Raw genomic sequence first — 40,657 nt, 5'->3', positions numbered from 1 at the left:
CGCCCGGTCCCGTTCCGAACCCGGAAGCTAAGCCCCATCGCGCCGAGAGTACTGCGGGGCCAGCCCGTGGGAGGCCAGGGCGCCGCTGACCGGTGGACGGCACCGAGCCGTGCGCTTGGACTGGGAAGGGGGAGGCCTCGCGGCCTCCCCCTTTTTTGCGCTATATACAAGCTGTGCCTTGTGAACGGACTCTTCCTTTGACTCTCTTACTGTTTGGCTGTTTTTTGAACCGTCGCTTTGTATTTGCGCGATAATTACTCGCATTGACGTTAGGGAGGGCTTGATGTTTACCGTTTTCGTTTTGGGCAATATTGCTTCGGGTAAATCGACTGCCTGCCGCTTTCTGGAATCTCGCGGAGCCCTGCTTATCGATTTAGACGTTCTTGCCAAATCGCTGTACGTACCGGGGTCGGATATCGTCAATGCTCTTGCTGAAGAGTTTGGCTGGGATATTTTGGACGAGGATGGCGGTGTTCGACGTAACGTTCTCGCTTCTCGAGCTTTTGTTTCTCCCGATACGGTTGCAAGGCTCAATAGTATTGTTCACCCCGCTCTCATTGAGCAGCTTTCGCTGAGGATTCTCGATCCTGCTTGCTGTACGGTTTCGTCCCCCCGCTATCCCTTTGCGGCGGTCGAAGTATCTGCTCCGACTGGCTTCGAGGACGCCTTTGGCCTTGCGGATGAAATTATGGTTGTTAGCGCTCCTTTAGCGGTCCGTCGCGAACGTGCTATTCACCGTGGTATGGAGCCATCCGATTTTGATGCTCGCTGTGCTTGCCAACCCGATGAGTCTTCGCTTTGCAGTCTCGCCACGACCGTGATTGATAACGCAGCGAGCGACAGCTCGCTCTTTGAACAACTGGACGCGTGGCTTGCTCGCCATGGCCTTATGGATGCTATGGATAAGGAGACGACAGATGCCTAAGACGCGTTTCTTTACGTGGTATCGCCTTGTGCCGCTGGTTGTCGTTTTCGTCTTTGGCCTTATCTCGCTCGTTTACTCGTGTGCTCCCGCCGCTTTCTTTAAACCGTTCTATCCGATTGACTATGAGGCGTATGTAAAGCAGTCCAGTATTTCGCATAATCTCGATCCGTATCTGGTGTGTGCCGTCATCAAGTCGGAATCAAACTGGGATCCCGAGGCGGAATCAAATCAGGGCGCCCAAGGTCTCATGCAACTTATGCCCGAAACCGCTCAGGATATGATCGCTAAGGGCCTTGTCGACGGGGACGAGTATTCTGCCGATGACCTGAATGACCCCGCTTCGAATATCGAATTTGGGTGCGCGTACCTCTCATACCTGTTGACGTATTTCAATGGGTCGACGGATAGCGCTATTGCTGCTTACAATGCCGGAATGGGCAATGTCGATGGGTGGGCGCAGCAAAACACATCGCTCCATAACGCGATTGCCTTTCCCGAGACGCAAGCCTATTTGATTCGTGTCAATAATGCCTGGATTCGCTATAAGACCCTCTATCCCGACCGGTTCGTATAGGACTATGCCTGCCGCCTGCGTATACTGCAGATGTATGAGTTAGGAGTATCCATGGCGGATTTTGAAGTTGAGCGTGTTGGCGGAGAGCTCAAACGTTTTGGCGTTGAGGGCTCCGAGGTACCGTTTGAGGTCGTGTCTCCCTATGAGCCTGCAGGTTCACAGCCTAAGGCCATTGAGTCGCTTGTGCAGGGTGTGAGGGACGGAGACCGCTATCAGGTTTTGCTTGGCGTGACCGGCTCGGGCAAGACCTTTACCATGGCCAAGACCATCGAAGCTCTCGGTAAGCCAACGCTGGTCATGGCCCCCAACAAAACCCTCGCCGCCCAGCTTGCGAGCGAGCTCAAAGAATTCTTTCCCAACAACGCCGTGGTCTACTTTGTCTCGTACTACGACTACTATCAGCCCGAGGCATATGTGCCGCAAAGCGATACGTATATCGAGAAGGATGCTTCGATTAACGAAGAAGTCGAGATGCTTCGACATCAGGCGACCGCCTCGTTGCTTTCTCGACGCGATGTGATTGTCGTTGCTTCGGTGTCCTGCATCTATGGCATCGGCTCTCCTGAGGACTATGCGGGGCTGGCGCCGAATGTCGACAAGAAAGTACCGCTCGAGCGCGATGACTTTATCCATGCGCTCATCGACATTCAGTACGACCGGAACGACTATGACTTGGCGCGTGGCACCTTCCGCGTGCGCGGTGATGTTGTCGATGTGTATCCGCCCTATGCCGAGCATCCGTTGCGATTTGAGTTCTTTGGCGATGAGGTCGAGCTTATCGCCGAAATCGATGAGGTTACCGGTGAGATGCTTCGTGAGTATGAGGCTATTCCCGTGTGGCCGGCATCGCACTATGTGACCGAGAAGCCCAAGGTCAAGGCGGCCTTGAAGTCAATCAGTGAAGAATGCGAAAAACGCGTCGCGGAGCTCAAGGCGACCGACAAGTTGCTCGAGGCGCAACGTCTGCAGCAACGGACCGATTATGACCTCGAGATGCTTGAGACCATGGGCTTTTGCAACGGCATCGAGAACTACTCTCGCCATTTGGACGGGCGTAAGCCGGGTGAACCGCCGTTTACCTTGATTGACTATTTTCCCAAGGACATGCTCTGCATCATAGACGAGAGCCACGTGACGGTGCCACAGATTCGCGGCATGCACGAAGGCGACCGATCGCGCAAAGTTACGCTTGTTGAGCATGGTTTTCGCCTGCCCTCGGCGCTCGACAATCGTCCGCTTCGCTTCGATGAGTTTGAGGCGAGGATTCCGCAGTTCATCTACGTCTCGGCCACGCCGGGCGACTACGAGCTGCGGGTGAGCCAAAACGACGTGGAGCAGATTATTCGTCCGACCGGCCTGCTCGACCCCAAGATTGACGTGCGTCCCGTTCGCGGTCAGATTGACGATCTTGAGGACGAGATTCGCGAGCGCGTTGCCCGCAAGGAGCGCGTCCTGGTGACCACGTTGACCAAGCGCATGGCCGAGGACCTGACCGACCATCTACTTGATGCGGGCATTAAGGTCAATTACATGCACTCTGATACGGCGACAATGGACCGTGTCGAGATCCTGCGAACGCTGCGCGAGGGCAAGATCGATGTCCTCGTTGGCATCAACCTGCTTCGCGAGGGCTTGGATCTTCCCGAGGTCTCACTAGTGGCAATTCTCGATGCCGATAAGGAAGGCTTCTTGCGCAACCGCCGTTCGCTGATTCAGACGATTGGCCGTGCGGCCCGTAACGCCGATGGCGAAGTCATCATGTATGCAGACGTTGTGACCGATTCGATGAAAGCGGCCATCGAGGAGACGCGGCGCCGTCGCGAGATTCAGATGGCATATAACGAAGAACATGGCATTGTGCCCAAGACAGTGCGCAAGGCCATCAACGACATCTCAAGTTTTATTGCCGAGGCCGAAAAAACTGTGGGCTCCAAGGGACGCTCGAAGGGCGACTCTCTTGGCCATGGTGCATTCTATACGCCCGATGAGTCGGGCGAGGGCGGTGTGCCGGAAACGGCGGCGCCCGAGCAGACACTTGCGGAGCAGTTGGAAGAACTACCGCATGACGAGCTTGTGCGGATCGTCGAAACCATGGAAGAGGATATGCGTAACGCTTCTGCCGCCATGGACTTTGAGGAGGCGGCGCGCCTGCGTGATGCTGTCGTTCAGATTCGGGCGATGCTCGAGGGTGCGTCTGAGGACGAGACGATCGAGCGCTTGCGTTCGCAGGCCCGCAAGGGTTCCACGTTCGCATCGGGTAGAAAACGCCAGGGTGCACGGTTTAAGAAATAGCGAACAGGCCCCGAGTTCCCTGTGGAGCTCGGGGCCTGTGTCTTTTGCGCGCTGGAATTCGTTCGTTAGAGGTCTGCGATCAGGGCTTCGGCACAACGGATACCGTCGGTGGCCGCGCTCATGATGCCTCCGGCATATCCAGCTCCCTCACCACAAGGGTAGAGGCCCGAGGTCGACACGGCATGGCACGTTCGGTCTCGGGTGACAGTGACCGGTGAGCTCGAACGAGTCTCCACGCCGGTAAGAACGGCATCGGGGCGGTCGTATCCCCGTAGCTTTTTTCCGAGTAGGGGAAGTCCCAGGCGGAGCGACTCGACGATATGCTGCGGCAGGGCTTCGTCAATTGCCGTCCAGGTCACACCGAGCGGATAGGTGGGCTTTACCTTTCCGGGCGCCTTGCTGGCGCGTCCTGCGAGGAAATCTCCGACGAGTTGTGCCGGTGCGTTCCAGTTGGAACCGCCCAGGCGATAGGCGGCCGCCTCGCAGGCGCGCTGGAGCTCGATGCCGGCGAGCGGGTCATCGTCGGGAAGGTCCTCGGGCGTTACGTTAACGAGCAGGGCGGCATTTGCGTTACGGCCGTCGCGGGCATTGAGGCTGGCGCCGTTGACGCACAGGTGGCCCTGCTCGGAAGAGGCGGCGACAACCTGCCCGCCGGGGCACATGCAAAACGAGAACACGCTGCGGCCGTTGGGAAGATGAGCGACGAGTTTGTAGGGGGCTGCTCCGAGGGCAGGATGTCCCGCCGAGGCTCCATATTGGGCTCGGTCGATGTCGCGCTGCGGATGCTCGATGCGAACGCCCATGGCAAAGGTCTTTTGTGCGAGGGCCACGTCGTGGTCCTTAAGGAGTTCAAAAATATCGCGAGCAGAATGCCCGCAGGCGAGGATGAGGTGCTTTGTCTCAATTGACTCGTAAGCGGCGTCTTGGGATGATTGGACATCAATACCGGTGATGGTGCCAGACGCGTCGATGCGAATGTCGACGAGTTTTGTTCGATAACGGACGACACCTCCGAGCTGCTCGATGCGCTGGGATATAGCGGTAACAACCGTGGGAAGGATGTCGGAGCCAATGTGCGGCTTGGCATCCCACAGAATATCGCGGGGCGCACCCGCCTCGACGAAGGTTTCGAGGATGAGGCGATGGGCGGGATTTTTTGTTCCCGTATTGAGCTTGCCGTCCGAGAAGGTCCCCGCGCCGCCCAGACCAAACTGGATATTGCTCTCGGGGTCGAGGATACGCTCCTTTAGAAAGAGGTCGATCGCCTGCGAGCGGCGAAATGCCGGGTCGCCGCGCTCGATGAGCAAGGGCTTCAGACCTGCTTCGGCAAGGGTGAGTGCGGCGAAAAGGCCGGCGCATCCGGCACCGACGACGATGGGGCGCTCTTTGGGTGCGCCGGAAACGGGGGAGGGGAATGAAGGTTCATCGTCTTCTATCGCGCGTACGCGCGAGCGGTCACGCTCGGCAACGCTGTCGATCGCTTCTCGCTCGAGGTGGGGACTAGTCAGCTCAACACGAAAGCTCAGGATAAAATGGACGTCTCGTTTTTTGCGAGCGTCGATTGACTTGCGGTGGAGCTCGATGGACTTGATCTCGGAGTCCTTGCAACGTAGGACGCGCTTGGCGACTCGCTTGCCAACAATGAGGCAGGCATTTTCATCGCCGGCTTCATCGAGTGACGCGTTGACTTGGGTGATTTCGATCATCGAGGTCTCCTTAGAGGCAAGAAAGAGGCCGTCCGGTATCCCAGACGGCCCGAATGCGTTTTTGATTATAGACTGTGCGGCTACAGGCTGCTTGCAGCGCGAATGCCCGAGATCCAGGCCCACGCAAGGTTAAAGCCTCCGCAATCGGCGTCGATGTCGAGCGCTTCGCCGCAGACGTAAAGCGGGGCGTCGACAACGCTGCACGCGTGTAGACTGGGTGTTGAGATGCTCTCGACAGATACGCCACCACGCGTGACCTGCGCCGAGCGCTCCTCGGCTGTTCCCTCGACGAGCAACTTAAAGTGCTTGAGGATCGAGACCAGGTGGACGACATCGTTGGAGCCCGGATGGCACTGCTCGAACGCTGTGCAGACGACGCGGGAGAGTTGCGGGGCGAGCATGCCGTCGAGCCAACGGGGATCGCGGGGCGAAAAGCCGCCGAGCAGCTTAACGCGCCTGTTAAGCATATCGAGCAAATCGTCTTTAGAGAGGTCGGGGAAAGCGTCGAGCAGGATCGTATCGCCGCGCTGGATACGACGGGAGAGGTTGAAGACAGCGACGCCCGAGATACCGAAGGTTCGAAACAGTACTTCACCGTCTTCGTGCCAGAGCTCCCTATGGTTTCGGGTGAGCGTCAAGCGGGCGCGGACGCGCAGACCATCCAACGTCTTGAGTGCCGCCCGATCGCCAACGACCGTTGCCGATACGGGGCAGAGGATGGGGCGCAGCGAAGTGAGGGGGAGGCTAAACGTATCGGCGATACCGGTGGGGTTGCCGCCCGTGGCGATAATTACGGCGCGCGCCTCCAGGGCCTCGTTCTTGCGAGGGACATCGGCGAGTGCTTTCCGAAGCGAGCGGAGCTCCGATTTTCGGTCGTCGTGCTTTTTTGCCTTGAGCGCCCGCGCTGGACGGTTTATTTGGAGTGCCCAGCCTTCGGAAGCTTTGTGCGCCGAGGCAACGTTGGCTCCGCAGATTAAGGTGATACCCAGGCGGTCGCAAACGTTGAGAAGCGCGTCGCGTACCGATTCGGCGCGAAGGGAGCGCGGGTACAGCCGGCCTTCCTCGGAGGTTGTCATGATGCCCAGCGAGGAGAAGAAACCCATAAGCTCTTGCTCGGGCTGGGGGCCCATGACGGATTCGACGAATGCGGGGCGGTTATACCGCTGAGGATCAATCGATTCGTTGGAGAGGTTGCAGCGACCGTTTCCGGTCGCAAGCAGCTTAAGGCCGCACGCGACATCGCGCTCAACGATGCAGACGCTTTTACCCGCGCGTGCGGCCGTAATGGCGGCGGCGAGGCCTGAAGCCCCGCCGCCGATTACCAGGACGTCATAGAAGGCGCTCGTGTTCACTTAGGCCTCGTCGGTCTCGTGCGGGGCAATGGCCTCGACGGCAGAGACGGCCTGGGGCAACATGCCGTCGGGCAGCGCGGTCTCGACCTCGCCCTTATCGCAGGCCTCGGCGAGTGCCGGATTAATGGGAAGCTGGCCCAAGATGTCGAGGTTATAGCGCTCTGCGACCTCGGGGAGCTTGCTCTTGCCAAAGACCTCGATCTTCTTGCCGCAGTCGGGGCACTCAATATAGCTCATGTTCTCGACAATGCCCAGAATGGGGACGTTCATCTTCTCGGCCATGTTAACCGCCTTGGCGACGATCATCGAGACCAGATCCTGCGGGCTCGTGACGATGACGATGCCGTCGACGGGCAGCGACTGGAAGACGGTGAGCGCGACGTCGCCTGTTCCCGGAGGCATGTCGACCAGCAGGTAGTCGATGGGGCCCCACGAGGTCTCGCTCCAGAACTGCCTAATGGCGCCTGCGATGACCGGACCGCGCCAAAGGACGGGGTCGGTCTCGTTTTGGAGCAGCAGGTTGGAGCTCATGACCTTGACGCCGTGCTCGGAGATTTCGGGCAGCATAAGGTTGCCAAGGGCATGGACGTGGCGTCCGCTCATACCGAACATCTTGGGGATAGAGGGACCGGTGATGTCGGCATCGAGGACGCCGACCTTGTGGCCGTGACGGGCAAGCTCGGTGGCGATGGCACCGGTGACAAACGACTTGCCGACACCGCCCTTGCCGGAAAGCACAGCGATGACGCGTTTGACCTCGGACAGCGTGTTCTCCTCAAATTGCGACGGCGACGTTTGTCCGCCGGCGGCCTGTGCGTGCTCGCAACCCATGTATGACTCCTTTGTATATGTTGGGGCCGGGGCCCCGTGATGTGACACGAGCGTCATTGTACCCTCGTTTGCGAGCGGGAGTCATTTGTGATGTGCGATGGGTAATCGATGGCATTCGAAAGCGTGGGTCGGACACGCAACATGCGTGCGTCGGACAAAGCTAAAGGTCTGGGAATCTTGTATTACGAACATCTGTGCGCGTCGAGTGCGCTAAACTCATCGGCAGTATGATTCGATGCAATAGGAGGCAAGGAGCTTCCATGTCTGATTCTTCTATCGTTATTCGCGGCGCTCGTGAGCACAACCTCCGTGATATCGATGTTTCCATTCCGCGTGACCAACTCGTGGTCATTACCGGTCTTTCTGGCTCGGGCAAGAGCTCGCTGGCATTTGACACTATCTATGCCGAGGGCCAGCGTCGATACGTCGAGAGCCTTTCGAGCTATGCGCGCCAGTTCTTGGGCCAGATGGACAAACCCGACTTGGATTCAATCGACGGCCTTTCGCCGGCGGTGTCGATTGACCAAAAGACGACGTCTAAAAACCCTCGCTCGACGGTTGGCACCGTAACCGAGATTTATGACTATCTGCGCCTGCTGTTCGCCCGTGTGGGCACCCCGCACTGTCCCGAATGCGGCCGCGTCATTGAGCGCCAGACGACCGACCAGGTTGCCGACAAGGTCTTGGCGGCGGGGGAGGGTCGCCGCGCGTTTGTGCTGGCACCGGTGGTGCGCGGGCGAAAAGGCGAGTACACCAAACTGTTTGAGGACCTTCGCGCCGAGGGCTTTAGCCGCGTGCGTGTCGACGGTGAAGTGCGCTCGCTCGACGATCCAATCGATCTGGACAAGAAGTTCAAGCACGATATCGAGGTCGTGGTCGATCGCATCGTGATCCGTGAGAACTCTCTGGGCCGTATCGCCGAGTCCGTTGAGCAGGCGACCGCGCTGGCTCACGGCAATGTAAATGTGTACATGCTGCCCGATCGTGATGCTCCCGAGGGGACCGAGGGCGAGCTGCTGGAGTATTCGTTGGCCTTGGCGTGCCCGGAGCATGGACACTCCATTGACGATCTTCAGCCGCGTGATTTTTCGTTTAACGCTCCCTATGGCGCATGTCCTGAGTGCGACGGCCTGGGCTTTAAGAAAACCGTTGATGCCGAGGCGCTGATCGAGGACCCCTCGAAGTCCATTGCCGACGGAGTCTTTGGTAGCCTGTTTGGCAATTCGAACTACTACCCGCAGATTTTTGCTGCGGTCTGTAAACACTTTAAGGTAAGCGCCGATACGCCGTGGGAGGACTTGCCCCCTCGCGTGCGTCGTGCATTCTTGGATGGCCTGGGCGATACGAAGATCTCGGTTGACTACCAAAAGCTCGACGGACGTCGTAGCCAGTGGGATACCAAGTTTTCGGGCGTTCGCAACATCCTGTACGAACGCTATACCGAGACGACGAACGAGAACACCAAGGCGCGCTTGGAGAAGTACATTCGCGAGGAACCGTGCTCGAGCTGCCACGGCGCTCGTTTGCGCCCTGAGATGCTCGCCGTCACCGTGGGCGGCAAGTCCATTTACGAGGTTTGTTGCCTGTCGTGCCGTGAGTCGCTCGAGTTTTTTGAGGGCCTGGAGCTCACCGAGCGCCAACAGTTTATCGGCGGGCGCATCGTCAAGGAAATCCTGGAGCGCTTGCGTTTTCTGGTCGATGTTGGACTCGACTATCTGACGCTCGATCGTGCCTCGGCGACGCTTTCTGGTGGCGAGGCGCAGCGTATTCGCCTGGCAACGCAGATCGGCGCGGGTCTCATGGGCGTGCTCTATATTCTAGACGAGCCATCGATCGGCCTTCATCAGCGCGATAACGAGCGCCTGATCAAGACCCTTGAGCGCCTGCGCGATATCGGCAATACCGTCATCGTCGTCGAACACGACGAGGACACGATCCGTGCCGCTGACTACGTGATCGACATGGGGCCCGGCGCCGGCGTCAACGGCGGACACGTAGTCGCGGCGGGAACGCCTGCCGATATCATGGCGTGTCCTGAGTCGATGACGGGCGCTTATCTGACCGGCAAACGAATGATCCGGGTGCCTGATGAACGGCGCAAGCCCGGTCGCGGCTGCCTTAAAATTACGGGCGCTCGAGCTAACAACCTCAAAAACGTTACTGCCAAGATTGAGTTTGGTACGCTTACGGTTGTTACCGGCGTGTCGGGATCGGGCAAGAGCTCCCTGGTTACCGACACCATTGCGCCTGCCCTTACGAATGCTATTCACCGTTCGACGCGCCCTGTGGGTCCGTATAAGAAAATCGAGGGCATCGAGTGTATCGATAAGGTTATCGATATCGACCAGTCGCCGATTGGCCGCACACCGCGTTCCAACCCTGCTACCTATATTGGCCTGTGGGATGATCTTCGCGCGCTGTTTGCGAGTACGCCGGAGTCGAAGGCGCGCGGCTACTCGCCGGGTCGTTTCTCCTTTAATGTGAGTGGCGGGCGCTGTGAGGCGTGCAAGGGCGACGGACAGATCAAGATCGAGATGCACTTCCTTCCCGATATCTACGTTCCCTGCGAAGTTTGCGGCGGTAAACGCTACAACCGCGAGACACTCGAGGTCACCTACCGTGGCAAGACCATCTCGGACGTGCTCGACATGAGCGTCACCGAGGCGCTGGCCTTCTTTGGGAATATCCCGCAGATTAAGCGCAAGCTTCAGACTTTGTATGACGTTGGCTTGGGCTATGTGAGTTTGGGGCAGCCTGCCACGACGCTTTCGGGCGGCGAGGCGCAGCGTGTGAAACTCGCCAAGGAGCTTCATCGACGCCAGACGGGCAAGACGTTCTATATTTTGGACGAGCCGACGACCGGCCTTCATTTTGAGGACGTCCGCCAGCTGCTCGATGTGCTGCAGCGCTTGGTCGATGCGGGCAACACGGTGCTGGTGATTGAACACAACCTTGATGTCATCAAGGTTGCCGACCGCCTGATCGATATGGGTCCCGAGGGCGGCAATGGCGGCGGAACCGTCGTGGTCTCGGGTACGCCGGAGCAGGTCGCGGCATGTTCGCAGAGTTACACGGGCAAGTTCTTGGCACCGCTGCTCAAGCGCGACCGCGAGCGTCAGGCACAACTCGACGCCCAGTAAAGAGACGCCGTCGTACGAGAAGCGCCACCGATTCCTTTCGATTCGGTGGCGCTTCTGTGTGTCGAGATGACGTATGCGGCTAAATTGGACATATACTTAGGCGTTACGTTCGAATGCGAGGGAAGGGACATGCCATGGCAAAGGCTGCAAAGACGCCGAAAACCAATGCGATGCGCGAGCTGGAAAACGCCGGCATCTCCTATATTCTCCATACGTATGAAGACGATGGCGATGAGTCGGTGGGTTTAGGCGTTGCAATTTTGGAACAACTTGGCGAGGAGCCTGGCCAGGGGTTTAAGACCTTGGTTTGCGTGACGCCGTCCAACGAACACGTTGTGTGCTGTCTTCCCGTTGCCGACGAGCTTGACCTAAAGGCCGCCGCGCGCGCCGCTGGTGAAAAGTCGCTGACCATGATGCATGTCAAGGACTTGCTTGCCGCGACGGGGTATGTCCGGGGCGGCTGCAGTCCAGTCGGCATGAAAAAACGCTTTCGGACGCTGATCGATGAGACATGCGTCCTTTGGGATACCATTTTTATCTCAGGCGGTAAGCGTGGCTATCAACTTGAGCTTGCCCCCGACGACTTAGTTGCATTTTGCGGGGCGACGGTTGCCCCGATCACGAGAGAGGACTGAGCGATGCCGCAGGAAGAATCGAAGCGCGGAGCTCACTTTGCAAAGGGTTCGGCTTCTCAGACGCCCGCGCCTGAGGCTTCTTCGCTCGATGACCAGATTCGAAACGCTTGGTCCGTTGCTGCAGATCCAGGGGAGACGGCTGTGTATTTGCGTGCCGCCGGTGCCGGTACGGTGCCTCCCCGTACGATTCTCTCTTCGGCTCGTCCCGATGAGACGGCGGTGTTTTTGGCCGCGGCTCAATCCCGTGCCGGACGGATGCCTGACGCCGGGGCGTCTCGTGCGCCGCGTCCCGATGAGACGGCGGTGTTTTTGATGGCGGCTCAGGGAAAGGGCGCACTGCAGGGTGTCCCAGCCGATCGTCCCGCGAGGCCTGCAACCGACGGTGATGGCGAGCAGTTGCTTTTGGATGACGAGTGGTCACCGCTCGGCTCGACCGATCCGGTCGAGGGCGTTGCTGTTGAGGACGATGATTGGGATCCTTTGTCGTTTTCTGGTCGAACCGCTGCCGCCAGGGAAGTTGACACGGTGTTTGGTAATAATGCCGTAGCTAACGATGACGCTTCGTTTGACAACGATGTCACGCCTGTTGACGGAGCTTTTTCTGCCGATGATGCCGTTTTGGTCGACGACCCCTTCGCGATAATCGATGAGCCTGATATCGAGGTTGATTCTCGACAACACACTGAAGTCAGCCCCCAATCACAGGACGACGTAGATGATATGGGCTCGTCGGACTACTCTACGGTTGGCCGTTCTGCCGGCCTCATGACTGCACTGACCATCGTGTCGCGCGTCACCGGGTTTATCCGTACTTGGGCTATGGCTGCCGCCATCGGCATGTCGCTGCTCTCGTCTTCCTATCAGGTCGCCAACAACCTGCCCAATATGCTCTATGAGCTCGTGATGGGCGGTATGTTGGTTACCGCCTTTTTGCCGGTGTACATGGGCGTGCGTCGTGAGCAGGGTCGCGGCGCCTCAAACGAATACGTAGGTAATCTGCTCGGCATCCTGCTTTTGCTGCTGGGCGGCATTTCGGTGTTGGGCACCGTGTTTGCTCCGGGCTTTATCTGGACGCAGTCGTTCCTTTCGGGCGATGGCGGAAGCATGGATACCGCTGCATTCATGTTCCGTTTCTTTGCCATTCAGATTTTGTTCTACGGCTTGGGCTCGGTGTTCTCGGGCGTTCTTAACGCGCATCGTGACTACTTTTGGTCGACGTTCGCCCCGGTACTCAACAATGTGATTGTCATTGCGAGTTTTATGGGCTTCGCTCCCGTATCTGCCTGCTTTGGTGAGCAGGCGGGCGTCGTTTTGATTTCGCTCGGCACGACGCTTGGCGTTTTTGTCCAGATGGCGTGCCAGATTCCCGCACTCGGTAAGCATGGTGTCCGGCCTCATATTCATATCGACTTTAAGGATCCTGCACTGCGACAGACGCTCGCGCTCGGCGTCCCGACGTTGCTCGCTACGGTATGCATGTTCGTGTCGACTTCCATTACCAACGCAGCCGCGCTGGTGGTGCAGCCCGAGACCGGTCCTTCTGTAATTGCCTATGCGCGCCTTTGGTACACACTGCCTTATGCCTTGATAGCCGCCTCGCTCTCGACGGCGCTTTATACCGAGCTTTCGCACGATGCCCAGGAAAAGGATTATGACAGCGTGCGCGTTGGTATCTCGCGCGGCGTGGCCCAGATGCTCTTCTTCCTGATTCCTTTCGCGCTATATCTCATTGTGTTTGCCCGTCCGCTCAACATGATTTATTGCGCCGGCAAGTTCGACGAGTCGGGTGTGGCGCTTGTGTCCGAGTTTCTGGTTTATCTGGCGCTCTCCCTGCCGCTCTACGGCGTGGTCGTGTTGATGCAGAAGAGCTTCTCGGCGTTGCTCGACATGAAGCCCTATAGTCGCTATTGCCTATACTCTGCCATCGGTCAGGCTGGTTCGGTTCTGCTGTTTGGTGTGGTGCTGGGCTATGGCATGCCTGCGATTGCGATGTCGTATGTTGTCGACTATGTGATTCTGGTCGGCTGTTCGCTGTGGTGGCTGCGTCGTCGTCTGCAGGGTCTTCAGGTTAAATCTATTCTGCACGGCTGCTTCTATGGCCTTTTGCTCGGCGGCCTGGGTGCCGCAGCGGGTGCCGGCGTTTTGTGGGCGCTCGAGAGTTTTGTCGGAGCGCTTGGCGGATCGATTCTTATTACCTTGGGCTATGTTTGCATCGCGGGCATGGTTTCACTTGCCGTGACTTTTGGCCTTGCCGTCCTTCTAAAGATGCCTGAGGTCTCCGCGCTTCTTCGCCGCAGGTAGGCAGTCGTGGCAGGTCATGACAACATTCCAACGCTTGCCGAACAGGTTTCGCGTGTGCCCATGCAGCCTGGCTGCTACCTTTGGAAAGATGCCAAGGGCGATGTCATTTACGTTGGCAAGGCTAAAAATCTGCGCTCGCGCATGCGTCAATATGTGACGTTGCAGGACGAGCGCCAAAAGATTCCACTGATGATGCAGCTGGTTGCGAGCTTTGACTATATCGTTGTCGAGAACGAGCACGAGGCGCTGGTGCTCGAGCGCAACCTGATCGGTCAATACCATCCGTACTTTAATGTCGACCTTAAGGACGATAAGAGCTATCCCTTTATCGCTATCACCAAGAGCGATCTGTTCCCAGCTATTAAATATACTCGTGAGCGTCATAAGCCGGGAACGCGTTATTTTGGTCCCTACACCGACAGCCGCGCGGCGCGCGAGACCATTGATACGCTGCGCAAGGTAATCCCGATCTGCTCGGCTTCTTGTGCGGAATGGCGTCGATGCCGCCGTATCGTCGAGTCCCACAAGGGCGAAGAAGATATCGTCAATATGATTTGCGCTCAAAACGGGCGTCCCTGCTTTGACTTCCATGTTGGCCGCGGCCCGGGGGCATGCGTCGGTGCGATCTCTCCAGCCGACTATGCTAAAAACGTTAAACGCGTCGAGCGATTTTTGTCGGGCCATCGTAAAGATGTCGTTGATGAGCTTACATCCGAGATGACGGACGCCGCCGAAGCGCTCGATTTTGAGCGGGCGGCGCGCGTCAAGCGTCGCTTGGAAGTTATTAGGGGCCTGGACGACCGACAGCAGGTCGTTTTTCCGTCGGGTGTCGATCTCGATGTGATTGGTTTCTATCGAGAAGAGACCATTTCGGCCGCCTGCGTGTTTGTTGTGCGCGAGGGGCGAACGGTTCGAACCTGTGAGTTCATTCTCGATAAGGGCCTGGATGTCGATGAAGAGGAGCTTCAGTCGGGTTTTCTCAAGCGCTATTACGACGAGACGGCTGATATTCCAGCCGAGGTGAACCTTTCCGTCGAGCTTGAGGATGCGGAGGCGCTAGGGGAGTGGCTTTCGGACAAGCGCGAGCGTTCCTGTCATCTCCATAGGCCTCAGCGCGGCGAAAAACACCGGTTGCTCGATATGGCATCTAAAAATGCGCGTCATGCCCTCATGCGTTATATGATGCGCACGGGATACGCCGACGATCGCACCAATCGAGCGCTCCTGGAGCTTGAGAGCGCCTTGGCGCTACCTGCGCCGCCAATGCGAATCGAGTGCTTCGATATCTCTACGCTTCATGGCACCTTTACGGTCGCCTCGATGGTGGTGTTTACCAACGGCCACGCCGACAAGAGCCAGTACCGCCGCTTTAAAATCCAGGCCGAATTGGACGAGGCGAACGACTTCGTTTCGATGTCCGAGGTTTTGGGGCGTCGCTATGCTCCCGAGCGGATGACCGACGAACGTTTTGGCTCGCGCCCCGATTTGCTCGTTGTCGACGGCGGCAAGCCGCAATTGACGGCTGCAATTAAGCAACTTGAGGCCCTTGGACTCGATATACCAGTTTGTGGTTTGGCAAAGGCCGATGAGGAGGTTTTCGTGCCTTGGGACGAGACTCCTGTCGTACTTCCGACCGGGTCTGCGTCGCTCTATCTCATCAAGCAGGTGCGCGACGAATCGCACCGTTTTGCCATCACGTTCCATCGCGAATTGCGCGATAAAGCCATGACGGTTTCGGTACTCGATGACGTTCCAGGCGTGGGACCCACTAGAAAACGTGCAATTATGCGCCATTTTGGCTCGATGAAGCGGTTGCGCGCGGCGAGTGAGCAAGAGATCGCGGAAGTTCGCGGCATACCTGCCGATGTTGCCAAGGCGGTCCACGAGGCGCTCGTTGCATGGAATGCCGAGCGCGCCGAGGCCGCGGCTGGCCATTCCGATAGCTAAACACGAGCATAAACAACTGATATACATGATTGCGCGATTTTCAACCATTTATTTCGCCATGATTGCCTGCTGGTTTCGGGTTTTATTAACGCTAAAACGTTTGACTAACCCAAGCGAAAACCCTGCTATCCTGCGGGTTGACGAAGACTGATATCTCACCTCGCCGATACATACTGTCTGCTGTATCGTTTGTCAACGAATTCGGTGAACGGTAGTAAATACCGTTCAAGCGTATGTATGTATCGGTCGCCGAGCGCGGCACCTCAGTTGGGTTTGTCGGTAGGTAAGGTATATATCGTCCGCAAGTTGCGCGGGGGCAAGTTTAGGTGCTCCCGGGTAAGATTCTCTATTGATAGGAGAAGACATGGCCATCATCAATAAGGGTATGTCCAGGCGTTCGTTCCTCGGCCTCACCGGCAGCGTCGCTGCTGTCGCCGGCCTTGGTCTCACTGGCTGCGGTGGCAGCTCTAGCGACGAGGGTTCCGCTCCCGCCGATTCCGCCAACCGTGGCGGCGGCGTGATCACTGCCGGTTCCGCTTACGCTCCGTCCAGCTTCGACCCCGCCAGCACTGGCTCCGCCGTGGGCCTGGGCGCTAACTGGCACGTCGTCGAGGGCCTCTACGGCATCGATTACCACGACTACAGCACTTTCAACGAGCTCGCCACCGATGATCCCAAGTCCGTGGACGACACCACCTTCGAGGTCACCATCCGCAAGGGCGCCAAATTCTCCGATGGCACCGAGGTTACCGCTGACGACGTCGTCGCCTCCTACACCGCTTGCGCCGCTTCTGCCACCTACGCTCCGTTCTTCCAGCCTTTCGAGTCCATCGAGGCCAAGGATGCCAGCACCGTGACGGTCAAGACCAAGGTCCCCAACTTCTCCCTGCTCAAGGATCGTCTGGCCATTATTCGCGTTACTCCTGCCGCCCAGAGCGAGGAGGATCGCGCCAAGCAGCCGATCGGCTCCGGCCCCTGGATGTACGATTCTATCTCCGATACCGAGATCACCCTGGTTCCCAACCCCGAGTACAACGGTGAGTATGCTGCCGAGGATAAGAAGATCCAGTACAGCATCCTGACCGACCCCACCGCTCGCGTCACCGCTCAGCAGGAAGGCTCCACGCTCGTCATGGAGCTCGTTACCGCTGACGCCGTCGACCAGCTCGAGGGCGCTGGCTGCAAGATTGACAACGTCCAGGGCTTCGGCACCCGCTTCATCATGTTCAACGTCGCCAAGGAGCCTTGGAACGACGTCAAGGTCCGTCAGGCTGTCATGTATGCGCTCGACACCGAGAAGATGATCAGCAACACCTTCGCCGGCCTTGCTACCGCTGCCAGCTGCTACCTGCCCAAGAGCTTCACCAACTATCATGAGGCCTCCACGGTGTACAAGACCGACGCCAAGAAGGCCAAGAAGCTTATCGAGGAGTCCGGTATCACCCCGGGCGCCATTACCCTGCGCACCACCGATAACGAGCAGATCAAGGGTATGGCTGCCCAGGTCAAGAACGACCTCGACGCTCTCGGCTTCGATGTGACCATCCAGACCGATACTTCGCCGGCCACCTATGCTGCCATCGACGGCGGCGAGGCCTACGATATCCTCCTTGCCCCTGGCGATCCTTCCTGCTTCGGCGCAGACCCCGACCTGCTGCTCAACTGGTGGTACGGCGACAACGTCTGGATGCAGACCCGTTGCCCGTGGAAGGAGTCCGCTGAGTGGCAGAAGCTCCACGGCCTTATGGACGAGGCTCTTGCCGCCGAGGGCGACGAGCAGCAGAAGAAGTGGAACGAGTGCTTCGACATCATCGCCGACAACGCCGTTCTGTACCCCGTTGTCCACGTTAAGACCGTCTCCGCTTCCTGGAACGATCCGTCCACTGCGCCCAACGGCGAGGCCCTCGATGGCTTCAAGGGCATCGGCACGACGAGCATGTCCTTTAAGGGTGTCGCGACCGTCAAGGCGTAAGACTCGCTTGAGTCTATATGCAGGATGTCGGCCGTTGGGACCGTATCCTCATAGTTGAAACAAAGACCCGGGCGGCAACGATGTCGCTCGGGTCTTGTAATGAGTATCCGTACTCATATACCAGTTGGTCCTACCGACAAAAGAAAGGGGAGAGAACGTGAACAACTTTCTACGTTTGATTGGAAGGCGTCTCGTGGCGCTGCCGATCATGGCATTGGGCGTCACCGTCCTGGTGTTCTTCCTTATGTCGTTCTCCAAGACCGACCCCGCCTACACGGCGTTGGGTGACGGTGCCTCGCCCGAGGCGGTTGCCGAGTACCATGAGAAGTATGGTCTGGACGACCCCTGGCCCGTGCGCTACGTGCGCTATATGGGCAATTTGATCCATGGCGACATGGGCACCTATGGTGCTGCTCGCAACTCCGTTGCCAAGCGCATCTCCACGGCCCTACCCGTCACGATGCAGCTGACCTTCATCGGTCTTGCCATCGGTGCGGTCGTATCGTTTTTGCTCGGCGTCATCGCGGCACTGTATCGCGATAAATGGCCGGACCAAGTGATCCGCGTCTTTTCCATCGCCGGCTTGGCAACCCCGTCGTTCTGGCTTGCCGTTCTGTTGATCCTGCTGTTCTCTTCCTACCTTAAGGTACTCCCGGCATCGGGTGCCCTGCCGCACTTCACCACGAATCCGGCTGGCTATCTGGGACGCATGATCATGCCCGCCATCGCCTTGGCATTTCCGCTGACGGGTCAGATGACTCGTATCGTGCGTACCGCCATGGTCGAGGAGCTCGACAAGGACTATGTCCGTATGGCTCGCGGCGCCGGCGTTCCCGAGAAGGTCGTCGTCGGCATCAACGTTCTCCGCAACGCGCTGATCACCCCGGTCACCACCCTCGGTCTTAAGATTGGCTATCTCATGGGCGGCGCCGTCGTCATCGAGGTCATCTTCAACCTCCCCGGCATGGGTACTGCGATCCTGCAGGGCGTTCAGGGCAACGAGGCGAACCTGGTTCAGGGCGTCGTCATCGTCGTTGCTCTTGCCTTCATCATCATCAACATCGTGGTTGACATGCTCTACCTGCTCATCAACCCGCGCATCAGGACGGTGTAGATTATGGTAAAGATTCGAGAGAAGCAAACCGAGCAGCTCGAGAAGGCTGCCTCCAAGGGGCTCAAGCTCGGTGGCTGGAAGAAGATGACGCTGTCTTCTAAGATTGCCGCCATCGTGCTGGTGCTGGTCGCCCTGACTGCGATTCTTGCCCCCCTGCTTGCCCCCTATAGCCCGGTCGAGATCTTTACGGCTCGCCAGGCTCCCGGCAACGGGTTTATCTTCGGAACCGACGACAAGGGCCGTGACATCCTTTCGCGTATGCTCTACGGTGGCCGTTACTCGCTGATCATCGGCTTTGGTGCTACCGCTATGGCTCTGGTCTGTGGCTCCGTTGTCGGTGCTCTTGCTGCGGTTTCGCGCAAGGCCGTCTCCGAGACGATTATGCGCATCCTGGACATCATCATGTCTGTCCCGGGTATCGCCCTCGCAGCCGTCTTCGTTTCCATCCTGGGCAACTCCGTGCCGTCGATTATCTTTGCGATCGGCTTTATGTACACCCCGCAGATCGCCCGTATCGTGCGTGCCAACATCGTATCCGAGTACGGTGAGGACTATGTCCGCGCGGTCATCGTCTCCGGCGCCAAGGCTCCGTGGATTCTGATCAAGCACGTTCTTCGTAACTGCATTGCCCCGATCATGGTCTTCACCGTCACCCTGGTCGCCGACGCTATCATCTTCGAGGCTTCGCTGACCTTTATCGGCGCTGGCATCCAGGAGCCCACTGCTACGTGGGGCAACATCCTCGCCGACGCCCGCGGTGGCGTGCTCGCCGGTCGTTGGTGGCAGGCGCTGTTCCCGGGTCTGGCCATCATGATCACCTGCCTGGCGCTCAACATCCTCTCCGAGGGCATTACCGACGCTATGGCCGCTGCTCCTTCCGCCGCTCTGGATCCGACCGATTCCTCCAAGCGCCGCGAGGCCGACCTGCTGGTCTCCGACCCCGTTCGCGCCTACAAGGAGCAGGCCCAGTCCCTGTCCGCCCGTCTTGGCGCCCTGCGCGATGTCGAGCTCAAGCGTAACGACCGCCATGTGCCCGATGAGTCCGTTGAGCCGATTCTTTCGGTCCGCGATTTCTGCATCCAGTTTGAGCACCACGGTGATATCAACGTGGTCGACCATGTCAACTTTGACGTCCGTCCCGGCCAGACCATGGGCCTGGTAGGTGAGTCCGGCTGCGGTAAGTCCATCACCACGCTGGCCATCATGGGCCTGACCGATGAGGACGAGCATCTTTCCGGCGAGGTCCTCTGGGAGGGTCGTGACCTGCTCAAGATGAGCAAGAAGGAGTGGTTCGGCCTGCGCGGTACCGATATCGCCATGGTCTATCAGGACGCCCTGTCCTCGCTCAACCCCTCTATGCTCATCTCCGCCCAGATGAAGCAGCTCACCAAGCGCGGCGGCACCCGCAGCGCCGAGGAGCTCCTGGAGCTCGTCGGCCTCGATCCCAAGCGCACGCTCGAGAGCTATCCGCACGAGCTTTCCGGTGGACAGCGTCAGCGCGTTCTGATCGCTATGGCCCTTACCCGCGACCCCAAGCTGGTCATCTGCGACGAGCCCACGACCGCTCTGGACGTTACCGTCCAAAAGCAGGTCATTAAGCTGCTCAACGATCTTCAGGCCAAGCTCGGCTTTGCCATGATCTTCGTTTCGCATGACCTGGCGTTGGTCGCCGAGGTCGCCCATAACATCACGGTTATGTACGCCGGTCAGGTTATCGAGCAGGCGCCCACCAAGGAGCTGCTCACCAACTCGATTCACGAGTACACCCGCGGTCTTCTGGGTTCCGTTCTGTCCATCGAGAGCGGTTCGGGCCGCCTGCACCAGGTGCCCGGCGCCGTCCCCAGCCCGCGCGATTTCCCCAAGGGCGATCGCTTCGCGCCCCGCTCAAGCCATCCGCACATCGGCCTGGACACCCGTCCGGTCTTCAAGCGCGTGCCCGGCACCGAGCACTTCTATTCCGAGCTCCCCGATGAGGTGCTCAAGGCAAATGGTTTGACCCCTCATGCGGAGGTGATGTAGATGAGCGAGACTGCGGTCAACGGCGTCGAGCCGATTATCTTCCTTGACGATGTCCACGTCACCTTTAGGACCCGTACCGGTTCGATCCTGCACCCCAATCTGGTTCATGCCGTCCAAGGCGTGACCATTAAGCTCATGCCCGGTCAGACGATCGGCATCGTCGGCGAGTCCGGTTGCGGCAAGTCCACCACTGCTAATGTCATGTGCGGCCTGCAGGCCCCCACGAGTGGCAAGGTCTACTTTAAGGGCAAGGACGTCACCAAGCGTACTGCCGAGGATCGTCGTCACATGGGCCGCGTCATCTCGGTCGTGTTCCAGAACCCCGCGACGGCACTCAACCCTCGCATGGTCGTTCGTGAGCAGCTGCTCGATCCCATGCGCGTCCACAACCTGGGTACCGAGGCCGAGCAGGAGAAGCGCGTTAAGGAACTCCTGGAACTCACCGGTCTGCCCAGCTCTGCCGCCGAGGTTCTTCCCGGCCAGCTTTCGGGCGGTCAGCGCCAGCGCGTGGCAATTGCCCGTGCCCTGTCGTTGAACCCTGACGCTATCATCGCCGACGAGCCCACCTCGGCTCTGGACGTTTCGGTCCGCGCGCAGATCCTCAACCTGTTGACCGATCTTAAGAAGGAGCTCGGCTTGGCCATGGTGTTCATTAGCCATGACATCCAGACGGTCCGCTACATCTCTGACGACATCATCGTCATGAACGGCGGCAAGATCGTCGAGCAGGGCGAGGCCAAGCAGGTCTTCCAGAACCCGCAGGACCCCTACACCAAGATGCTGCTCGGTGCTGCGCCGTCGCTGCTGCACCCCAAGCTTGGCGAGTAGGTTCGCTTTCCCTCCTGTGCGCCCGGCTCCCTTGCCGGGCGCACCCTCGTTGCGATTTCGAAAGGTTGGGTTCACGAGCCATGCCAAGCGCTCAGGAGCTACAACAGCAATTTGGTGGTTATCGGGGCGCCATGCCTCGTCCATCAGATTTCGATCTCTTTTGGAACGACCGCATGGCCGAGGCTGACGCCGTCGAGATCGACTATTCGGTCGAGGCGGCATCGATTGCCGATGCTGCGACCTGCCAGTTTTTTGACCTCTGGTATACCGGCATGTGTGGCGCCCGCCTGCATGCCAAGTATCTCAAGCCGGTTTCGGACGAGTCCGTGCCGCTGGTGCTACAGTTCCACGGCTATCCGGGCGCAAGCCGCAGCTGGTTCGAGCAGGCGTCGTTTGCGGGTATGGGCATGGCACTTGTCGCCCTCGACTGCCCCGGTCAGGGTGGCCCCTCCGCGGATATTGGTGGATTTGAAGGCACAACGGTTGCCGGGCATATCGTTGCCGGTATCGACGGCGACCCGGCCAATCTCTACTACGTACGCTTGCATCAGGATATCCGCATTCTGTGCCGCATTGTTCGCGAGCTCGAGGGCATCGATCTTGCCCGTGTTTTTGTGAACGGTGCGTCGCAGGGCGGTGGCTTGGGCATTGCGACCTGCGCGCTTAACAGCGAGCTTATCAATCGTGCCGCCATCCTCTATCCTTTCCTGTCGGATTTCCGCCTGGTCTGGGATTTGGATGCCGACGACATTGCCTACGAGGGCCTGCGCTATTGGTCTCGCTGGTTTGACGAGGACTCGACTCGTATTGACGAGGCCTATGCCAAGCTGGCGTATTTCGATTCCAAGAACTTTGCCCCCATGGTCAAATGCCCCGTGCTGTTTGGCACGGGAACGGCCGATATCGTCTGTCCACCGGCGACGCAGTTTGCGGTCTACAACAACCTGACCTGTGAGAAGCGCCATGAGTTCTTTGAGGGCTTTGGCCACGAGGAGATTCAGGATTTTGACGATCTGATCATTCCGTTTTTCTGCAAGGAAGGGGAGGCTCATGTCTAAGTGCGAGAGCAATGTCAATGAGCTGATTGACCCCGAGCTTGCGGGGATCTCTGGGACGGTTTCGTCAAGGCTCTCCGATTTCCGTGATTGGCGTGGCGATGCCTTGGCGGATGTTTCCGAGTTGGAGGCAGCCGCTTCGGACCTTGAGGTTTGCGGACTGACTGTCACGGCGATTGATTTCGCCAATCCGTGCGCGCGCTACTCCGAGGTTTCCTTTGAACTTGCCGGGGAAGTCGTACACGGCCGTTTGATTGAGCCCTCAGGTTGTGCCCGGGCATCCGAGCTTGTGCCGCTATGCCTGATGTTTCACGACATCGACCGACCCGTACGTGGATGGCATCACATGACGAGGTTTGCCGCCATGGGATATGCCGTGCTTGCGCTGGACGACGATGTGATTGGGCTCAGCGAGCTGCAGCAGGGGGTTACCTCGCCCGTTTTTGTTGAACGCGTCCGCTGGGGCTGTGCAATGGCAAAGGTCGCGCGCAATCTTGATGGCATGGACCCCGACCGCATCTTTGCATGGGGCGAGGGCCTTGGCGGTGGAGTCGCGCTGGCGGTTTCTGCTCTGGACGAGCGGGGCCTTGCCTGCACGGCGGTTGCCAATCCGCTTCCCGGCGGCCTCGAAGCGCTGTCGGCTCGGGTGCGCGGATCGGTACTCATGGGTACATCGCTCATGGATGCCGTGAGCGATCCCAAGGGCCAGTTTGCCGTATTCAACGGTCTTGAGTGTGACCGGAGGCATATTATCTATGCCAAATATGCTCACGAACGCATCAATGCGTTCGAAAACGAAGTCGTCGACTTCTTTAACCAAGCGTTCTACCTGTGTTCTTTGGCCTAGACGGCCTGGACACTGCCAACAAGAGTGGGCGGCATAGGGCCACCCGCCAGACAACTAAGGAGATTCTTGTGGCAACTCAGAAATTCACCGGCGTTATTCCTCCCGTCGTTGTTCCCGATACCGAAGATCACCAGCTCGACGTTGCCTCCTTTGAGCGCAGCATCAACCGCATGATCGACGCCGGCGTCGATGGCCTGTTCTTCCTGGGCTCTTCGGGTGAGGTCGTTTTCTCCACCGACGAGCGTCGTCGACAGATCATCGCCGAGGCCGTTCGAATCGTCGACCACCGCGTTCCTGTTCTGGTCGGCATCATCGATACCGAGACCGAGCGCATGATTGAGCACGGTAAGGTTGCTCAGGAGCTGGGCGCCGATGCGCTCGTTGCCACCTGCCCGTTCTATGCCCTGCAGGGCATGACCGAGGTCGAGGAGCATTTCCGCATCCTGCACGAGGAACTCGACCTGCCCATCTTTGCCTATGACATTCCCGTGTGCGTTCACACCAAGCTCCCCTGGAAGCTCCTTGCAAAGCTCGGCGCCGAGGGCGTCCTTGCTGGCGTCAAGGATTCCTCGGGTGACGACGTCTCGTTCCGCTACCTCGTTCAGGAGAACGAGAAGAACGGCCATCCGATGAGCATCCTCACCGGCCATGAGGTCGTCGTCGACGGTGCCTACCTTGGTGGCGCCGACGGCTCTGTCCCGGGTCTCGCCAACGTTGAGCCCGAGGGCTACGTGCGTCAGTGGAAGGCCGCCCAGGCTGGTGACTGGGCTACCGTCAAAGCCGAGCAGGATCGCCTCAATGAGATTTCGCACATCTGGGACGTCACCTCGGGCGTCCAGGGCTATGCCGGTGGCGTTGGCGCCTTCAAGACCGCTATGAACCTCATGGGCATTTTCGACAGCCCGACCATGCCGCGCCCGGTGAAGGCCATGACCGGCGAGAACGTCGAGGCGATTAGGAAGGTCCTGCAGGACAACGGTCTCCTGTAAAGCTTTCCCGGGCACCCGATCTTGGGATCAAGCGATCGAGCGTGACCCATTAGGTCAACGCCCGACCGCTTTCACCCCAACCCCGGGCACTCGGGAAGCCTTTAGCAAGCTGCGGCGATAACACCGCCTTTATTTCCTGTAGTTGTTTTTATCTCCTAAGGAGAGCGACATGGAGAACAAGTACATCTGCTCCGTTGATATCGGTGGCACCAAGATTGCGACCGCCATTATGGAATATCCGGCTGATGGCGGCGTGCCCCATCCCGTATTTGAGGCTGAGGTTCCCACCGAGGCCCAAGAGGGCGGTGAGGCCGTCTTCCAGCGTATCGAGGCGTCCATCAAGGCCGCTCTCGAGGCGAATCCCGATGTCGAGGTCCTTGGCGTCGGTATCGGTGCCGCTGGCGTCGTCGATCCCAAGACGGGCGCCATCGCGTATGCCAACGAGATCATGCCCGGCTGGTCTGGCGTTCAGTTGGGGCCGCGTCTGCGCGAGGACCTCGGTCTTCCCGTTGCCGTTGTAGGCGACGTGCAGGCTCATGCTCTGGGTGAGGCCCATTGGGGCGTCGGCAAGGGCAAGTTCTCCGTCTTGTGTCTGGGCATCGGTACGGGTATCGGAGGCGCATATGTCGAGAACGGTCGCGTGATGCAGGGCTTCCATGGTGCTGCCGGCCATATGGGCCACATCGAGTGCTCGGCTGCCGCCGGCATTCCCTGCGCCTGCGGGCGTTCCGGCCATCTGGAGTCGGTGGCTTCGGGTACGTCGATTGGGCGCATGTACGACGAGCGCTTCGGTCGTGTTGACCCCAGCCGTCCCTCGGTTGGCCGCGACGTGAACGACCTGTGCCGCGCGGGTGACGCAAAGGCGACCGAGGTCATCCACGATGCCGGCTTTGCATTGGGCGCTAGCTTGGGCTCGCTCGCCAACATTCTGGATCCAGAGGTCATCGTGCTTTCGGGTGGCGTAATTCACCAGGGACCCGATTGGCGTTCGCAGACGTGGAAGGATTCGGTACACGAGGGCTATGCCAGCCAAGCGCTCGATCCGCTTCAGGACACGCCGATCCTCATCGGTTCTCTGGAGGGCGACGCACCGCTTATCGGTGCCGCCGAGCATCTTCTTGCCTCGTTAAAGTAAACGTATCTGCTGTAGGAGCCTCCCGAGACGACATGCCTCGGGAGGCTGTTCTGAGAAAGGTTATAGCCTTATGACCGTCGATCCTTTAATTCAATCCCTGAAGGGTAAGCTCATCGTGAGCGTTCAGGCGTATATGGGCGAGCCGCTTCGTACGCCCGAGACCATGGCTCAAATGTCTCGCGCTTGCGAACTCGGCGGCGCCGCCGCCATTCGTTGCCAGGGCCTTGCCGACATCGCCGCCATTAAGGGCCGCTGTGAGGTTCCTGTTATCGGCCTGTGGAAGGATGGACACGAGGGCGTTTATATCACGCCGACGCTGCGTCACGCTCGCGCCTGCGTTGCTGCGGGTGCCGATATCGTGGCGATCGACGCCACCGATCGTCCGCGCCCCGATGGCAAGTCGGTCGAGGATACCTTCCGCCCGCTGCACGAGGAGGGTGTGCTCCTGATGGCGGATTGTGCCACCATCGAGGACATTCGCCGTGCGGTTGATATGGGCTTCGACCTGGTATCCACCACGCTTTCTCATGGTGTTGCCGCTATCGATTGCACCATGGCCGACGGTCCCGATCTGCCGCTCCTGCGCCAGGCGACCGAGGAGTTTCCCGGCCTTCCCATCATCTGCGAAGGCCGCGTGCATACGCCCGAGGAGGCCCGTGCCGCGATTGACGCCGGCGCCTGGGCCGTTGTCGTGGGCACTGCCATTACGCACCCCACGAGTATTACGAGTTGGTTCAAAGCCGCGCTTGAGGCGTAAGACGGATCTCGTATCCGCTCGGGGCGGTATACTCAATAAAGGCAATTGATCGCGCGGGATCCGGGTTGCTGGGTCCCGCGCTTGTTTTTAGGAGGCAGCACATGCAAAAGGGAGATGCCATGGATGCGGCGGAGCGCTCGGAGCGCATCCCCGATATCGTCATCATCACCGGAATGTCCGGATCGGGCCGCACACAGGCCATGCATGTGTTTGAGGACATGGGCTATTTTTGTATCGACAACCTGCCTCCGCGCCTGATTGCGCAGCTTGCCGAGCTCGTCGGCATCAATACGGGCGTGGGCAGGCATCTTGCCGTCACCTGCGACCTGCGCAGCCAGGGCTTGTTCGATGAGCTGCTCGATGCGGTCGCCGCGCTCGAAGAGCGCGAGATGAGCTGCGACATCGTGTTCCTGGAGGCCTCTGACGAGGTGCTGATTCGTCGCTACAGCGAAAATCGTCGCCGCCATCCCATTGCCAAGCCGGGGGAGACCACGGCCGACGCCATCCAGCGCGAGCGTTTACAACTCCAGGGCGTGCGCGACCGAGCCGATATGATCATCGATACGAGCCGCCTTCGTACCTCTGCCCTGCGCAACAAGCTGCGTATGGCGTTCTCCGAGTTGTCCGACCAGCAGCTTATGGACGTCCACGTGTTCTCGTTTGGCTTTAAGCACGGCATGCCCGTCGAGGCGGACATTATGATCGACGTCCGCTTCCTGCCCAATCCGTTCTACGATCCCGAGATGCGCACGATGACCGGTCTCGATAAGAAAGTCTCCGACTTTGTTCTGGACCATCCCAAGACCCAGGAGTTTTGGAAGGCCTGGACGCAGCTACTCGATACGGTCATGCCCGGCTATATCGCGGAGGGCAAGCCGCAGCTTTCCATTGCCATCGGTTGCACGGGCGGCCAGCACCGCAGCGTTGCCATTGCCGAGGCCACGGCACGTTATTTGGAAGGCGCCCAGTATCACGTGACCATTTCCCATCGCGACCTGTCGCGCGCCAACACGAAAGCATAGGGCTGCATGTCGTTTACCGCCGAGGTGCGTGACGAGCTCGCGCGCTGCGAACCCGAATGTGAATACTGCGATTTGTCGACGCTTGCCGCCCTGACGCGTGTGAGCGGTACACTTTCGCTGGCCGGCTCCGGGCGGTATCGTTTGACGGTCGCGACCGAGACGGGCGCCGTTGCACGCACGATGATTACGCTGACGCACCGCATCCTCAAGCTGAAAACGGAGTTTACCGTCCGCAAGTCGGTCTTGCATAAGGTGCGAAACTATCTCATCACCTTGCCCGACCAGCCCGACCTCGATAAGGCTTTGGTCCTGCTGGGCATTCTCGACCGCAGGGGAGGGCTCGTCGCCGGTGTGCCGCGCCATATCGTCGCCCGGCCCTGCTGCAGGCTCGCCTACATTCGCGGCGCGCTCATCGCCGGCGGTTTCGTGGCCGATCCCCGCGGCGACTTTCATTTGGAGATCGCGGTGCAGGGCGAGCAGTATGCCCGGGGGATTTGCGATCTATTGGAGCAGATTGGGGTCCATGCGCGCGTTAACGCGCGACGTGGATCCTTTGCCGTCTACATTAAGAGCGCCGAGGAGATCGAGCAGCTCCTAAAGCTGGTCGGCGCCAAGCGCAGCGTTGCCGAGATCGAGGAAGCGCGCGCGGTAAAATTGGTTAAGAACGACGTAAACCGTCGCGTGAATGCCGAGCTGGCCAATCAGACCAGAAGTGCGGGTGCCGCCCAGCATCAGCTTGCGTTGATCGATGAGCTCGAACAGCGGGGTTTGCGCGACACGCTTCCGGACGCCTTGGCGGTCTTTTGCGACCTGCGCGAGCGCTATCCCGATCTGTCGCTGCGTGATTTGGGGGAGATGGCTGACCCTCCCTTGTCGAAGTCGGCCCTCTACCATCGTGTTTTACGGCTTGAAAAGCTCATTGAAGCGAGCAGGTAGTTTAAAGCGGCAGTTTATATAGTACTTGAACTGCTGTTTTATGCTTTAAAACGTTTTAAAGCAAATTTGATTTTCAATTTCGAGCATTCTCGTGAAATTCAAGTCAAAAAAAAGGTATATTAGGCGAGTGGTTAGTTTGTGGGCCTCAACGGCGGGCGCTGTAGCTTGCGGGGGCCTTACGAAAGGAGACACAATGGCAGTAAAGGTTGCTATTAACGGCTTCGGTCGCATCGGTCGTCTGGCTTTCCGTCAGATGTTCGGTCATGAGGGCTCCGAGATCGTCGCTATCAACGACCTCACCTCTCCCGATATGCTCGCTTACCTGCTGAAGTACGATTCCACGCAGGGCAACTACGCTCGTAATCACGAGGTCGTCGCTGGCGAGGATTCCATCACCGTTGACGGCAAGGAGATCAAGATCTACAAGGAGGCCGACGCCAACAACCTGCCTTGGGGCGACCTCGACGTCGACGTCGTTCTCGAGTGCACCGGCTTCTACACCAGCAAGGCTAAGGCCCAGGCCCACATCAACGCTGGCGCCAAGAAGGTCGTCATCTCCGCTCCGGCTGGCAATGATCTGCCCACCATCGTGTACAACGTCAACCACGAGACGCTGACCGCTGAGGACAACATCATCTCCGCTGCTTCCTGCACCACCAACTGCCTCGCCCCGATGGCCAAGGGTCTGAACGACTTCGCTCCCATCGTGTCCGGCATCATGACCACCATTCATGCCTGGACCGGCGACCAGATGCCGCTCGACGGCCCGCAGCGCAAGGGCAACAAGCGTCGTAGCCGTGCCTGCGCCGTTAACATCGTCCCCAACACCACCGGTGCTGCCAAGGCTATCGGCCTGGTTCTCCCCGAGCTCAACGGTAAGCTCATCGGTGCCGCCCAGCGCGTCCCGACGCCGACCGGCTCCCTCACCAACCTCTACGCTGTCGTTGACAAGAAGGTTACCGCCGACGAGGTCAACGCCGCTATGAAGGCCTACGCTGCCACCATCTCCGAGACCTTCGCTTACAACGAGGACGACATCGTCTCCACCGATATCATCGGCGAGACCCATGGCTCCATCTTCGACGCCACTCAGACCATGTGCTCTGACCTCGGCAACGGCCAGACCCTCGTTCAGGTTACCTCTTGGTACGACAACGAGAACTCCTACACCTCTCAGATGGTCCGCACCATCAAGTACTTCGAGAAGTTCGTTGCTTAATTTGGCTTTTAGCGAATAGCTCGTTGAGCGTCTAAAAAAGGGCGCGGCCTTATAGGGCTTACACCCTAAGGTCGCGCCCTTTTTATAAGAAATCGTCTGCCGTAATGGGAGGCAGACACGTACGAAAGGTAGAAGCAAACATGGCCTTTACCAAGAAGACCGTCCGCGACATCGATGTCGACGGCAAGCGCGTTCTCGTCCGCGTTGACTTCAACGTGCCTATCAAGGATGGCGTCGTTGGCGACACCACCCGTATCAAGGCTGCCCTGCCCACCATCAACTATCTCGTTGAGCACAATGCTCGCGTCATCCTCATGAGCCACCTCGGCCGTCCCGAGGGCACCGGCTTCCAGCCCGAGCTTTCCCTCGAGCCCGTCGCCAAGAAGCTCGCTGAGCTCTCTGGCCTCGATGTTGCCTTTGTCGCCGACACCTACGGCGAGAAGGCCGCCGAGGCCGTCGCCGCCGTCGAGCCGGGCAAGGTCCTCGTTCTCGAGAACGTCCGTTTCGACAAGCGTGAGAAGAAGAACGATCCCGAGATCGCCAAGAAGCTCGCTTCCTATGGCGACGTTTTCGTCCTCGATGCCTTCGGTACCGCTCACCGCGCCCAGGGTTCCGTCGTGGGCCCCGCCGCTTACCTGCCTGCCGTCGCCGGCTTCCTGCTCGAGAAGGAGGTCGACACGCTGACCGGCATCTTCGCCGAGCCCGAGCGTCCTTTCGTCGCTATCGTCGGCGGTTCCAAGGTTTCCTCCAAGATCGGCGTTCTCGATCACCTCATCGACTCCGCCGACACCCTGATTATCGGTGGCGGTATGGCCTATACCTTCTTCCTGGCTCAGGGCCTGTCCGTTGGTCAGTCTCTCAAGGAAGAGGACTGGGTCGAGCGCGCTGGCGAGATGCTCAAGAAGGCCGAGGAGAAGGGCGTCAAGATCCTGCTCCCCATCGACAACCGTGTTGCCGACCACTTTGGCGAGGACGCTGTCCCCGAGGTTGTCGCTTCCGACGCTATCCCCGACGACCGTGAGGGCATGGACATCGGCCCCAAGACCGAGGAGCTCTACGCCGAGGCCATCAAGGGCGCCAAGACCGTATTCTGGAATGGCCCCATGGGCGTCTTTGAGTTCGACAACTTCGCTCACGGCACCCAGGCTATCGCCGAGGCTGTCGCCGAGGCTGATTGCACCTCGATCATCGGTGGTGGCGATTCCGTCGCAGCCGTCAACAAGTTTAACCTGGCCGACAAGATGAGCTGGATCTCCACCGGCGGTGGCGCTTCCATGGAGCTCGTTGAGGGTAAGGCCCTGCCCGGAGTGGAGGCGCTTCTCGATGCCTAATCGCACCCTTCTTATCGCTGGTAACTGGAAGATGAACAACGACGTCGCCGAGGCTGCCAAGCTCGCCGACGAGCTGGCCCAGGCTCTGCCCGAGGTGCCGGCTGGCGTCGAGGTGCTCGTCTGCCCTCCGACCATCGACATTACTACGGTTCATGACCGCATTCAGGCTGCCCCCATCGCCCTCGGTGCACAGAACGTGTACTGGGAGGCCAAGGGTGCCTTCACCGGTGAGTCCTCTTGCGACATGCTCAAGTCCGCTGGCTGCACCTACTGCATCATCGGCCACTCCGAGCGTCGTGACTACTTCCACGAGACCGATGAGGACCAGAACAAGAAGGCTAAGGCTCTCGTTGCCGCCGGTCTTGTTCCCGTCTTCTGCTGCGGTGAGTCCCTTGAGGTTCGCGAGGCCGGCACCTATGTCGAGCATGTCGTGAACCAGGTCAAGGCTGGTCTCGAGGGTCTTGAGATCACCTGCCCCAAGCAGGTCGTCGTCGCCTACGAGCCCATCTGGGCCATCGGCACCGGCAAGACCGCTACCGCCGAGGACGCTCAGGAGGTCTGCGGCGCTATCCGTGAGACCCTCAAGGAGATGTTCGGCGAGGAGCTCGCCAACGGCATCCGCGTTCTTTATGGTGGCTCCGCCAAGCCCGCCAACATCGCTGAGCTTGTTGCCAAGCCCGACGTTGACGGCGCCCTCGTGGGCGGCGCTTCGCTCAAGGCTGCCGACTTCGCCTCTATGGTCGTCAAGGCAGGCGAGTAGGGCATATGGCACAGCGTCATCTTCCTGCACTCCTAATCATCATGGATGGCTGCGGCTTGGCTCCGGCCGACGGCGAGAACGCCGTCGCTGCCGCCAAGACGCCCTTCCTCGATAGCCTGTACGAGAAGTATCCTCACACCACGCTCGGTGCTTCGGGCGAGGACGTGGGCCTTCCCGACGGCCAGATGGGCAACTCCGAGGTGGGTCACCTCAACATCGGTGCCGGCCGCATCGTGTTTCAGGAGCTTTCGCGCATCAATAACGCCATCAAGGACGGCTCCATCGCCAAGAACGAGGTTTTCGTCAAGGCTATGGGTGACGTCAAGGCCGAGGGCAAGACCCTGCACCTCATGGGCCTCATGAGCCCCGGCGGTGTTCATTCTCACATGAACCATGTCGAGGCCCTGGTCAAGATGGCTGCCCAGTATGGCATTAAGACCGTTCGCGTTCACGCCTTTATGGATGGCCGCGACGTCGATCCGCAGTCCGGTGCCGGCTACATGAGCGAGTTCTGCGCCTTCCTGGCCAAGATCTCCGAGGAGACTGGTTGCGACGCTCGCGTTGCTACCGTCTCGGGCCGTTATTGGGCCATGGACCGCGACAACCGTTGGGAGCGCATCGAGCGCGCCTACGACGTCATGGTCAATGCGTCCGATGCCGATACTGACCCCGTTGCCGGTATCAAGGCCTACTACGAGAAGGATCCGCGCGGCGATGAGTTCGTTGAGCCGTTCGCTGCCCACAACGAGGGCATCCACGAGGGCGACGCGGCCATCTTCTTCAACTTCCGTCCCGACCGCGCTCGTCAGATGACCCGCGTGTTCACGGACAAGGAGTTCGACGGCTTTGAGCGCGAGCAGATCAAGCTCTCGCACTTTGTGACGATGACCGAATATGATCCGACGTTTGACGTCGAGGTCGCCTTCCCCAAGACGTTCCCCGAGAACGTTCTGGCTGACGTTATCGCAGCCAATGGCCTGAAGCAGCTGCACACCGCCGAGACGGAGAAGTACGCCCACGTGACGTTCTTCCTTAACGGCGGCATCGAGGAGCCCAAGGAGGGCGAGGAGCGCGTGCTCGTCGCTTCCCCCAAGGTTGCTACCTACGATTTGCAGCCCGAGATGAGCGCTCCCGAGGTTACCGAGAAGCTCGTCGCTGCCATCAACGAGGACCGCGCTGATTTCTACATCGTGAACTTCGCGAATTGCGACATGGTTGGTCACACCGGTGTCTTCGACGCGGCCGTTAAGGCTGTCGAGGCTGTTGACGATGCCCTGTCCAAGGTTGTCCCGGCGATTCTCGCTAAGGGCGGCTTTGCGCTGATTACCGCCGACCACGGCAACGCCGATCACATGTTTGACGTTGCTTCCGACGGTTCCAAGCATCCGTTTACGGCTCACACCACCAACCGCGTGCCGTTCATCATCGTTGATGAGAAGGCACAGCTCACCGGTATCGAGGACGGTCGACTTTCCGATATCGCCCCGACTATGCTCACCATGGCTGGTCTGGAGCCTTCCGCCGAGATGACGGGCCGCGTGCTCGCCACCGAGGCCTAATAGAAAACAAATACCGTTTTCTAGTAAGGGGGTTGTCCACAACCGGACAACCCCCTTTTTGGTATTTCTGCCATTTCCACCCCGTCCTTGAGTGTCAGGTAGGGGAGAGCGGGGGATTGTGGTACAGTACTGGAGTTTGAACTGTTCTATTAAGGAGCTTATCTATGGGTCCGTTCCAGATTCTTCTGTTTGTCGTTTGGGCTGTCTCAGCCGTGGCGCTGACGATTCTCGTCCTGATGCATTCCGGTAAGGGCACCGGCGTTTCGGATATGATCGCTAGCTCGCTGTATAACTCCAGCTCTGCCACGGGCGTCATGGAGCAGAACCTCGATCGCCTGACGGTAATTATGGCCGTTGTTTTTGCCGTGTGCGTCGTCCTGTGCATGTTCTTCTTCCCGCAGGGCATCGTGGGCTACTAAGCACGAATCGCATAAAAAATAAAAAGGGTTCCGCAAGTGCGGGGCCCTTTTTGTTTACATATTTGTAACAGAGTCAGAATATCACCACATACTGCGCCCAACTAAAGAAATTCTCGACCGTTAACCGGAATTGGCCCCAAATCGTGCATAAAATGCGCTACTGTATTGAAAACGTTGGCCTGTTGTGCATAACCAGCCATAGCAACGGGCGGCGTTTCGATAGTTCGGATCGGATTGTCTCGACAAATGTCCGACTGAACATTTCTTTGTCCTATCTCATAAGGAGGATGGCATGGCTGATTCTATGTTCCACCAGCCCGTTATGGGTCGTCGCGCCTTTGTCGGCGGTACCCTTGCTGCGAGCTCCATGGCTTTTCTTGCCGCATGCGGCAAGAAGGGCGGCGACGCTTCCGGTTCTGAGTCCGGTTCGACGCTGAACTTCTACATCAATAACCCGGTCTGCATCGACCCCTACAATGTCCAGGAGGACCAGGGCACTCAGGTCGAGTACCAGCTCTTTGACGCTCTGACCTCTTATGACGCCGAGAAGGGCGAGATCGTTCCGCTGGCTTGCGAGTCCTTCGAGGCCAACGACGACGCCACCGAGTTTACCTTCAAGATCAAGAAGGCCAAGTTCCACAACGGTGATGACGTTACCTCCAAGTCCTTCAAGCTCGGTTGGGAGCGTCTGGTCAGCACCAAGTCCGCTGTCGCTCAAGAGTATGGTCCTTCCGAGGTCTCCTATCACCTTTCCATGGTCGAGGGCTATGACGATCTGCTTGCCGGTAACACTACTGAGCTCAGCGGTGTTACCTGCCCTGACGATGAGACCCTCGTCGTCAAGCTGACTTCCGCTTACGCCGACTTCCCCTTCGTCGCCTCTCATCCGGCTCTGTCCCCTGTTCCCGAGTGCGCCGAGTCCGATGTTAAGAGCTTCTACCTTGCCCCGATCGGTAACGGCCCGTTCATGATGGACGGCAAGTGGGAGGATGGTCAGGAGATCAACCTCAAGAAGTTCGACGATTACTATGGCGACAAGGCCAAAATCGATGGCATCCACTTCCAGGTCATCAAGGACGTGGAGACCGCTTACAAGGAGTTCCAGGCCGGTAACCTTGACATCTGCGACGTTCCCGTTGCCCAGATCGACGCCGCCAAGAAGGATCGCGGCGAGTCCAAGGACGGCTACACCATGGGCGACGGCGAGCGCATGCTGCTCGGTGCCGAGCCTTCCACCTACTACCTGACCTGCAACACCACGGCCGAGCCGTTCAACAACGCCGATCTGCGTAAGGGTATCTCCCTGGCCATCAACCGTGAGGCCATCTGCAAGACCATCTTCAAGGGTACCCGCACCCCCGCTGACGGCATTGTTCCTCCGGGCATCGATGGCTACAAGGAGGGCGCATGGGAGTTCTGCGCCTACGACGTCGACAAGGCTAACGAGTACCTCGACAAGGTTGCTCCCGCTGACGCCAACGGCGATCGTGGCATTAACGTGACTCTGTCCTACAACCAGGACGGTGGCCACAAGGAGATCATGGAGTCCATCATCGGTGACCTTGCCAAGGTTGGCGTTACCGCCGTCTCCGATACCCCCGAGTGGTCTGCCCTGCTCGAGCAGTACCAGAACCTCAACTATCAGTTCGGTCGTCTGGGCTGGATTGCCGACTACCCGATCATGGACAACTTCCTGTATCCGCTGTTCCACTCCGACTCCCTCGGTGGCGACAACCGTTCTGGTTACAACAACCCCGAGTTCGACGCCAAGGTCGACGAGGCCCGTACCACGATTGACGACGAAGAGCGCGTCGCTAAGATGCAGGAGGCCGACGCAATGGTCGCTGCTGACTGCCCGGTCATCCCGCTGATGTTCTACACGCACACCATCGCCGGCTCCGATCGCATCAAGTACCTCTATGTCGATCCGCAGAAGCACGCCGATCTGGGTACCGCTGAGCTCGCCTAAGAGTTTTGCAGCTTCCGTGAGGGTCAAGTATTTACGTAGACCTCATGGGAAACATACAGTTCTCCCTAACCTGGGGTAAACTGGCTGATGGTAATTTTGGGATGCCGGTCTGGCGATCGGCATCCCATTTAAGTTAATCCCTAGATAGGGGAGTGGTATGGGTAAGTACATCGTTAAACGTGTGCTTCAGTTCATCCCGGTATTTTTGGGCGTTACGCTGATTCTGTTCGCCCTCCAGAATATCGTGCCGGGAGATCCGATCAAGCTGATCGGTGGAGACAAGGCTCTGTCCCCCGAGGTGGAGCTTCAGCTTCGCGTCCGCTATCACCTGGTCCAATCGGACGAGGACGGCAACGCGATCCTTGACGAGAACGGCGACCCCGTTCAAACGTCGCTCGTGGACCGTTACTTGTATTACATGAACGGCCTGCTTCATGGCGATCTGGGTAATTCCTATCAGCGCAAGCTGCCGGTTACGGAAATCTTTGCCCAGAAGTATCCGTATACGGTCAAACTTGCCGCGTGCGCCATCGTACTCGAGGCAATCATGGGTATCGGTGCGGGTATCATTTCGGCGGTAAAGCGTTATTCCTTCTGGGATATTTTGGTAACGCTCACCACGTCGATCCTCGTTGCCGTCCCGGCCTTCTGGCTCGGTATGTTGCTGCAGCTGTTCTTTGGCGTCATTCTCAAGGACGCCACGGGCGGTGCATTCTCCATGCCGATCTCGGGTGCCGGTGGTTCCAGTTCTCAGTATCAGGATTGGATGCACTATGTGCTTCCGACCATTACGCTGGCTTCGGTTTCGACCGCTTATGCCGCCCGCATTATGCGCTCGCAGCTGCTTGACGTCATGAGCCAGGATTACATCCGTACGGCAAAGGCCAAGGGTCTCTCCAATCGCGCGATCATCATCAAGCATGCGCTTAAGAATGCACTCATCCCCGTCGTTACCTATATTGGTGTCGACTTTGGTGCCATGCTTTCGGGCGCCATCCTGACCGAGACGGTTTTTAACTGGCCCGGTATCGGCTATGAGGTCTATCGCGCCATTAGCATGCGTGACTGGCCCATCGTTATGGGCGGCGTTACGCTCATCGTCGTCGTCGTCATGGTGATCAACCTGCTCGTCGACATTAGCTATGCATTCCTCGACCCGCGCATCCGCCTTGGCGGTCCGTCGGATAAGGCCTAAGGGAGGTACGTCTCATGCAGGAAACTGATTCTCAGTCTCAGGAGCAGGCTACCGCCACCATGGCTGCATCTGCTCCCGCCAAGTCTCGCACGCTGTGGGGCGACGCTTTTAAGCGTCTTCGTAAGAACAAGCTCGCCGTTATCGGTGTCTGCTGGATCATTATCGTCGTTGTGGTTGCCTTGACCGCAGATCTGTGGGCTAAGCCCTGGCTCGGTTCGCCGACGGCTTCCGATTCGACCACCATGGCCGAGACGTCGCTGCTGGCTCCGTGTGCAGAGCACCCGTTTGGCACCGACTCCCTTGGCCGTGACATTCTCGTCCGCGTTATCTACGGTGCACGCGTTTCGCTGTCCGTCGGCATTATGGCCACTGCGATCTCCACGGTGATTGGTCTGGTCATGGGCGCTCTGGCCGGTTTCTACGGCGGCATCTGGGATACGATCATCATGCGCTGTGCGGACATCTTCCTTGCGTTCCCGTACGTGCTGTTCGTTGTCGCCATGATCGCCGTTATCGGCCGTGGTCTTCAGAACGTCTTTATCGCCATCGGTATTCTTGGCTGGCCTTCGATTGCGCGCGTCTTCCGATCCGCGATCTTGACGGTCAAGGAAAACGACTATGTTGACGCTGCGCGCGCGATGGGTGCATCTGATGTTCGTATCATCGTGCGTCACATCTTCCCGAACTCCGTTGCCTCCATCGTGGTCTACGCGACTATGAACATTGGTGGCGCCATTCTGACCGAGTCCGCTCTGTCCTTCCTCGGCATGGGCGTTATTCCGCCTACGCCTTCGTGGGGCTCCATGATTCAGGACGGTCAGCAGTATCTTCTGACTGCTCCCTGGATGATGATCATGCCCGGTCTGGCAATTCTCTCGACGGTGCTCGCCTTCACCCTGCTGGGTGACGGTCTGCGCGACGCCCTCGACGTCAAGATGAAGGACGCATAAGGATGAAGAAGAACAAGAACTATGTGGACCTGAAGGACCAGCCGGTTCCCGAGGGCCAGCATCTGCTCGAGGTTGATGACCTTAAGATGTATTTCCACACCGAGGATGGCGTCGTTCGCGCTGTCGATGGTGTGTCCTACACGCTCGATCGTGGCGAGACCCTGGGTGTCGTCGGTGAGTCCGGCTCCGGTAAGTCCGTGACCGCCATGACCATCATGGGTCTTATCTCGATGCCTCCGGGAAAGATTGAGGGCGGTGACGTTCGCTATCGCGGACGTTCTATCCTCGAGATGACCGAGGAAGAGATGCAGCACATTCGTGGCAACGATATCGCGATGATCTTCCAGGATCCTATGACCTCCTTGAACCCGGTCTATAAGATCGGCAAGCAGGTGGGTGAGGGCCTTCGTCTGCACCGTGGCTACTCCAAGCAGGAGGCGCTCAAGCGCGCCACCGAGCTTTTGGACCTCGTTGGCATTCCCGAGCCCGAGAAACGCGTCAATGAGTATCCGCACCAGTTTTCTGGTGGTATGCGTCAGCGCGTCATGATTGCCATGGCCCTTGCCTGCGATCCCGATATTCTGATTGCCGACGAGCCCACGACTGCCCTGGACGTTACCATCCAGGCTCAGATTATTGAGCTTATGCAGGAAATGCAGGAGAAGAACGGTAACGCCATCATCATGATTACCCATGACCTGGGTGTTGTCGCCGATATGGCCGACAAGATCATGGTTATGTACGCCGGCCGTCCCGTCGAGTTCGGTACTGCTGAGGAAATCTTCTACGAGAGCCGTCACCCCTATACCTGGGGCCTGATTCGCTCCATCCCGGAGCAGGCCATCGATGAGAAGAAGCCGCTTACGCCGATTCACGGCAACCCGCCTTCGCTCATGAACCTGCCCGAGGGTTGCGTGTTCTCGCCTCGTTGCCCCTATGCGACCGATAAGTGCCGCAAGCAGCGCCCCGAGCGTTTTGTCACCGAGTCCGGCCACTATTCTGCGTGTCATTATTCCGGTGACCCCGAGTTCCTCAAGAACGCCCCTGAGACGTCCCGCACGCGTAAGGATTCCAAGAAGGGAGGCGAGGCGTAAATGGCAGACAATAACGAGCGCACTCCGCTACTGAAGGTCGAGCACCTCTCTAAGGAGTTCCCCGCAGAGTCCGGCATGTTCGCCAAGCGTTTTTCCAAGCGCGTCGTCTCTGCTGTAAACGACATCTCTTTTGAGATTTATCCTGGTGAGACCTTTGGTCTGGTTGGTGAGTCTGGTTGCGGTAAGTCCACTACGGGTCGCACCATCATGCGCCTGACCAAGCCGACCGCCGGTAAGGTGTTCTTCCAGGGTAAAGATGTTGCCGAAATGAGCAAGCATGAGATCAAGGATATGCGTCGCGAGATGCAGTTTATCTTCCAGGATCCTTATGCCTCGCTGAATCCTCGCATGACCATCGGCGAGATCGTCTCCGAACCCATGACCATTCACGGCGTGGGAACCAAGGAGGAGCGCATTGAGCGCGTCCGCGAGCTTCTCGACGTTGTCGGACTGAACCCCGAGCACATCAACCGCTATCCTCATGAGTTCTCGGGTGGCCAGCGTCAGCGTGTCGGCATTGCCCGCGCCTTTGCGCTGAAGCCCAAGCTGATTATCTGTGACGAACCGGTATCCGCTCTGGATGTGTCCATTCAGGCCCAGGTTCTGAACCTGCTTAAGGAACTGCAGGACAAGTTTGGTACGGCGTATCTGTTTATCGCCCACGACCTGTCCGTCGTTCAGCACATCTCCGATCGCGTTGCCGTTATGTATCTGGGTAAGGTGGTCGAGGTTTCTGACTGGAAGACGCTCTATAGCGAGCCTCACCACCCGTATACGCAGTCGCTGCTGTCTGCCGTGCCGGTTCCCGATCCGGATATCCAAAAGTCTCGTAAGCGCATCATCCTTGCCGGCGATCCGCCGTCACCGCTGGATCCGCCGACTGGCTGCCGTTTCCACACGCGCTGCCCGATTGCGCAGGGCATCTGCTCCGAGAAGCTTCCCGAGTTTAGGGAAGTTGCTCCGGGCCACTGCTGCGCCTGCCACTTCGCCGAGCCGTTCCCGATCAAGGAATCGCATATCGACCTGTAGTCGGTTGTTTTCGTCCGGGCCCGTGCTGGACTTAGTTTTCAGAACGTCCTCGACCATGGAAACCCCCTTATCCTGCTCCTTTGGAGCTGCGGATAAGGGGGTTTCCTGGTCTGCGGAATGTTCTGAAAACTAAGTCCAGCACGGGCCCTGTGTTACCACTGCAGGGGGGCGATTCCTTGATCGCTCACTTAATCTAATAAGAAATTGAGCGAGGCCGGAGCTTTAGCTCCGGCCTCCTTATATAAGGGCTCGGCAAAGCCGAGCCACCAAATTTGCATCAGCCCCAGTATATGTTTGAGAATCGTACTTGGAGTATGTGGCTGTAGGGCCGGAATGGGGGCAACTTCCCAACGCATTCCGCAGGGGGCGGTACATTTTGTAGCGCGAAGCGCGAATCAAAATGTACCGCATGCCCGAGGACGCGTTGGGAAGTTGCCCCCATTCCGGCCCGGACATATAGATCTACCTGCGCATTTTCAAATTCGTAAACTTTTTTGAAAAAAGTGCTTGCACAGTTCTCGAATCATAGGTTATTATCTTCCTCGTTGAAAGCGCGGGTCCAACAAAACGAACTGCGAATCAACAATATAGCATGTCGGAGTGGCGGAATTGGCAGACGCGCTAGCTTGAGGTGCTAGTGACCGCTTTTTGGTCATGCGGGTTCAAGTCCCGCCTCCGACACCATCGCATTTGAGAAGCCTCTTCGGAGGCTTTTTTGTTACCGATAGACGGTGAGGTTCACGATGGAAACGCTT

Annotated in this window: 32 protein-coding genes, 1 tRNA gene and 1 rRNA gene (1 of these 34 running past the window's edge); 31 read left to right on the top strand and 3 right to left on the bottom strand. The window is 58.6% G+C overall.

Going from position 1 to position 40,657, the window contains the following annotated elements:
* The 4 genes from rrf to uvrB all read left to right on the top strand — a co-directional run.
* Positions 1-91, top strand: a 5S ribosomal RNA gene (gene rrf / locus ACTQW0_RS05015); the annotation flags it as partial.
* Positions 92-283: 192 nt separating this feature from the next.
* Positions 284-925 carry a dephospho-CoA kinase gene (gene coaE / locus ACTQW0_RS05010; RefSeq protein ID WP_441567172.1) on the top strand — a complete coding sequence of 214 codons (642 nt, stop codon included), beginning with the start codon at positions 284-286 and terminating at the stop codon, positions 923-925.
* A complete protein-coding gene (locus ACTQW0_RS05005; RefSeq protein ID WP_441068933.1) occupies positions 918-1,499 on the top strand; it encodes a lytic transglycosylase domain-containing protein in 582 nt (193 codons plus the stop codon). Before coaE ends, ACTQW0_RS05005 begins: the two co-directional genes overlap by 8 nt.
* A gap of 51 nt (positions 1,500-1,550) precedes the next feature.
* A complete protein-coding gene (gene uvrB, locus ACTQW0_RS05000) occupies positions 1,551-3,791 on the top strand; it encodes an excinuclease ABC subunit UvrB (RefSeq protein ID WP_427728756.1) in 2,241 nt (746 codons plus the stop codon).
* Positions 3,792-3,856: 65 nt separating this feature from the next.
* Here the strand turns inward: uvrB and ACTQW0_RS04995 are convergent, their stop codons facing one another.
* From ACTQW0_RS04995 to ACTQW0_RS04985, 3 genes are all read right to left on the bottom strand, one after another.
* Entirely contained in the window at positions 3,857-5,497 is a 1,641-nt protein-coding gene (locus ACTQW0_RS04995) for an NAD(P)/FAD-dependent oxidoreductase (RefSeq protein WP_441567169.1), read from the bottom strand.
* A gap of 80 nt (positions 5,498-5,577) precedes the next feature.
* The gene (locus ACTQW0_RS04990; protein ID WP_441567167.1) at positions 5,578-6,849 is read right to left on the bottom strand and encodes an NAD(P)/FAD-dependent oxidoreductase; all 1,272 of its coding nucleotides are present in this window, start codon (positions 6,847-6,849) and stop codon (positions 5,578-5,580) included.
* The gene (locus ACTQW0_RS04985) at positions 6,850-7,680 is read right to left on the bottom strand and encodes an Mrp/NBP35 family ATP-binding protein (protein ID WP_427718672.1); all 831 of its coding nucleotides are present in this window, start codon (positions 7,678-7,680) and stop codon (positions 6,850-6,852) included. It lies immediately after the preceding gene.
* A gap of 260 nt (positions 7,681-7,940) precedes the next feature.
* On the opposite strand from ACTQW0_RS04985, the gene uvrA reads away from it, so the two are divergent.
* From uvrA to ACTQW0_RS04850, 27 genes are all read left to right on the top strand, one after another.
* Positions 7,941-10,820, top strand: a complete 2,880-nt coding sequence (gene uvrA, locus ACTQW0_RS04980; RefSeq protein WP_427728763.1) for an excinuclease ABC subunit UvrA — start codon at positions 7,941-7,943, stop codon at positions 10,818-10,820.
* Positions 10,821-10,954: 134 nt separating this feature from the next.
* Positions 10,955-11,455, top strand: coding sequence for a Cys-tRNA(Pro) deacylase (ybaK, locus tag ACTQW0_RS04975; RefSeq protein WP_154517518.1), 501 nt, complete (start codon positions 10,955-10,957; stop codon positions 11,453-11,455).
* Between the two features lie 3 nt (positions 11,456-11,458).
* Positions 11,459-13,756, top strand: a complete 2,298-nt coding sequence (gene murJ / locus ACTQW0_RS04970) for a murein biosynthesis integral membrane protein MurJ (protein ID WP_441567165.1) — start codon at positions 11,459-11,461, stop codon at positions 13,754-13,756.
* 60 nt (positions 13,757-13,816) lie between these two features.
* Complete coding sequence (gene uvrC / locus ACTQW0_RS04965) at positions 13,817-15,703, top strand: excinuclease ABC subunit UvrC (RefSeq protein ID WP_441567174.1); 1,887 nt, start codon at positions 13,817-13,819, stop codon at positions 15,701-15,703.
* Between the two features lie 364 nt (positions 15,704-16,067).
* Complete coding sequence (locus ACTQW0_RS04960; protein ID WP_441015871.1) at positions 16,068-17,675, top strand: ABC transporter substrate-binding protein; 1,608 nt, start codon at positions 16,068-16,070, stop codon at positions 17,673-17,675.
* A gap of 157 nt (positions 17,676-17,832) precedes the next feature.
* On the top strand, positions 17,833-18,789 hold the full coding sequence (locus ACTQW0_RS04955) for an ABC transporter permease (RefSeq protein WP_370450641.1): 957 nt from the start codon (positions 17,833-17,835) through the stop codon (positions 18,787-18,789).
* A gap of 3 nt (positions 18,790-18,792) precedes the next feature.
* Positions 18,793-20,808 carry a dipeptide/oligopeptide/nickel ABC transporter permease/ATP-binding protein gene (locus ACTQW0_RS04950; RefSeq protein ID WP_441567163.1) on the top strand — a complete coding sequence of 672 codons (2,016 nt, stop codon included), beginning with the start codon at positions 18,793-18,795 and terminating at the stop codon, positions 20,806-20,808.
* Positions 20,809-21,636, top strand: coding sequence for an ABC transporter ATP-binding protein (locus ACTQW0_RS04945; protein ID WP_154517508.1), 828 nt, complete (start codon positions 20,809-20,811; stop codon positions 21,634-21,636).
* An 80-nt stretch (positions 21,637-21,716) separates the two neighbouring features.
* Positions 21,717-22,694 carry an acetylxylan esterase gene (locus ACTQW0_RS04940; protein WP_441055290.1) on the top strand — a complete coding sequence of 326 codons (978 nt, stop codon included), beginning with the start codon at positions 21,717-21,719 and terminating at the stop codon, positions 22,692-22,694.
* Positions 22,687-23,538 (top strand): acetylxylan esterase, encoded by an 852-nt coding sequence (locus tag ACTQW0_RS04935; protein WP_441567161.1) that lies wholly within the window; start codon positions 22,687-22,689, stop codon positions 23,536-23,538. The genes ACTQW0_RS04940 and ACTQW0_RS04935 overlap by 8 nt, the downstream gene beginning before the upstream one ends.
* 68 nt (positions 23,539-23,606) lie before the next feature.
* Positions 23,607-24,527: a dihydrodipicolinate synthase family protein gene (locus tag ACTQW0_RS04930; protein ID WP_427718650.1), complete on the top strand. Its 921-nt coding sequence runs from the start codon at positions 23,607-23,609 to the stop codon at positions 24,525-24,527.
* A 169-nt stretch (positions 24,528-24,696) separates the two neighbouring features.
* Positions 24,697-25,662 (top strand): ROK family protein, encoded by a 966-nt coding sequence (locus ACTQW0_RS04925; RefSeq protein ID WP_427728775.1) that lies wholly within the window; start codon positions 24,697-24,699, stop codon positions 25,660-25,662.
* Positions 25,663-25,732: 70 nt separating this feature from the next.
* Positions 25,733-26,419: an N-acetylmannosamine-6-phosphate 2-epimerase gene (locus ACTQW0_RS04920; RefSeq protein ID WP_215674610.1), complete on the top strand. Its 687-nt coding sequence runs from the start codon at positions 25,733-25,735 to the stop codon at positions 26,417-26,419.
* Between the two features lie 101 nt (positions 26,420-26,520).
* Positions 26,521-27,441, top strand: a complete 921-nt coding sequence (gene rapZ / locus ACTQW0_RS04915) for an RNase adapter RapZ (RefSeq protein ID WP_441567158.1) — start codon at positions 26,521-26,523, stop codon at positions 27,439-27,441.
* A 6-nt stretch (positions 27,442-27,447) separates the two neighbouring features.
* A complete protein-coding gene (whiA, locus tag ACTQW0_RS04910) occupies positions 27,448-28,377 on the top strand; it encodes a DNA-binding protein WhiA (RefSeq protein ID WP_441567156.1) in 930 nt (309 codons plus the stop codon).
* Between the two features lie 193 nt (positions 28,378-28,570).
* A complete protein-coding gene (gap, locus tag ACTQW0_RS04905) occupies positions 28,571-29,596 on the top strand; it encodes a type I glyceraldehyde-3-phosphate dehydrogenase (protein WP_441567154.1) in 1,026 nt (341 codons plus the stop codon).
* A gap of 140 nt (positions 29,597-29,736) precedes the next feature.
* On the top strand, positions 29,737-30,927 hold the full coding sequence (locus tag ACTQW0_RS04900) for a phosphoglycerate kinase (RefSeq protein ID WP_441567152.1): 1,191 nt from the start codon (positions 29,737-29,739) through the stop codon (positions 30,925-30,927).
* Complete coding sequence (tpiA, locus tag ACTQW0_RS04895; protein WP_154517452.1) at positions 30,920-31,687, top strand: triose-phosphate isomerase; 768 nt, start codon at positions 30,920-30,922, stop codon at positions 31,685-31,687. Before ACTQW0_RS04900 ends, tpiA begins: the two co-directional genes overlap by 8 nt.
* A gap of 5 nt (positions 31,688-31,692) precedes the next feature.
* Positions 31,693-33,246, top strand: a complete 1,554-nt coding sequence (gene gpmI / locus ACTQW0_RS04890) for a 2,3-bisphosphoglycerate-independent phosphoglycerate mutase (protein WP_441038754.1) — start codon at positions 31,693-31,695, stop codon at positions 33,244-33,246.
* Positions 33,247-33,410: 164 nt separating this feature from the next.
* Positions 33,411-33,665: a preprotein translocase subunit SecG gene (secG, locus tag ACTQW0_RS04885; protein ID WP_006236144.1), complete on the top strand. Its 255-nt coding sequence runs from the start codon at positions 33,411-33,413 to the stop codon at positions 33,663-33,665.
* 292 nt (positions 33,666-33,957) lie between these two features.
* Positions 33,958-35,634, top strand: coding sequence for a peptide ABC transporter substrate-binding protein (locus ACTQW0_RS04880; protein ID WP_441038752.1), 1,677 nt, complete (start codon positions 33,958-33,960; stop codon positions 35,632-35,634).
* Between the two features lie 157 nt (positions 35,635-35,791).
* Entirely contained in the window at positions 35,792-36,829 is a 1,038-nt protein-coding gene (locus ACTQW0_RS04875; protein WP_304212150.1) for an ABC transporter permease, read from the top strand.
* A 59-nt stretch (positions 36,830-36,888) separates the two neighbouring features.
* The gene (locus ACTQW0_RS04870) at positions 36,889-37,779 is read left to right on the top strand and encodes an ABC transporter permease (RefSeq protein WP_441038768.1); all 891 of its coding nucleotides are present in this window, start codon (positions 36,889-36,891) and stop codon (positions 37,777-37,779) included.
* 2 nt (positions 37,780-37,781) lie between these two features.
* Positions 37,782-38,873 carry an ABC transporter ATP-binding protein gene (locus tag ACTQW0_RS04865; protein ID WP_154517437.1) on the top strand — a complete coding sequence of 364 codons (1,092 nt, stop codon included), beginning with the start codon at positions 37,782-37,784 and terminating at the stop codon, positions 38,871-38,873.
* Positions 38,874-39,902 carry an ABC transporter ATP-binding protein gene (locus ACTQW0_RS04860; RefSeq protein ID WP_154517434.1) on the top strand — a complete coding sequence of 343 codons (1,029 nt, stop codon included), beginning with the start codon at positions 38,874-38,876 and terminating at the stop codon, positions 39,900-39,902.
* 594 nt (positions 39,903-40,496) lie between these two features.
* Positions 40,497-40,586, top strand: a tRNA-Leu gene (locus ACTQW0_RS04855).
* Positions 40,587-40,645: 59 nt separating this feature from the next.
* Positions 40,646-40,657, top strand: partial view of a GAF domain-containing SpoIIE family protein phosphatase gene (locus ACTQW0_RS04850; RefSeq protein WP_441038751.1) — the 5' end (the start) only. 2,334 nt of this gene lie beyond the right edge of the window; the window shows 12 of its 2,346 coding nt (coding positions 1-12); its start codon is at positions 40,646-40,648; its stop codon lies off the right edge, out of view.

Origin of the sequence: Collinsella sp. LCP19S3_B7 (assembly GCF_052121795.1) — a bacterium.
In the GTDB taxonomy this organism is placed as follows: domain Bacteria; phylum Actinomycetota; class Coriobacteriia; order Coriobacteriales; family Coriobacteriaceae; genus Collinsella.
Note: the sequence above shows the minus strand (reverse complement) of the source record. Positions and strands in the feature narration are given on the sequence as shown.

Bases quoted from the DNA above. Each gene is read 5' to 3' on its own strand.
- coaE (WP_441567172.1), top strand. From the start codon at position 284: ATGTTTACCGTTTTCGTTTTGGGCAATATTGCTTCGGGTAAATCGACT.
- ACTQW0_RS05005 (WP_441068933.1), top strand. From the start codon at position 918: ATGCCTAAGACGCGTTTCTTTACGTGGTATCGCCTTGTGCCGCTGGTT.
- uvrB (WP_427728756.1), top strand. From the start codon at position 1,551: ATGGCGGATTTTGAAGTTGAGCGTGTTGGCGGAGAGCTCAAACGTTTT.
- ACTQW0_RS04995 (WP_441567169.1), bottom strand. From the start codon at position 5,497: ATGATCGAAATCACCCAAGTCAACGCGTCACTCGATGAAGCCGGCGAT.
- ACTQW0_RS04985 (WP_427718672.1), bottom strand. From the start codon at position 7,680: ATGGGTTGCGAGCACGCACAGGCCGCCGGCGGACAAACGTCGCCGTCG.
- uvrA (WP_427728763.1), top strand. From the start codon at position 7,941: ATGTCTGATTCTTCTATCGTTATTCGCGGCGCTCGTGAGCACAACCTC.
- ybaK (WP_154517518.1), top strand. From the start codon at position 10,955: ATGGCAAAGGCTGCAAAGACGCCGAAAACCAATGCGATGCGCGAGCTG.
- murJ (WP_441567165.1), top strand. From the start codon at position 11,459: ATGCCGCAGGAAGAATCGAAGCGCGGAGCTCACTTTGCAAAGGGTTCG.
- uvrC (WP_441567174.1), top strand. From the start codon at position 13,817: ATGCAGCCTGGCTGCTACCTTTGGAAAGATGCCAAGGGCGATGTCATT.
- ACTQW0_RS04960 (WP_441015871.1), top strand. From the start codon at position 16,068: ATGGCCATCATCAATAAGGGTATGTCCAGGCGTTCGTTCCTCGGCCTC.
- ACTQW0_RS04950 (WP_441567163.1), top strand. From the start codon at position 18,793: ATGGTAAAGATTCGAGAGAAGCAAACCGAGCAGCTCGAGAAGGCTGCC.
- ACTQW0_RS04945 (WP_154517508.1), top strand. From the start codon at position 20,809: ATGAGCGAGACTGCGGTCAACGGCGTCGAGCCGATTATCTTCCTTGAC.
- ACTQW0_RS04940 (WP_441055290.1), top strand. From the start codon at position 21,717: ATGCCAAGCGCTCAGGAGCTACAACAGCAATTTGGTGGTTATCGGGGC.
- ACTQW0_RS04935 (WP_441567161.1), top strand. From the start codon at position 22,687: ATGTCTAAGTGCGAGAGCAATGTCAATGAGCTGATTGACCCCGAGCTT.
- ACTQW0_RS04925 (WP_427728775.1), top strand. From the start codon at position 24,697: ATGGAGAACAAGTACATCTGCTCCGTTGATATCGGTGGCACCAAGATT.
- ACTQW0_RS04920 (WP_215674610.1), top strand. From the start codon at position 25,733: ATGACCGTCGATCCTTTAATTCAATCCCTGAAGGGTAAGCTCATCGTG.
- rapZ (WP_441567158.1), top strand. From the start codon at position 26,521: ATGCAAAAGGGAGATGCCATGGATGCGGCGGAGCGCTCGGAGCGCATC.
- whiA (WP_441567156.1), top strand. From the start codon at position 27,448: ATGTCGTTTACCGCCGAGGTGCGTGACGAGCTCGCGCGCTGCGAACCC.
- gap (WP_441567154.1), top strand. From the start codon at position 28,571: ATGGCAGTAAAGGTTGCTATTAACGGCTTCGGTCGCATCGGTCGTCTG.
- ACTQW0_RS04900 (WP_441567152.1), top strand. From the start codon at position 29,737: ATGGCCTTTACCAAGAAGACCGTCCGCGACATCGATGTCGACGGCAAG.
- tpiA (WP_154517452.1), top strand. From the start codon at position 30,920: ATGCCTAATCGCACCCTTCTTATCGCTGGTAACTGGAAGATGAACAAC.
- gpmI (WP_441038754.1), top strand. From the start codon at position 31,693: ATGGCACAGCGTCATCTTCCTGCACTCCTAATCATCATGGATGGCTGC.
- secG (WP_006236144.1), top strand. From the start codon at position 33,411: ATGGGTCCGTTCCAGATTCTTCTGTTTGTCGTTTGGGCTGTCTCAGCC.
- ACTQW0_RS04880 (WP_441038752.1), top strand. From the start codon at position 33,958: ATGGCTGATTCTATGTTCCACCAGCCCGTTATGGGTCGTCGCGCCTTT.
- ACTQW0_RS04875 (WP_304212150.1), top strand. From the start codon at position 35,792: ATGGGTAAGTACATCGTTAAACGTGTGCTTCAGTTCATCCCGGTATTT.
- ACTQW0_RS04870 (WP_441038768.1), top strand. From the start codon at position 36,889: ATGGCTGCATCTGCTCCCGCCAAGTCTCGCACGCTGTGGGGCGACGCT.
- ACTQW0_RS04865 (WP_154517437.1), top strand. From the start codon at position 37,782: ATGAAGAAGAACAAGAACTATGTGGACCTGAAGGACCAGCCGGTTCCC.
- ACTQW0_RS04860 (WP_154517434.1), top strand. From the start codon at position 38,874: ATGGCAGACAATAACGAGCGCACTCCGCTACTGAAGGTCGAGCACCTC.